This window comes from Exiguobacterium sp. AB2, from assembly GCF_000696055.1.
GTDB classification, from domain to species: domain Bacteria; phylum Bacillota; class Bacilli; order Exiguobacteriales; family Exiguobacteriaceae; genus Exiguobacterium; species Exiguobacterium alkaliphilum.
In genome coordinates this window covers 1-56827 of the sequence record NZ_JNAA01000032.1, presented here as the reverse complement: position 1 = coordinate 56827, position 56827 = coordinate 1, and the positions used below count along the sequence as shown (strand labels likewise).

Here is a 56827-nt window from a genome sequence, read left to right as displayed (position 1 = left end):
TCTATGCAATTTACGTTCCAATATTGAAAGCGCTTTAAACCATCGTTCATCATGTATTTTATTTCATGCCATGCATTTTATTGCAGGTAATTTATTGCATACGGTCAAGCTTATTATACAATGTCCGAATCGAAATGTGTAAACGTCGTGCCGCTTCGGACTTGTTCCCGTCGGCCTCCTCGATTGCCCGCTCAATCAAATCACGCTCATAGCGGGCGACCGATTCTTGGAGTGTCGCCATGTCCGTTTGTTTTGTCACCGTTCGGCGCGGGGCGAGTTGAAGATGATGCGGCGCGATTTCTTGATCGTTATTCGACATGTAGATCATCGCCCGACCGAGCACGTTTTCGAGCTCCCTGACGTTCCCTTTCCAGTACTGGCTTTTTAGCAACTCGATCGCCTCCGCCTCGATTCCGTGCACGCTCCGTCCATATTCTTGATTCAATTTACGGATGATTCGTTCTGCGAGTGGTCGAATCTCCTCCAATCGGTCCCGAAGCGGCGGAATATAGATTGGCATGCGATTGATCCGATAATACAAGTCTTCACGGAACGAGCCGTCGGCCACTTTTTGTTCAAGGTCCGCGTTCGTCGCCGCGATAATTCGGACGTCGACCGGAATCGCATTCGTCCCACCGACACGGACGACTTCATGCTCTTGGAGGACACGGAGCAGTTTGACTTGCACGTCGAGCGGCAACTCCCCGATCTCGTCTAAGAAAAGCGACCCTCCGTCCGCTTCCTCGAAGTATCCGACCTTCCCGCCACGCTTCGCCCCGCTGAACGCCCCGTCCTCATAACCGAATAGCTCACTCTCGAGCAACGTCGGTGAGATGGCGGCACAGTTGACGCGAACGAATTTTTTATACTTTCGCGGTGACTCACCGTGGATGGCATGGGCGAACAGCTCTTTGCCCGTACCGGACTCACCCCGAATCAGCACGGTCACCGGTGTGAGCGCTGCGAGACGGGCCTGTTCGATGACGAAGCGCATCGCATCGCTCGTGGCGATGATGTCTGAAAACTGATACTTCGCTTCCAGGTTTCGAATCCGTGTCTTCGCTTCTTGCAGTTCGTCACGGAGCGCCCGAAGTTGCGAGACGTCTCGGATGACCCCGACAGAACCCCGTAGCTTCCCTTCCACGATAATCGGTTCGGCGTTGACGAGGATGTCACGCCGCGTCGCGCCGATTTGCATCCGAATGTCGCGGACGCCTTTACCGGTCGACAACACTTTTAAATGCACGCTCTCTTGCATCCCGATATCGGCCGTCGCCGGCTTATCGACGACGTCCTCTTTCTTAAATCCTGTAAGACGCGTATAGGACGGGTTGATTAAAATCGTATTGCCGTGATGGTCCGCCACCGAGATCGCTTCGCTCGTGCAATCGATAATCGCCTCGAGCATCTGTTGATTCTGTTGCAACCGCTCGACCACGACGCGGATGAACTCACCCGGTAAGACGACCGCCTCCGTGAAGTGTGCCTTCAATTCATGGAACGTCTCATTTTTCCCCGTCGTCTCGATGACGAAGTCCACTTGTTTTCCCGCACAATCGCGCCAGTCACGTTCGACTCGAATTCCCCGACTTCGTGCAAGCTTCAGCCCCTCGGCCGAGTCGGCCGAATCGACGACCGCGACGATCCGCACGAGCGGCGAATCGAGCAACATCTTCAATACTTCCGTGCCGCCTTTTCCGGCCCCGACAATGAGCAGTCGTTTCTTCATTGAACCATTCCCCCATTTCTCTATCTGCATTCATGCTACTGAAACCCGTCACGTTTCGCAACTGCCGTAAAAAGACCGTGTCGGGCCGCCCCTTTTCTGTTAAAATAATGAGTGGAAAAGGAGGAGATACTATGCGAGTCATCGCGCTTCTAATCCTAATCGTCCCTGGCCTGCTCGGTGTATATGGAATCAAGCTGTTACGTGACAGTTTCTTCTTGAAAACGAGCGCCCCGTTCTCATGGATTGAATCGGTCGCGGCCGCTTCGATGCTACAAGGGACGTTCGGATTGTTGATCGCCATGGGCGGAATCGGGTTCGTCGCAGGCTATATCTTCAACCGTGATAAAAAAACTGGAAAAGTCCCTATAGATTCTTAATCATCCGGACGCACAAAAAAAGGTTCCCTAACTTGACTTCATTTCAAGTGCGGAACCTTTTTATTCATATTGAATTGTGATCACTACGGATGATCTCCTCTCATAACTTACTGCACTTCATGTGACATGATTCACCAATGGTCTTCTTAATGAAGAAGTTTGAAAGAAACTAGTAACTGCCGTCTTGCGTGAACGGAAACGTACCCATTCGAGTTACTAACGGTTTTTCATCGGGTCATGTCCAACCATCCATCGTGAAGTCGAACGCTTGCCATAAACTGTTCAACGGTTGACAACACTCCTTTTGGTCAACTGAACGATTTGTTTTCCCTGAAACGATCCCTAGCTTCGAATCGAATTCAGAACCACCTCGCGAATGAGCGAACGTCGCGACCTCTCGTCGGGACGTATAGGCGATTTGAGATGTCGTTCCCACCTCTGAGCTATTAACGGATAGCGGTCCGAGATGATTTCTTGCTCTAACCTGTTCCGGAACAGATTAGAAAGCGTTCATCTGACGCTCGTCCAAGTAACTTGGTACACCTTTATTATAACAAGCTCGCGCTGAATTGCAAGCGCTTTCGTTCACAAACTAAAAGAAAAGTCAGAGGAACCCCTGACCTTTCATTGTTGCTTCAATGACTGGTACGTCACAAAATAAGAGATGAACTCGGAGTTTTTAGGACTCCGTTCCCGTTCCGGTCGCCCGTTGAACATCTCATGGTCGCGCATCCCGTTCTCCCATGCCGTCTTGATGGCATGACGCATCGCCCGCTCGACGCGTGACGACGTCGTCTCATGCTCTTTGGCCACCATCGGATAAAGTTCCTTCGTGATGAGGCCGAGCAACTCTTGTCGCTCGCGCACGTAGATGACAGCTTGACGAATATATTTGAATCCTTTGATGCGCGGTGAGATCCCGAGCTGTTGCAGTAAGAGTGAAATATCGAGTTCTTCCGGCGACATCGCCTCGAACTCACGATTCGACCCGGCGGCCAATTCTCGAATCTTAGCAATCAATTGCTGAATATTGAACGGTTTGACTAAAAAGTAAGAAGCACCGAGTTGAACGGCTTGTTTTGTCACTTCGTCTTTCCCGAACGCACTGAGCATGATCACCTCAGGCTTTGCGTCGGCCAATTCATCTTGCAGGCGTTCTAATACGCCAATCCCGTCCAAGTGCGGCATGATGATGTCGAGTAGTAACACGTCCGGTTGGTGTGTCTTGACGACGTCTAAGCACGCCTCGCCGTCAAAGGCGGTCCCGACGACCTTCAAATCGGTCTCGGTCTCAAGTTGGCGGGTCAACAAATCGACGATTTCTCGATTGTCGTCCGCGATGCATAATGTAATCAATTAAGACACCCCTTCAATGAACTTCCGTTTTAATTGCAACGACATGTCGAGCAGTTCCTCTACATGTTGTTTCGTCAACTCTGTCATCTGCGGTCCGGCAATCATGCGTCCGAGCTCGTCAATCCGTTGTTTACGGTCGAGTACACTCACGTTCGTTTTCGTCCGTTCGTCCGTCTCCGACTTCGTAATGTAGAGGTGTTGGTCTGCCATGGCAGCGACTTGTGCTAAATGCGTGATGCAGAGCACTTGCGAGCCGACCGAGAGGCGGAAAATCTTCTCCCCCATCGCTTGCGCGACGCGACCCGACACACCTGTATCGACTTCGTCGAAGATGATCGAGGCGACGCCGACCGTCCGAGAGAAAATTGATTTCAGCGCGAGCATGACCCTTGACAGTTCTCCACCAGAAGCGACCTTCGCGAGCGGTTTGAACGGTTCTCCAACGTTTGTCATCATGTAAAACTCGACTTGGTCGAGGCCGTCTTGTCTAAACGCACCTTCTTTGAACCGGACTTCGAATCGGGTCTTCTCCATGTATAACTCTTGCAGTTCGCGATGAATCGCTTGCTCGAGCTCGGTCGCAGCTCGTTTCCGGGCTGCCGACAAGGCAAGCCCGCTCTCACGCACATCGACATCGAGTCGCTCGAGCATTTCGGTCAGTTCTTGCAAATGTTCTTCCCGATTCGTCATCGATTTTAACTCTTCGGCCACTTTTTCTCCGTATGCGATGACTTCATCGATTGTGGCGCCATATTTTCGTTTCAATTGTTGGAACAAGGCGAGCCGCGTCTCAATCTCATCGAGACGGATTGGATCGAACTCGAGCGAGTCAAGCTGGTCCCGAAGTTGGAACTTTGCATCCTCGAGTAAGAAATAAGCGTTTGAGATCGTCTCGGCCATCGGTGAAAGTGACGTCGAGAGCGTCGACGCCTCTTCCATCTCCTGCATCGCGAAGCCGATTTGATCAAGGCCGCGCGACTCATCCGCGACCGCCTCATATGACAACCGAACGTGCTGATGAATCCGTTCGAAGTTGGCGAGCTCGTCCCGCTCTTCCGTGAGCGCCTGTTCTTCCCCGACTTGCAGAGCGGCGGCCTCGATTTCATTCGTCTGGAAGGCGAGCAAATCCATCCGTTGCGCCAGCTCCTGCTCGCTTTGACTGAGCCGTTTCAGTTCGCTCGCGACATCGTTCCAAGCCTTATACGCTTCCCGATACTGTTCGAGCAGCGGCGCGACGTCTCCTTCCGCAAAGCTATCTAAAATGCCGAGATGATACTCAGCGTCCATCAAATGTTGATGTTCATGCTGCCCATGAATGTCGACGAGTTGTCGTCCGAACTCACGAAGCGTCGAGAGTGGCATCATCTTACCGTTGACGCGACAAACACTTTTGCCGCTACTATGTAAATCACGACGCAAGATGACCGTCCCGTCCTCAATCTCAATTCCGTATTGCGATGCCGCCTCGAAAATCGGATGTCCGGCTTCCACGATGAACAACCCTTCGATTTCCGCCTTGTCTTGACCGTATCGGACGAACTCGCTCGAGCCACGCCCCCCAACAAGCAGTCCTATCGCGTCGAGCAAGATTGATTTACCCGCCCCGGTCTCACCGGTAAGGACCGTCATCCCTCGATTGAAGTCGATGTTCAACTCGTCGATGATCGCAAATTGTTTGATCGATAGTTCTGCTAACATACGTCCATTCACCTCATAACATTCCGAGTAGTCGCTCGATGATTTGTTTCGCTTGTCGTTCATCGCGGGCAATCATCAAAATCGTGTCGTCCCCGCAAACCGTCCCAATCAATTCATCCCATGACAAGTGGTCAATCAAAACGCCAATCGCATCTGCGTTTCCCGGTAACACTTTCATGACGACCAAGTTTTGAGCCGAATCGACCGAGACGAAACTGTCCCCGAGGATCCGTTTCATCTTCCCGTACGGATTGAAGCGTTGGTCGGCCGGGAGGCTATATTTATACCGTCCATCGTTGAGCGGCACTTTGACGAGATGGAGCTCTTTGATGTCTCGTGATACCGTTGCCTGCGTCACCGGATAGCCGGCACGGTGTAATTCGTCAACCAGTTCGTCTTGCGTCTCGACTTCACGATTCGTGACGATCTCTCGGATTTTAATCAAGCGCTGTCCTTTGTTCATACTCGCTGACACCTCATTTTTCGTTTCACATACTCATGTTCATTCTAAAGTATTGTCGAAAAAAGGTCTAGCTTTCGGCGAACGATTTCAAACGGCTCGGCACGCATTAGAAAAACCTGCAGACAAGCTGCAGGTTACACGTTTTTCTTCAGTTGTGCGTGCGCGGCGTCGATGACGGCCGGCACGTCAATCGTCGGGTCGATTCCTCCGACATCTGTGAGGCGGGCAAACAATAAAAATTCAATATTGCCGTCCCCCCCGGTGATTGGTGAGTAGTCGAGCCCTTCGACGTGGAATCCTTCCGACGCGAAATATCGGACCATGTCGTCGACGACACGCTCGTGGACAGCGCGGTCGCGGACAATCCCTTTTTTACCGACGTCCGCTTTTCCGGCTTCAAACTGAGGTTTGACGAGCGCCATGACAACACCGTCCGGTTTCAAAATCTGTTTGAGCGGCGGTAACATCAATCGAAGCGAGATGAACGAGACATCGATCGTCGCAAAGTCCGGTGCGTCTTTAAACTGGTCAGCCGTCGCGTGGCGGAAGTTCATCCGTTCCATGACGACGACGCGGTCATCGCTCCGGAGCTTCCACGCCAATTGATTGTACCCGACGTCGACGGCATACATCTGCTGCGCCCCGTTCTGTAGGGCACAGTCGGTAAAGCCGCCCGTCGACGACCCGATATCGAGCCCGATTTTACCAGACACGTCGAGCGGGAAGACGTCGAGCGCTTTCTCGAGCTTCAACCCGCCGCGGCCGACGTATGGGAGAACTTGCCCCTTCACGTCGAGCGGGATGTCATCGAATACTTTATCGCCCGCCTTGTCGAGCCGTTCCGTGCCACTATAGACGAGGCCAGCCATGACGGCTCGCTTCGCCTTCTCGCGCGTCTCCGCTAAACCACGGTCGACGAGCAGTACATCTAATCTTGTTTTCTTTCTCTTTTCCATAGTTCCTCACACATTCTGTCGATTTGTCGCTTGGACGAATTGCTGAACCGATTCAGCGATTTGTGACGGTCTGAGGCCAATCTCTTCAAGAAGTTGATTGACGCCGCCATGCTCGATGTAACGGTCCGGGATGCCAAGCCGTAATACACGCGGGAACTGTCTCGCGTCACTCGCATGCTCAAGCACGCTACTACCAAATCCTCCGGCGAGCGCCGCTTCTTCAAGTGTGACGAGCGGGATGCCTTCCTCGTAAAGTGAGGTGAGCATCACATCATCGAGCGGTTTGATCGTCCGACAGTTGATGACGCGGACGCTGAGCGTGCCAGCGAGCTGCTCACGGACTTCAATGGCGTCTTGCACTTGCGGACCGAACGTCAAGATGGCGACGTCCGTCCCTTCCGCTTCGACTTCCCAGACGTCGAGTGGAATTTCGTTCAGCGCGCCGCTCATCGGCACGCCGATCCCTTCCCCGCGCGGGAAGCGAATCGCGATTGGACCGTCGTCATAACGAAGGGCCGAATAAACAAGTTGTTGCAACTCTTCTTCATCTTTCGCCATCAGGATGCGAATATTCGGCACGTGGCGCATGAACGCGATGTCAAACACGCCTTGATGCGTCTCCCCATCGGCCCCGACAAGTCCTGAACGGTCGATCGTGAAGACGACGTTCAAGTTTTGACGACAGATGTCGTGCACGAGTTGGTCATACGCACGTTGGAAGAACGTCGAATAAATCGAGACGACCGGTTTCAACCCTTGCGTCGCCTGACCACCCGCGAGCGTGACCGCATGCTGTTCGGCGATTCCGACGTCAAACATACGCTCAGGAAACTTCTTCGAGAAGCAATCGAGCTTCGACCCGACACTCATCGCCGGCGTGATTAACGTCACGCGTTCGTCCGTCTCCGCGACTTTCGTCACCGTCTCCGCGACGACTTTCGAATAGCTCGGTCCTTTCACTTTGCCTTTAATCACTTCGCCGGACTCGATTTTATACGGCCCGAGCCCGTGCCACGTACCGACGCCATCAAGCTCTGCCGGACGGTAGCCTTTCCCTTTTTTCGTGATGACGTGGACGATGACAGGACCGTCGATTTTTTTCGCATACTCGAGCGTCTCGAGCAAGTCTTTCAAGTCGTGTCCGTCAGCCGGTCCAAAGTAGGTGAACCCGAGCTCTTCAAAGAACGTCCCTGGAATGAGCGCTGATTTCAGCATATCTTTGACTCGTTCACCACTCCGTTCAAGCGGCCCCCCGACAATCGGGATGTGCTTGATGAGCGACTCGACTTCTTCCCGCGCATGCTTAAGTTTACGCGAAGCGCGCATCCGACCGAGCATGTTATGCATCGCCCCGACGTTCGGGGCAATCGACATCTCGTTGTCGTTCAAGATGACGATCACGTTTTGTTTCTCGGCACCGATGTGGTTGAGCGCCTCAAGCGCCATTCCGCCGGTGAGTGCCCCGTCCCCGATGATGGCGATGGCACGGTCTTCCGATCGCCCCTTCAACTCGTTGGCGATGGCAATCCCCATGGCCGCCGAAAGCGAAGTCGAGCTGTGACCGGTCTCCCAGACGTCATGGTCGCTCTCACAACGTTTCGGGAACCCGCATAAACCGTTGTACTGACGGAGTGTGTCGAACTGTTTCGTCCGTCCCGTCAAGATTTTATGCACGTAGGCTTGGTGACCTACGTCCCATACGAGCTGGTCTTTCGGACTGTCGAATACACGGTGCAGGGCGAGCGTCAATTCGACGACGCCTAAGTTCGGCGCCAAATGCCCTCCCGTTTCTGCCAATTTTTCAATCAAGAACCGTCGAATGTCAGCGCCAAGCGCTTCCATCTCGGGTACCGACATTCGCTTCAGGAATGACGGGTCTTGAATGGATGTCAAGTCCATGATGACCATCCTTTCTCCTATCTTATTACTGATTCGTACCTTACATTTTACAAGAATGTGTCCAAGGATGCCATACATTCACAAAAACAAAGGTGACACGATGTGCAATCGTGTCACCTTTGTCAATGGTTTCGTTTGACGATGAAGTCGAGCATCGCCTGTAAGAGCGGCGCCTTAACCGATAAAGACGTCAGTTCCGCCTCTGCCAACTCGACCTCTCGTGCGAGCGCAAGTTTCGCGCCGTCAAGGCCTAGAAGTTTCGGATACGTCGTCTTATCGTTCTGTTCGTCCGATCCGACTCGCTTCCCGATGACGGCCTCGTCACCTTCGACGTCCAAAATATCGTCTTGGATTTGGAACGCAATTCCGAGGTGTCGACCGAACGCCTTTAACGTTGCGCGATCGGACGGGAGGACGTCGGCTAAAACGGCACCCGCTTCAAGCGCGTAGACGAGAAGCGCACCGGTCTTCCGCTCATGAATCGACTGAAGCGTCTCAAGCGATACGTCGGCTCGTTTTTCTGCGAGCATATCGTCGAGCTGTCCACCGACCATGCCGCGACTCCCGGCAGCCTGACTGAACAAACCGATCAATTCGACCACTTTGTGTGCCTCGAGTTTCGTTTCGGCGAGGATGCGGAACGAATCGGTCAACAAGGCATCACCGGCTAAAATCGCCGTCGCCTCGTCGAATTGACGATGGTTCGTCGGACGTCCGCGGCGGACATCGTCATCGTCCATCGCCGGCAAGTCGTCATGGATGAGCGAGTACGTATGCACCATCTCGAGTGCGGCGGCCACTTCGGCACCGAGCGAGAGCGGACGGTCATACGTCTCTAGGACGGCGTAGACGAGTGCCGGGCGAATTCGTTTCCCGCCCGCCTCGAGCGAGTACATCATCGCATCGTGAAGTCGATCCGGCATCGATTCGCGTTCATTGAATACGTCAAGCGAGCGTTCGACTTCGTGCTTCCACGATTGTAACGTCTTCATGCCGGACCTCCTTTCTCACGGAGCGTCCCGTCAAGTTCGAGAATCTCGTCCATCTTCTTCTCGGCTGCCGCGAGCTTCGCCTGACAGAAGGCGGATAAACGCACACCTTCCTCATAAAGTGTCATCGCTTCTTCCAGCGCGACGTCACCAGCCTCAAGCTTAGCTACAATGTCTTCAAGGCGGGCGAGTGCCGCCTCAAACGTCTGTTCTTCTTGTTTCTTCGCCATCGTGTCTCTCCTTCACTTCCGCGACGGCGTGACCATCTCGAAAGCGGATCGTCACGAGGCCGTCATGTAGTTGTTTGACATCTTTCACGTAAGAACCGTCTTGTTCGACGAGGGTGTAGCCGCGCGCCAACACGGCGAGCGGGCTGACGGATGCGAGCCGCCCCGTTAGACGAGCGAATTGGTCTGTCGGGCGCTCGAGAGGCCGGAGTCGGGCGAGCCGTTCTTCAAACTGGCCGAAACGGTCCTGTTGGGCCCGGAACACGTGTTGCAAGTTGCGGACATCTAAACGTTGGCTCGAATGGACGAGTTGATGCCGGGCCGTCGCCACTTGTTTCAACACGCCTTGCTCGAGCCGAATCTCCGCTTGCGAAAAACGTTCCCGCTTTTGAAGAATCGTATATCGCGGAGACTTCAGCCCATAGCTTTGTTGCATGCGCTCCACGCGTTCACGTAACGATGCCACTTGCGTCGTGACGACACGATGGAGTTGAAGTCCGAGCCGCTCCACATCTTTCCGCTGCGCCTCAATCGTCGCCGTGGCAAGTTCCGCTGCTGCCGTCGGCGTCGCCGCTCGGACGTCCGCTACGAAATCGGCTAGCGTGAAGTCCGTCTCATGACCGACGGCGGAGATGACGGGGATGTCCGATTCAAAGATCGCCTTGACGACCGCGTCTTCATTGAACGCCCATAGCTCTTCAATCGAGCCACCGCCTCGGCCGACGATCAAGACGTCACAGTCGGTCCGCTCATTCATCCAGCGAATCGCGTTCGCTATTTGCGGGGCCGACGTCGCACCTTGGACGGCGACCGGAGCGAACGTGATGGCGACGTGTGGAGCCCGACGTCTGAGCGTCGTGGCGATATCATGAAGCGCGGCGCCTTTTGGCGACGTCACGATCCCGATTCGTTCCGGGAAGGCTGGCAAGGGGCGTTTTCGCTCGTCGTCGAACCAGCCTTTGGCCTCGAGTTCGCGTTTCCTCGCCTCAAAACGTTCGTACAGTTGCCCAACGCCGTCTTGACGCATCAATTCGACGTACAACTGCACATCGCCGGTCGACTCATACATCGTCACACGGGCGACGACGATGACGTTCATCCCGTCCGTCGGGTCGAACGTGAGCGTCTTCGCATCACGTGCGAACATGACGGCTTTCATGCGCGACGATTCGTCCTTTAACGTGAAGTAACAATGACCGGAGGCGTAGCGCTTGAAGTTCGAGATTTCACCGATAACGGCGACTTGTTGCAACACCGGGTCCCCGTCGAGCTGACGTTTCACATAACGGACGACTTCGGAGACGGGAAGCGGATTAGCCACGAGACGCGACCTCGACGGTATTGTGCATGAGCATCGTGATCGTCATCGGGCCGACACCACCAGGAACAGGGGTGATGGCACTTGCGACTTCCTTGACAGGCTCATAGTCGACGTCACCGACGAGACGATTCTCGACACGGTTGACCCCGACATCGATGACGACGGCGCCCGGTTTGACCATGTCTTTCGTGACGAGACCGGCCCGACCGACAGCGACGATGAGAATGTCGGCCTGACGCGTCATCGCTCCGAGGTCTTTCGTCTTAGAATGACAGTATGTCACAGTCGCCGACTCATTCAAGAACAACATCCCGACCGGCTTGCCAACGATTTGACTGCGGCCGACGACGACGACGTGCTTACCGACGAGGTCCGTCTGCATTTTCGCGAGATGAAGAATCCCGTGCGGCGTGCATGGAAGCAACGTCTCGAGCCCGAGCATCATCTTGCCCACGTTTTCCGGATGGAAGCCGTCGACATCTTTTTCAGGCGAGATGCGCATGATGACGCGATTCTCGTCGATATGTTTCGGTAACGGCAACTGGACAAGAATCCCATGCAATTCCGAATCGTCATTCATCGAATCAATCAGTTCAAGCAATTCTCGTTCCGAAATCGATGCATCAAATCGAAGCACTTGTGAATCAATTCCAATCTCTGCTGCCGCCCGCTCTTTCCCGCGTACATAGCTGTGGCTCGCCGGGTCATCCCCGATAAGGACGACCTTCAGCTTCGGCACGATGCCTCGTGCGCGGAGCGCCGAAACGCGCTCTTTCAACGTCTCCCGATACGATGTTGCGATTTGTTTCCCGTCGATCACTACTGCCATCTCTCTCATCCCCCGTTATGTTAGGTTTCTCTGTAGTTGGTGTGGTGTCTTCTCTTTTAATTGATTTACGCTTTGATGATATTGCCGAGTACGCCGTTGACGAGCTTCGCCGCTTCTTCGTCTGCGAACGATTTGGCGAGTTCAACCGCCTCGTTGATCGTGACACTTTCAGGGATCGTCTCGACGTAGAGCAACTCGTACGTCGCCATACGGAGAATCGTCCGCTCGACGTTTCCGAGTCGATCGAGGCGCCAGTTCTTCAAGTTCTCGACGAGCAGGGCGTCAATCTCTTCTTTATGCTCGAGCGTCTCCGTGACGAGTTGCTCATAGAACGGGTCAGACTCTGTCCCGTCGAGCGCGAACTCAATCGCGTCCTCGACCTCAAGATTTGATACTTCGATTTGAAAAAGCGTTTGAATCGCTTTTTCGCGTGCTTCATGACGTTTCATTCAGATACTCTCCTTTTGCTTGCTTTCATTGTGATAGTTTAGCATAAAGCACTCATAAATTCAGTACAAAAAACAAGGAAGCCCGAAATAATGTTCGGGCTTCCTGAAAGTCGTTATTTCGAGAGCGTCATTTCTTTTTCGACAAATTTCGTGTCGAACGAACCGGTTTTGAAACGCTCGTGCGCCATCACTTGCTGGTGGAACGGAATCGTCGTATGGATGCCCGATACCGTGAATTCATCGAGGGCGCGGAGCATTTTCGCAATCGCCTCTTCCCGAGTCGGGGCATGGACGATCAACTTCGCGACCATCGAATCATAGAACGGCGGGATGACGGCACCGGCATAGAGCCCACTGTCGACGCGGACCCCCATGCCGCCTGGGATGATGTATTGATCGATCTTCCCAGCCATCGGCCGGAAGTCCGAGAACGGGTCTTCGGCGTTGATGCGACATTCAATCGAGTGACCGGAAAAAGTGATGTCTTCTTGCGAGATGGCGAGCGGGTGACCGAGCGCGACTTCAAGCTGCGCTTGGACGAGGTCAAACCCGGTGATCATCTCGGTCACCGGATGTTCGACTTGAATCCGGGTGTTCATCTCCATGAAGTAGAATTCGTTCACTTCCGGGACGTAGATGAACTCGATCGTCCCGGCACCTGAATACCGGATTGCCTTCGCCGCTTTGACGGCCGCTTCACCCATCGCCCGTCTTGTCGCTTCGTCGATGGCCGGAGACGGCGCTTCTTCGACGAGTTTTTGCATGCGGCGCTGAATCGTACAATCCCGTTCGCCTAAGTGAATGACATTTCCATATTGATCGGCGAGCACTTGTACTTCGACGTGACGGAACGATTCGATATATTTCTCTAAATAGACGTCGCCGTTCCCGAACGCCTGCTTCGCCTCTTTACGCGTCGCGCTGAGCCCTTTAATCAGTTCCGCTTCATCGAACGCGACACGAATCCCGCGTCCGCCACCACCGGCTGTCGCTTTGATGATGACCGGGTAGCCGATCTCACGGGCGAGCTCGATGGCCTCCCCGTCCGTCACGACGCCGCTCGAACCCGGTACGACCGGGACGCCCGACTCGATCATCGTCCGTTTTGCTTCGTCCTTGATGCCCATCTTTCGAATCGCATAACTGCTCGGACCGACGAACTGAATGCCGCACGCTTCGCTCATCTCGGCGAATTCCGCATTTTCCGCCAAAAAGCCATATCCCGGGTGAATCATCGTCGCATCGACCGCACAAGCGACCGATAAAATGTTCGGGATATTCAAATACGAGTCTTTCGACGGGTTCGGTCCGATGCAATACGCCTCGTCCGCGAGCTTGACATGAAGCGCCTCCCGATCTGCCTCCGAGAAGACGGCGACGGTCGGAATATTCAATTCTTTCGCGGCCCGGATGATTCGGACAGCGATTTCACCACGGTTTGCAATGAGTAGTTTCATAGCGACCTCACTTCACGCTGAAGAGCGCTTGACCGTATTCGACCAAATCACCGTCGGCCACGAGCACTTCGACGATTTCGCCACTGATTTCCGCTTCGACGTCATTAAACAGCTTCATCGCTTCGAGAATACAGACGACTTGACCTGTCTCGACTCGGTCTCCGACGTTCACGAACGCTTCTTTATCCGGTGCCGGGCGTGAATAGAACGTCCCGACCATCGGCGAAGTAATCGTTTTATAGGCTGGCGTGGCAACAGGTGCAGCCACTTCTTCCACGTCGTTCGTTACGACAGGTGCGGCAACCGGCGTGACCGGGACTGCGTGCGCGGCTTGTGGGACGACTTGTGGGACCGCCTCTTTTTTCAATGACAATTTAAAATCAGACGTCTCAAGTTCCATTTCATGGATTGACGTTTGGTCGAGCAATTCCATCAGCTCTTTAATATGATCGATTTGCATGAATATACCCCCCTGTTTATACCTGGTACTAAACTCTACTCTACTATAACTGGTCAGACCAGTGAATGCAACGACAAAAAAGGGCGTCCATTCCGAAGAATGAACACCCTAATCTTTACCCGTTATAACGGCCCGTGAACTCACCAGTCCGTGTATCGACCGTAACTTTTTCACCCGGCTCTATGAAGAGCGGCACTTGGATGATGTGGCCCGTTTCGACCGTCGCGTTTTTCTTGACGTTTGATGCCGTATCCCCTTTGACGCCTGGGTCGGCTTCAACGATTGTTAAGACGACCGTCGTCGGGAGCTCGATACCGAGAATCTCACCGTTGTAGTCCGCGATGCTCACTTCCATGTTTTCAAGCATGTATGGAAGGGCCGCTTTTACTTGTTCGCTCGTCAATTCGAGTTGCTCGTACGATTCGTTGTCCATGAACACGTACGTGTCACCCATCGGATAAAGATACTGCATGCGTTTGCGCTCGATGTGAGCCCGTTCGATACGTTCCCCACCACGGAACGTCGTCTCTTGGATCGCACCTGTGCGCAAGTTACGCATCTTCGTCCGAACGAAGGCAGCGCCTTTACCTGGCTTGACGTGTTGGAATTCGATGACTTGCCAAATTGAACCGTCAGACGTTTTGACCGTGAGACCTGTTTTTAAATCGTTTACTGATACCATGTTGATTTCCTCCTAAATTCAGACGAGGCTTACGCCTCGATCGTGATTAACTCTTTTGGCGATTGCGTGAGACGAACACATCCGTCCTCTGTGATCACGACATCGTCCTCGATACGGCAACCACCGACACCTGCGATGTAAATGCCCGGCTCAATCGTGACGACCATGCCCGGCTCGAGAATCGTCTCCGAGCGGAATGACAGCCCCGGCGCTTCATGCACTTCCATACCGAGTCCATGCCCAGTCGAGTGACCGAAGTACTCCCCGTAACCGGCATCTTTGATGACGTCACGCGTCAAAGCGTCCGCCTCGATTCCTGAGATGCCGGCTTTCGTCCCGGCTACGCCCGCGAGCTGCGCTTTGAGCACCGTGTCGTAAATGTTACGCAGTTCGTCCGAGATATCGCCGACTGCGAGTGTACGGGTGATATCCGAACAGTAGCCTTTGTAATATGCGCCGAAATCAAGCGTGACGAGTTCGCCCGCTTCAATCACTTTGTCACTCGCTACGCCGTGCGGGAGCGCTGAGCGCCATCCTGAGGCGACGATCATATCAAACGATGATGAGTCCGCTCCTTGGCCACGCATGAACATCTCGAGTTCGTTTGCGACTTCTTTCTCGGTCCGACCTGGACGAATGAACGTTTGGATATGTTCGAAAGCCGCATCGGCAATCGCCGCAGCTTCCTTCATTATCTTAAGCTCTGCCTCATCCTTAATCAAGCGTAGCTTTTCCACAATTCCTGACGTCTCGACGAGCTCTGCCGTCACTTCCTTCTCATATGTCCGGTACGATCCGACCGTCATATCGTCTTGCTCGATTCCGAGGCGCTTCACCGACTCATGCGCAGCGATTTCAGCGACCGACTTGACGAGCGACGTTTTGAGTTCGACGATCGAATAGCCTTTCACTTGGCTCGCAGCCTGCTCCGTATAACGGAAATCGGTAATAAAGCTTGCCGATTCCGGTGTGATCAAGACGACACCGCTCGACCCGGTGAAACCAGACAAATAACGGATGTTCTCTCGTTTCGTCACGAGTAGTCCGTCAATCCCGTTAGCGGCGAGTTCACGTTGTAACTTACTGACACGTTCAATCATGGCGATTCCTCCAATGTTCGATTAATGCGTGCAACGCGAGCGTATAACTCGTCAAGCCGAAGCCACTGATGACGCCGAGACAGACGGCGGCAAGCTTCGATTCATGCCGAAACGACTCCCGGGCATGCACGTTCGAGATATGTACCTCGACGACAGGGGCAGAGATGGCCGCGATGGCATCACGAAGCGCGATCGACGTATGCGTGTAGGCACCGGCATTGAAGATGACCCCTTCGTAATCGAACGCCTCGTGCAACGCATCGAGTAACGCGCCTTCATGATTCGATTGGACGAACGTGAGCTCGACGTCATCAGGCGCAACGAGCATCAACTCACTGGCTAACCCCTTCAATGATACGTTTCCGTACACGTCAGGCTCCCGTCTGCCCAGCAGATTCAAATTCGGTCCGTTCAACACAAGAATACGCAATCTATATTCCCCCTTCGTCAAGTCGCTTCTATTGTAACAAATTTAGACACAGTGCGTGAATCGAGTCACCTAAGGTTTCGTTTTTCGAACGAATCACGGTATAATTCAACTATACTACGGCTAGAATCGAGGAAATCGTATGACAACTAAACCATCCATCCCCGTCGGCGGGCAGGCGCTCGTTGAAGGTGTGATGTTTCAAGGACGGAGCGAGAGCGCTTCGGCGATCCGGCGTAAAGACGGGTCAATCGAGACGTTCAGCCAACCTCGCATCCTCGTGCCTTGGGTACAGTCTTTAAAGAAAGCCCCATTTCTGCGCGGCATCGTCGCGTTATACGAGTCGTTGAAGAACGGCTCGGCCCACATGACGTTCGCGAGTGACCGCTACGATGTCGACCCGAGCGAAGATGCAGTCGAGAAACCCGAGAAAAAACAAAACATCTTTATGGTGCTCATGATTGCCATCGTCGGGGTCATCTCCTACGTTTTCGGGAAGCTTATCTTCAACGTCACCCCGGCATTATTGGCCGCCATGTTTCAAAGCGTGCCGGCATTGTCCGGACACGTGATTCAAAACCTCCTCGAAGGGGGAATAAAATTAGTATTACTGCTCAGTTATCTCTACTTGATTTCCTTGACTCCGCTCATCAAGCGCGTGTTTCAGTATCACGGTGCCGAGCATAAAGTCATCAATTGTTACGAGTCCGGTCGACCGATTACGGTCGAGAACGTTCGCGCGAGCTCACGACTGCACTATCGTTGCGGTTCGAGCTTCATCTTGTTCACCGTGTTCGTCGGCATCGGCGTCTATATGATTGTGCCGATTGACCCGCTCTGGGTCCGACTCGTCAGCCGCATCGCACTGTTGCCGGTCGTCATCGGCATCTCATTCGAAGTACTTCAATTCACGAACCGTTTCCGCGATCATCGTTATTTGTCGGTTCTCGGCAAACCCGGCCTCTCACTTCAGTTGTTGACAACACGTGAGCCAAACGATGAACAAATCCAAGTCGCCATCGAGGCGTTCGAGACGTGGGAGCGCGCCGAAACCGTTCAACCGGCCGTTAAAAGAGAGGGTTAAAGAGGAGGAAACGCCATGATCAGACAAAGAATCGGCTCGACCGCAGCGACCATCGTGTTCATCTTAGGCTTCATCGGTGTCGGGCACATGCTCGCGACCGACCCCGGTCGTTTGTTCAGACAGTTGCTTTTCATCGGTATTTTCGGGTTAATCTTTTATGTGATTTACAAAGTGTTCATGGCGCCTAAAATCTCGGCTGAAGACATGCGTTACCGCAAGACGGCCCAAGCCTCGAAAAAGCGGATGCAGCGTCCGAACAGCCCTCAAGTGAAACCTTCGGCGGCCGCGAAGAAAAAAGTGAAGCAAAAGCCTGGATCGAACGTGACGAAACTGTCAAAACGCCCGTCCTTGAACCGAACGGACAGACCGCAACTCACCGTCATCGAAGGCAAAAAGGGCAAGAAGAAGAAAAAAGCGAATATGTAAACAGGAGGCGACACAATCATGTGTCCCTCCTGTTTTTTAGTCCGTCTCCACGAAACCGATGTAAGGCAAGTTGCGATACTGCTCGGCGTAATCAATCCCATAGCCGATGACGAACTCATCCGGAATCTCAAAACCGACATAATCCGCTTCGAGTGTGACGAGACGACGGGCCGGCTTGTCGAGGAGCGTACAGATTTTCAACTCGCCCGGTTGATGCAGCGACATGTGCTGACATAAGAATTTCAGTGTTTGACCCGTGTCGATGATGTCTTCGATGATGACGACGTATTTGCCTTCGACATCCAAGTCGAGATCTTTACGCAACTGGACGTTTCCGCTCGAGACTGACTTTTTGCCGTATGAAGACGCCGCGACCGTATCGAGTTGGACGCTCCCGTTCATCTGTCGCATCAAGTCAGCCGCAAACACCATCGACCCTTTAAGGACGGCAACAAGAACGATCGGCCTCCCCGCCGCATCCCGTTCAATCTGCTCTGCAAGTTCGCGCACACGGTGTTTAATCTGATCCTCATCAAATAATTTTCCTTTAATCTGAATATCCATCATGTCGGCGCATCGCGCGCCGTCACCCCCTCTTCAATCTATCCAGCCACCATTCTATCACAACACTAGTAAAAAACCATATGTTATTCTTAAATTTATTTTTAATGTTCGGTTTTAGAAGGGTATCCATCAAAAAAGGCACCGGTCCGACGACCGACACCTCACTTTCATGATTCATCTTGGGTGCGACGATGTTGCTGGAACTCATGAAACTGCTCCATCAATTCCGGCTTATCCTCGAAAAACTCCACGAATCCCGTCATACAGTCGAGGGTATCCGAACTCAAGTGATGCTCGATTCCCTCAACGTCTTCATAGACGTGCGCTTCGTCTGCTCCAATGAGCCGGAGAAACGATTCCAACATCGTATGGCGCTCGACAAGCCGCTTTCCAATCTTTTGACCTTTATGCGTCAACATGAGGCCGCGATATTTTTCGTAAACCAAATAGTCTTCTCGGTCGAGCTTTTGGACCATCTTCGTGACTGAAGAAGGGTGCACCCCTAAATGTTCCGCGATATCGGATACTCGGGCGTACCCTTTTTCCTCCATCAATAAATAGATTCGTTCTAAATAATCTTCCATACTCGGTGTCGGCATGGGCGTGGCCTCCCCTTCAGTTCCATTCTCCAATCTTTATTTTAGCGTAACGACCCATAAACCGAAAGCGCGACGCGGAAATCCGTGAGTCAATCATTGTCTCATGACCTTATCTTCTTTATAATGAATGGTGGTAACTCAAGTAGAGAAAGGAAGAACAGTAATGGGAATCGAAACAATCCTCGTCATCATCCTATGGGGTGCACTCATCGCATACATCGTATGGCGCTTCATGCCAGCACGTGGTTTGAAAAAGATGAAGCAAGAAGAATTCCGGGCCTCGCTCCGAAAAGGACAATTGATTGATGTCCGCGAACCGAACGAATACAAAGGTGGTCACATCATCGGCGCGCGGAACATCCCCGTCGGTCAGATGAAATTACGCATGAAAGAACTTCGTAAGGACCAACCGATCCTCATGTACTGCCAAGGGAAGTCCCGGACGAACCAGGCGGCCAAGCTGCTATTGAAGAACGGATTCACGGACGTCTATATGCTCGAAGGCGGATTCAAGAACTGGAAAGGCAAAATCAAAAAAGATTAAGCCAAAACGGCCGATTCTCATCGCAGAGGATCGGCCGTTTTTTAGGACGAGGTCCACTCTCATGACGGGAGCGGACCTCGTTTCATTGGTCAATTGATTGATGAAGGCTGTCGGTGCTCATATTTGAGCACTGGCTTCCGGGCAGCGAGCGTCTCGTCGAGTCGCTTGACGACGGTCGTATGCGGCGCCGTCTGGACGATTTCAGGATTCTCTTCTGCTTCCTTCACAATTTGAAGCATCGCGTCACAGAACGCGTCGAGCGTCTCTTTCGACTCGGTCTCCGTCGGCTCGACCATGATGCACTCCTCGACGTTGAGCGGGAAGTAAATCGTCGGCGGGTGATAGCCGAAGTCGAGCAAACGTTTGGCAATATCGAGCGTACGGACGCCGAGCGCTTTTTGACGTTTGCCGGACAAGACGAATTCGTGTTTGCAATACGTATCGTACGGCACGTCGAACGCGCCCTTCAATCGGGCGAACATGTAGTTGGCGTTCAAGACGGCTTCACGCGACACGCGCGTCAATCCTTCCGCGCCCATCGTCTTGATGTAACTATACGCCCGGACGTTGATGCCAAAGTTTCCGTAGAACGGTTTGATTCGCCCAATCGACTGCGGACGGTCATAGTCGAGCGTGTAGCCCGATTCCGCTTTTCGGACGATCGGCGTCGGCAAGTATGGAATCAAGTCCCGCTTGACACCGACCGGACCCGATCCCGGGCCACCACCGCCGTGCGGTCCTGTAAACGTCTTGTGCAAGTTCAAGTGCACGACGTCAAAGCCCATATCCCCAGGACGGGCGATTCCGAGAATCGCATTCGAGTTGGCACCGTCATAATACAGCTTCCCGCCCGCCTCATGGACGACTTTACTGATTTCGAGAATGTCCGCTTCGAACAAGCCGAGTGTGTTCGGGTTCGTCAACATGAGCGCTGCCGTGTCATCCCCGACTTTCGCTTTCAAATCGTCCAAGTCGACGAGACCACGCGCATCCGATTTGACCGTCACCGTCTCGAATCCGGCCACGACAGCGGAAGCGGGGTTCGTACCGTGGGCAGAGTCCGGTACGAGTACTTTCGTCCGCTGCATGTCCCCGTTATGATGATGGAACGCTTTAATGAGCATGAGGCCCGTCCATTCCCCGTGGGCACCTGCGGCCGGTTGGAGCGTCACTTCGTCCATTCCCGTGATTTCAGCGAGCTTGTCTTGAAGATCGACCATCATCTCGAGCGCCCCTTGAACCGATTCGACCGGTTGGAGCGGGTGGATGTGGGCGAAGCCAGGAAGACGTGCCATGTCTTCATTCACTTTCGGGTTGTACTTCATCGTACACGACCCGAGCGGATAGAAACCAGAGTCAACGCCATGGTTCCGCGTCGAGAGCGACGTATAGTGGCGCACGACGTCGAGTTCAGATACTTCCGGTAGCTCAGCCGTTTGTTTTCGAATCATCGATGCCGGTAGTAGCGACTCGAGGTCCACTTCCGGTACTGTCGGTGTCGGCAAGTTATAGCCGGTCCGGCCGGCACGTGACACTTCAAAAATGAGCGTTTGTTCGTGTTGCATCAGTTCATCCCCCCAACCACTTCAACAAATTGATCAATTTCCTCTTTTGTCCGGAGTTCGGTCGCACAAACGAGCATCTGTGTGCGGCGCTCCGCCTCATACGTCCCGAGCGGTAATCCGCCGATGATGCCATGGTCGAGCAAGTGGCGTGACACGTCGTCGGCGTCGACACCGAAATCGACGACGAACTCGTTGAACATCGGACCTTCATCAATCACGGCATAACCGGCTGCCTTCAATGACTCTTTCATGTAGTGCGCCGTCTGCATATTGCGCACCGCCATGTCGCGAATCCCATACTTCCCGAGCGCCGACATCGTGATGGATGCAGCGAGGGCGTTGAGCGCTTGGTTCGAACAGATGTTAGACGTCGCTTTATCGCGGCGGATATGTTGCTCCCGCGCCTGAAGCGTCAACACGAACCCACGTTTGCCGTCCTCATCGACCGTCTGACCGACGAGTCGGCCTGGCAGTTTACGCATGAGTGCCTTTTTGACGGCAAAGTAACCACACGATGGCCCACCGAAACTTTGAGGAATCCCGAACGGTTGCGCGTCACCAACTGTGATGTCCGCCCCGAGCGCACCTGGTGATTCGAGTACGCCCAACGCGAGCGGATTACTCGAGACAACGAAGAGCGCCCCCGCATCGTGTGCCATTTTTGCAAGCGAAGCCAAGTCTTCGACTCGACCGTAGAAGTTCGGATACTGCACGACAAGACACGAGGCGTCTGACAAATCGAGATCGCCCGACGTCAAGCCATCGACTACCGGTGTGATGTCAACATCAAGCCCTGGACCGGCTGCATACGTCCGAATGACATCTTTTGCTTCAGGATGGACTGCTCCCGAGACGACGACACGTTTTTTCTTCGTATGGGCGCTTGCGAGATATGTTGCCTCAGCGAGCGATGTAATCCCATCGTACATCGACGAGTTGGCGACATCCATCCCTGTCAATTCACAAATCATCGTCTGAAACTCAAACATCGCCTGGAGCTCTCCTTGCGAGATTTCAGGTTGATACGGCGTATAGGCCGTGTAAAACTCAGAGCGAAGCAACATATGGTTCATGACGCTCGGTGACAGGTGATCGTACATGCCCGCGCCAAGGAAGCTCGGATGCGATTTCGTATGCATGTTTTTCTCGGCGAGTTTCGTCATATGACGGACGAGATCCACTTCAGGGAGCGGTGCCCCGATCGCTGACAGCGATGCTGACTCTCGTAATGTGGCCGGGATGTCTTCAAGCAAGTTATCAATCGACTCGACGCCGATCGTGTGCAACATGTCACGCTCATCTTGTTCTGTCATCGGCAAATAGCGAAATTCCATTCTGTTCATTCTGAATCCCCCTGTTTATTTACGTTTATAAAACGGTGTCGGTACGCGTTCGGCTTCTATTTTTTTCCCCCGGACGTCGACGATGAAGTGCGTCTCTTCCACGAAGCGGCGATCGATCCGCGCCCAGGCGATTGATTCGTTCACGGTCGGTGGCATCGTACCCGTCGTGACGACGCCAATCGTCTCTCCGTCAAACTCGATTGTCGCGCCTTGCCGGGCGATGCCTCGCCCAAGCAGCTTCAAGCCAATCATCCGGCGCGGGATATCTTCTTTTTGTTTCACGAGTGCGTCTTTCCCGATGAAGTCTGTATCGAGCTTCACGGCAAAGTTCACGTTCGCCTCGAACGGCGTGACCGTCTCGTCGAGTTCATGGCCATATAACGGTAAACATGCCTCAAATCGCAACGTGTCACGCGAACCGAGCCCACACGGTGTCACTTGCTCGTTCTCGAGCGCTGACCAAATCCGACCGATGTGTTCTGCCCGCGCATATAACTCAAAACCATCCTCGCCGGTGTAACCACTTCTAGAGACGATCGTCGACACACCAGCCACGTCTCCTGTGAGGAAACGGAAGAATTTAATCTCTGCGAGCGGTAAATCCGTCAATTTGGATAGGATTTCCTCTGCTTTTGGCCCTTGGACTGCGATTTGACCGTATGCATCCGACTCATCCGTCACAGTGACGTCCCCTTCGACGTAAGCGTTGACGTGCGCGACATCTTTTTCGATATTCGAGGCGTTGACGACGAGCCAGAACGCGTCTTCGTCTAATCGATAGACGAGCAGATCGTCGACGACACCGCCGTCAGGTAAACAAAACAAGTTGTACTGGGCTTGGCCGATTTGAAGTTTTGACACGTCATTCGTCACGAGCCGTTGGACGTTTTGTAACGCGTCAGGCCCTTCGATCCGAATTTCCCCCATGTGCGAGACGTCGAACATCCCGACATTTTCGCGGACGGCCATATGCTCTTCTTTAATCGTTGAAAACATAATCGGCATATCAAACCCCGCAAACTCCACCATTTTCGCCTTCGGTGCGATCAAGTCATACAAAGGCGTACGTTTAAGCGTAACTTTCTCCATATTATCCCCCAATCCCGAACATAAAAATAAAAACAAATGAAATATTTCGTTTCCACTATCACTCTATCAATTTTCACAGCTGCTGCCTAGCCTAAAACGACCAAAAAGAAAGAGGATGGAAAACGAAAACGTTTTCATCCTCATTATTTCATATTTTGCTCTCAGTGGAAACGGGCGAGCTTTCAATTCCTGCGGTCCGTTTGATTTCTTGTGTCAAACCGATCGATGCATCTTTCAGCTCGACCGACTCCGTCTTCACTTTGACCGATAACCGTTTCATTTCGGCGACGGACGCGTTCACCGTGTCGACGTGACGTTTAATCTCATCAATCAACTGTTGAATCACGCCAATCCGAATCTGAAAACGTTCGGTCAGGCGTTTGACGCGCCTGACGTCCCCTGCCATCTTCTTTTTGTATAGAAGAAAGCCATATAAGCCGAGCCCGACGAGCGCGAGCACGACGATGCCCAAGTTAATCCAAATCATTCGTTCTCCTCCTTCAATCGATTTAATTGTCGAACGACGTCTTCTGTACCACGTGAGGCATCGAGGACGATATCCGCCTCACGGTAAAGCGGTAGACGACGGTCATATAAGGCGCGTACGTTCTCTTTGCCGCCTTTGACGAGCGGGCGGCTTGAATGACGAATCCGTTCCCAACACAATTCGAACGGCAAATCTAGCGCAATGACCGTACCGTGCGCCTTCATCCATTCAACGTTCCCCGGACGCTCCACGATGCCCCCGCCGGTCATAATATACTCCGCCTTCGTCGATCGCAAAAGCTCACTCTCGAGTTCACGAAAGGCAACTTCCCCGTGTTGATCAAAGAAGGACGGAATGTCCATACCGGCATGTCGTTCTAGCTGTTCGTCTAAGTCGACGACATGATTTGTTGTTTCAAGATATCGTTTTACGCTTGTTTTACCTGTACCCATAAACCCGATGATATAAAACGGCTTACTCATCGAAATAAATCACCTCTTTATGTCGCTCGCCCGTCACGAGCCGGATTTCGACTTCCGTCGTCCCGCTCCCGAGCGGTCGGCACGAGACTGTCCCGGTCGGTCTCGTTATGACGGCAGCTTTCGCCTTGCAGTTCGCTTTCGCCACGAGCAAGTGCGCTTCGAACCGGATGGCGAGAATATCACGGGACAGCCGTTCCGTACTTCGTTCAATATCAGTATACCAAAACAACGATGCGCCAAGTATCCATGTCACGACAATCAAGGAAGAGAGGAGGAAGAAGCCGCTCTCATGCACATCACGTATTTTTCCCGCTTCCCATGCCGATCGTCGAACCGGATTTGATACCCCTGCCCTACCGATTCGACACGATACTGTTCGATTCCTCTGACGAATAATAGATTCCCTCCCCCGTCCCCGACCATGACCAAGTTTCCGTTAATCTGTTTCAACGTCCACGACCACGTCGTCTCGTCCGGACGCACGTATACACCGATGAGACGGCCGTCCTTGACGGCACAATCCCGACTGTCGATGACTTTACGGACGAACAGCTGAGAAGTCGTCGTCACACTTCCTCTCGGCTGCTCATACAGCGTCTCACCGAGCGAAAGCAGATGGACGAGAAGCCCGACGAACAACGGGACGAGCATGAGTACAAACGTCAGTTCTAACATCGTGTACCCGCGCTCAAAGGGTCGGCAGACATAACTCTTCGACACAGACATGTCCTCGCCCGCTCGGGTTAGCTGCATCGATCAACACCTCCCGTTGCAACGCTTCATACTGCCGGACCGTCGCTTCCAATCGTTCGATTCGTTCATTGCCGTTCACGATAAACGGGACGAGTACTCCGATCCATCCAAGTAGCAATGCCAGGCTCAGACAAATCTCCCATAGCGTGACACCTCGTTCAAAACCCCTCACTTCGAATCACCTCCGGTTCGTACGTCCCCATCCGAAACTTTAGTGTGATCGATTGGGTGCCTGAAGAAAATTTCCATTGCCCGGCATACGAAGCCGCCGTCTTCGAGAACACAATCTCGCTTGACGTCGGCAGACTGAGCACAATCCCATCTGGAACTGGGACCGTCTTAATCGACGTCAATCCGCATGTGATATGATAGCGCCGTTCTTTCACGTACCAGCGCAAGCGCGGCACGCATTTCTCGTCAGCGGCGACATAAGGATACTGGCCCACCTCCGCGATGTCGGACAAGAGCCCTTCAGTGAAGTCGATTAAAGCGAGGCGGTCAATCGAACGTACCGCCGGCATTGCCAGTAGCAGCATCGATGACAAGACGAGCAGCACCGCCGCCATCTCAATGAACGTATAGCCGTCTTGCCTCATTTTTTTGTGAGCGTGCCTGTTGCCGGCGCGTACGTATACGCCGTCGACTGACAACTGTACGTGAGTGGATCCGTCGCGCCGCCGCGTTTGATGACCGCGAGAGTCTCAGGATATGTTTTATGCTCCGCATAATAGAGGTTAATCTCTGACTCGACGATGCGGACACTCCCTTCGCAACTGACGCTGTCAGCTCGGCTCTTCCCGTCCGTCATCGACGGGACGAGCAGTAACAACAAAACAGAAATAATCAACAAGACCGCTGCCATCTCGACAAGTGTGAAACCGCGTTCCGTATCCCGATTGATCATCTTAATTCCTCCTCATAGTTGACCCATAATCAGTTGTACCGGTAAATAAATCGTATAAAACATCATCGTCACCATGACCGTTAACACGCCATATAACGCCGGTTCCGCCTTGGCAATCAGTTCTTTCCAATAACTTTCCATCTCTTCAAAGACGAGTTCCCGATGGACGGCCATCATCGTGCCCAGCTCCCCGCTGACGGAACCGACGCCAAACAGACTCACAACTTCGTGGTCTAAAAACGGTTCGTCCCTCGCGGCCGCCTCAAGCTCATAGCCGGCCGACATCCGGTCATGCATTCGTCTCGCAATCATCGCCACTTCGCCGTCCCCTACAGCCAACCGCTCAACGATGTGGCGCACTGACGCCTCTCCGTCCTGAAGTAGCGAAAGTTCACTGACGAACAAGTACGTGACGTATAGTCGCTGCCCCCGCTCTATGAGCGGAATGCGGATGACCCCGGCTTTCCCAAGACGATAGAGACCGGCCGCCGCAACAAGGAAACAGACGAACAAGCCCGGGAAGAACCACTTCGATAACAAAATCGCGTTCATGCCGCTCAATCGTTCGAGCTCGACCATCGTCAACAGTTTAGGAAAAATATACAGGGCGTAAATCGTGCCTAGACCAAACAACATCGTCATAATGACGAGCGGGTATCGGGCTAGCTGCTTCAACTCCTGTTCAAGGGAAGACCGCATTTCCGACAAGGCGAGCACTTGCTCGAGCCCTTCAATAAAATGGTGTCCGCGTTCCGCCGTCTCGAGCAACTCTCGCATCCGCTCGTTCGAGACGAGTGTCGCAAACACTTCGGCGAGTGACGCCCCTTCTTCGAGCGCGACACGCATGTTCGTCACGCTTTGGCGACGCTTTCCACGTTCATGCATCTCGAGCGTCTCAAACGCCTTTTTCAATCCGACACCTCGTGACTGTAACCTTAAAAATCGACGGATCGTGTTCAGTTCACACATGACTCGGGTAGTGACCATGAACATGTCATCTCCTCTCCTCGGTGAAGCACACACCAGTATCGATTGATTTCCATGTCGCCCGCTAACTCTCGGAGACGGCGTTCCCCGTCTTCAATCGTTGATGTGTGAAACGTCGCAATCGTCAGATGTCCGCTAAGCGCTGCATCATGCGCGACTTTTAATTCTTCGCTCGTCCGAATCTCACCGATGACGATGACATCAGGGTCGGCCCGCAACGTCTCTTTCAGAAGACTGCGATGATCAAGGCCTGCCTTCGCGTTCACCTCTAATTGGATAACACCGGTAATCGGTTGTTCCGGCGGGTTCTCAATCGTGACAATCCGTCGGTGATTCATTCGCTCGAGCAAGGCGTATAACACCGTCGTCTTCCCCGCCCCGGTCGCTCCGCCAATTAAAAAGAGTCCGTGTCGCATCATCGCGAATCGTTCAAACAGCATTTGATCTTCCGTTCTCACTAGTTCATGTAAATCGAACGACACGTTCGGCATACGCCATGACATTAACGTTTGCTCGAACGACGGCAAGAACGTGACTCGAATCATCGCCGTCTCCGCATTGTACATTCCAGATTGCGGGACCCGTTGATCGGTTTCCGTCAATGAACACCAGTATTTCATATGTAGCGTCAATCGTTCATACTCCGTCCTGCCTAACGTCTCGACCACGTCCAACCGCGTCCCAGACCGAAAGTGGACCGCCACATCACGCTCATTCGGCATGAAATGCACATCACTTGCCCGATGCTCCCGCGCCAATTCAATCAATCGCCTCGTAACTGTACGCATTGTCCCCACCTCACGATAAGCATAAAAAAAAGCCCACCTGTAGGAAAGTGGACTTGTGTTATGAAACGTTAGCTGAAGTTAAATCATGGCGACGTGCGTACGTCTCGATTGACACTTTGTCATATCCGACAATGACTTCTTTACCGTCCGTCAAAATCGGACGTTTCAGCAACTTTGGATTTTCACTCATCAAGTGAAGCAACTCGCTCAATTTTAAATCATCGACGTCAACGTTCAATTGCTTGAACGCCTGGCTTCTTGTCGCTAGCAGTGATTCGACGCCGTTGTCACACAATGTGAGCAACGTCTTCAATTCATCTACCGAAGGAGCGTCACGGAAAATATGACGTTCACTCACGTTGAGTTGCTGTTCTTGCAAAAACGCCTTCGTTTTTCGACATGACGTACAACTTGGATACGTATAAAACATCAATTCATTTGCCATTATAATTGCCTCCTTATAAGTTCGGTTTCCGCTCGTACATGTTGTGTGTAAGATGATTATACAATGGTTAGACAATAATGTACAGTGTTTGTACAACTTTTTTTATTTTTTTGTTACAAGATTGTTCAACGATAAGATTTCACATATTTTTCACGATTATTTTGCTCAATTCACACGTTTCCGTAGCATTTTTTTTAATGTGTTGGTAAAATAGTGAATGAGAATGGAATAATGTACGTATGGGGGGATTAACATGGCGAGAATGTACCGTGTCCTTGGATTTTGGACTGGGTTGATCGCAGCGCTTGCGTTCGTGGGCGCGCTCGGTGGAGATCAAAGCGACAGTCATTACACGAATGATTTTATCGTTATGGGTCTTGTCTTTTTGGCTCAAACTATTTTCTTCGTCGCACTCGGCTATTTGAAACTGACTGAAAAAACGTATGTCTACGTGTTTGGCGCTTATTTGACGGTCTTCTTCATCGTCTTCACGTATTGGAGTAACTTCCAAATGTAAAAAAAGATTGTCTCATGACGAGACAATCTTTTTTCGTTCATCGGCTAAAGAAAGGATTGGACGTGATTTCGGCCCCGAGTGTCGTTTTCGGGCCGTGACCTGAATAGAGCACCGTCTCTTTTGGTAACAGTTGGCGAAGCCGGTCAATCGATCCGAGCAACGTGGCCTGGTCGCCGCCATACAAATCGGTGCGCCCGACCGATTGCTTAAAGATCAAGTCGCCGCAAAACGCGATTTTGTCACTTGGAAGATAGAGTGTCACACTCCCAGGTGAATGTCCCGGCGTGTGATGCAGCTCAAACGCGAGCGCCCCAATCTCAAGTGTTTTTCCTTGATACGTTCGTTCCGCAGGTCGCATCGAAGCGGATGGCAAATGAAATTTGGCCGCCCCGTTCTTTTCGTCATCGGTTAACCACGTCCGCTCTGCTTCGTGGACGTACACGGGCACGTTAAAGCGATCGCGTAACGCATCAATGCCGCCGATATGGTCGAAATGGGCGTGGGTCAACAAGATGGCGTGTAATCCGCCGAACCGTTCGACCGCCTCAAAGAACCGGCTATCATCCGTACCCGGGTCGATGATGACGACCGTTCCGTCCTGTTCGACGACATAACCGTTCTCTTGTGCCAAGCCGGATGTGATTTTTACAACGTTCATTATGAACACCTCCGTATCCATTCTAATCGATATTGTGGCAAAATTGTAGCAGCGCCTTTCTTTGCTCGACAGCGTCACATATTTCGGATAAAATAATAGTGATATTTCAGTGAAATTTTTATGAATTTCATGACGTATAATAAAGGGGGAACTCGTCATGCATTTGTATGAGCCATTTGGATGGATCTCACTCATCGTGGCACTCGTTGCGATTTGGGGAATGGCCCGTTCATTCAAGAAGCGTCAATTCTTTCCACTCGCCTTTGCAGCCGTCACCGTGCTCGTCTTCGGATTTTTCGGTATCGCGACATTGATTTACGGTGGAATTCCAAGCTAATGAAGTACTAAAAAACGACTTCGGTCGTTTTTTTGTACAGTAAAAGCGTCGTCCGTTCGGACGACGCTTTCCTCAATCAGTTATTCGACTGTTCTTTGAAACGCAACAAATCGGAGTAAATCAAATCATCGTTCATCTGTAGAATCGACTCTGCCTCTTCGTTGACTGGTCCACAGAGCGAAGCGTCCTCGACGACTTCGCCTGTCTGCGCATCATAACATGTCGATTGCGTCCAAACGTACTCATCGGTCAACACGGTGCCGTCCCGGAAGATGGCGCGACTGTTCCGTTCTTTCGAGAACAGGTCATTTCCGAATCCGATCAAGTCGGACGTATCCATCCCTAACAAGTGGAGAATTGTCGGTTTCATATCGACATGACTGCCGATCGTTTCATGCACTTCACCTTTTGTTTGGTCAGGTAGGTGGACGACGAACGGTACTTGTTGAAGTTTCGCCACGTCATACGGCGTCAATTCTTCTTTCCCGAGCAAGTCAGCCATCGCGGCGTTGTGGTTCGTCGAAATGCCATAATGGTCCCCGTAGACGATGAAGATCGTGTCGTCCCACATGCCGTTCGCCTTCAACTCGTCGATGAACAGCCCGAGCGCATAGTCCTGATAGGCGAGCGCCTGCGGGAAGTTGTTGAGCGTCGTCGAGTTCGTCTCGAATTTCGGCACGAGCTCATAGTCTTCGCTCGGCATCGTGTAAGGGAAATGGTTCGTGAGCGTGATGAACTTTGCATAGAACGGTTGCGGAAGCTCTTCAAGGATCGGAATCGACTGTTCGAAGAAACTATCATCGAGCAGTCCCCACTCGGTCATGTCTTCTGGGTTCCCAAGGTCATAGCTCTTCTCGTCAAAGAATTCGTCGACCCCGACGTTCTTATACATTTGGTCGCGGTTCCAGAACGATTTGTTGTTCGCATGGAACACGGCCGAATAATAATTATCTTCTTTGATCACTTCAGGAAGGGCCTGATATTCGTTATCGGCGTTCGTGAAGTAGACGGCTCCGCGCGGAAGTCCGTAGAGCGAATTGTCGAGGGCGAACTCGGCATCGGACGTCTTGCCTTGTCCGACCGTGTGATAATAGTTCGGCCAGAAGTGTGACTCTTCAATCAGTTTGTTCAAGTTCGGCGTGATGTACTCGCCGTTTGAAGCCTTCATGTTGTGAGTGAAGTTTTGAGCCGACTCGAATGAGACGACGATGACGTTCTTGCCCTTATACTTCCCGAACAGCTCCGGGTCCGGCGCCGCATAGTTTTGACGGGTGAACTGTTCGATTTCAGCAAGCTCCGACCCATCTGCCATCGCTTTTTGCGCCGACGTCTTCGTCTGGAGCATCGCGTCGTACACGTGGAAGTTGAACGTCCCGATGTTTTTGACGAGCAGTTCGCGGTCGAACGAGCGTGTCAAGAGCTCTGGGCGTTCCGTCTCCGCGAGCGACAAGTTGAAGAGGAACACCGCGACGGCCGCCACGAATGTGACGAGCGCACGTCGATGAGATGCCGCGTTCTGACGCGTGTTCACTTTCCAAAGGATGAACGGCAATACGAGCACATCGCCAAGGATGATCAAGTCCTTCCATTCAAGCAATGACGTGAACGATGTCGACAACGTCTCCATGTTCGACGGTTGCAAGATGACCGGCATCGTCAAGTAGTCTGTGAACTCCCGATAATAGACAGCATCCGCAAACAAGATGAACGAGGCGAACGCATAGAGCGTGAAAATCACCCATTTTTGTTTGCTGCCTTTGAAGAAGAAGCTGAACGCGAACAGGAACAGCGTCGAACTAATCGGGCTGATTAGTAAAATGAAGGCTTGCGCCGTGTTTTCAATCGGAATGTTGAAGAAAAATTGGTATACGATGTACGTCTTCGTCCAAAGCAATAAAGTAAAAATCCAGAATAAACGATATTCTTGAAACGAAGCGCGGACCGTTTCATTCAGTCGCATAGTTAGCTTCGAGAAGCGTTGAGATGACTTCATCTGACGGTCTCCTCCTATTTTCAGTTTTTAACGACCGCAGTCGTATGAGGTTCGTGTATAGTTTGTTCTCTTTTTCACGAACGGTATCAGTCCAGTATCAAGTTCAAATCTTACCCCTTTTTTAACAAAAAATCAACTCCACGATTACAAAATTTACATTACTTAATACCCGTTCCACGTAAAAAACACGCCTATGCGAGTCGCATAGGCGTGACAGTTTGACATCGAGTTAGACGCGTGTCGGCAAGAAGTGTTTCCGGGCGAGCCAGGCGCAACCGATGACACCGGCATCGTTTTCGAGTTCCGCGATTTTGAACGTCGTCGACTCATATACGCGTTCGAGCGCGAATCGTTTGAACTGGGCATCGAGCGGTTCAAGGAGTGCCTCACGCGCTTTCGAGACGCCGCCACCGATGACGATGATTTTCGGGTTGAGCGTGTTGGCGATATTTGAAATCGTCAGACCGAGGTATTCCGTCATCTCTTCGACGACTTCGGTTGCCACTTCATCGTTCGCTTTGTACGCTTCGAACACATCGCGAGCGGTCACTTCTTTCAATTCATTCAACGACGTTGTCCGATTTTTTCGTTTTTGTAGCGCCAAACGCGAGACCCCCGTCGCCGAGGCGATCGTCTCGATGCATCCGGTGCGGCCACATCCACACTTGACCGCTTTCGCCGCATCACGCTCAACGGTGATATGTCCAATTTCTCCGGCCATTCCCGCTGCCCCGTGGACGATGTTACCATTCGTGATGACACCGCCTCCGACGCCTGTACCGAGCGTGACGGCGAGGAGCTCCGACGCCCCTTCTCCGGCACCTTTCCACATCTCGCCGAGCGCGGCCGCGTTCGCATCGTTCTCAAGAACAGCCGGCAATCCGACCGCTTTCTCGAACTCGCTGACGAGCGCAAAGTTTTTCCATCCGATGTTCGGAGAATACTCGACAATCCCCTCCGAGAAGTTGATGAAGCCCGGTGCCCCGATGCCGGCCCCGGCAAAGTCCTCTTTAGACTTTCCTGATTCTACAAGATAAGCATTGAAAGAAGTCGCGATATCTTTCGGAATATGTACCCCGTTCTCACGAATGTCTGTCGTAATCTCCCACTTGTCCGAAATGATGCCATTCATATCAAGGACGGCCATTTTCACCGTCGTACCACCGATGTCGATTCCTAATAACCATTTCATATCCATCACTCCTCATGTCAAATAAATCGCTTTCATTCAATAGTTTACACTATCGAACCCCTTGTGCAAACATTTGCACAAGGGGTTTTTCTGTCAATCTATCGAATTTTTTAATTCATGTGTCAAAATGATCTTTGCCGTGTCATAATCGCGCTGCTCGATGATGCCACCCGCATGAAGTTCATCTAGTTCCATCATCATCAAGCTGATTTCAGCATCCCGCTCGCCAATGTAAATGATGGTCCCAAATCCTTTCAAAAACTGTTGCACGTCATAGAAGTTTTTCATACATGCCCCTCCATTCGCGAGAGTACGTATCGATGCAACAGTTTACGTGTCGCCTCGAGCGAAGAAACGTGTGTCCGTTCGTAACTATGGCTCGACTCGATTCCCGGGCCGACGAGGGCGTGCCGAACGTCATGGCCGGCACTGACTGCCGCTGACGCATCCGAACCATAAAAAGGATAGACGTCGATTTTGAATGCGATGCCTTCGTCTCTGCAAATCGAAGTGAATTGGCGACGTAACTTTAAATCGTACGGACCAGACGAGTCTTTGGCACAAATCGAGACCGTATACTCGTCCGAGTGTTGACCGTCTCCAAGCGCCCCCATATCGACGGCGATATATTCGATGACATCGTCCGGAATCCCGGCGTTGCCGCCGAACCCGACTTCCTCATAGTTCGAGATCAAGTAGTGGACCGGATGCGGCAACTCGGCGGCAACGAGGTCACGGGCTAAATCGAGCAAAATCGCCACCGATGCCTTATCGTCGAGATGACGTGACTTGATGTATCCTGTGTCCGTTTGCTTGAAACGGGGATCGAACGAGACGAAATCTCCGACTTCAATGCCGAGCGCTCGCACATCTTCCTCAGAATGAACGTCAGCATCGAGCCGGACCTCGATGTTCGAGGCAGAGCGTTCGGCGCTATTCGTATCTCGATAGACGTGGACACTCGATTGATGGACCAAAATCGTCCCTTCGACCGCTTCATTCGACTCGCGGTGCACGAGACAGTTCTCCCCTTCAATCGCCGTCCACGCATAACCGCCGACTTGCGTGAGGCGGAGGCGGCCGCTCGGTAAAATCTCTTTCACCATCGCCCCGAGTGTGTCGACGTGTGCCGTCAGCAAGCGGGCCGGGCCCACCTTTCCGTCGAACGTGGCAAGGAGCGCCCCTTTATTCAGACGTTTCGTCTTTACGTCGAGCTTCGCGAGCTGTTGCTCGACAAACTCAATCGCTTCATCGGTCATCCCCGACGGACTCGGTATTTCTACAAGTTGTTTCAACGTATCAATCATTTGATTACCCCTTTGTCATCGATAATAGCCATACAGGAAACAGGCGACAGTAAGCGCGACTGCGCTAACGAGGAACACGACGCGTCGCATGTATCGCGTCTCGTCCGGGAGACCGACGACACCCGCCATCAAGAAGCCGCCGACGAGACCGCCGGCGTGGGCGGAATGGTCGAGGCTTGCCCCGAGTACGAACGCAAGTCCTACGTTCAATCCTAACATAATGAATAACGGCGGACCGAGTGTCTTCATAAAAAGTGAGCGATCCCGAATCCCAAAGTAGAGCAAGGCGCCGACGAGTCCAAAAAGCGCACCCGACGCACCTGCCGAGATGGCATCACTGAACGCATACGACGCCGTCGACGCGATGATGCCCGCCAACAGATAAATGATGACGAAGCGCGGCGACCCGTACATCCGTTCCACGAGCGGCCCGAGCGACCAGAGCGCGAACATGTTGATGCCGAAATGGAACCAACCGATGTGGAGGAACATTGGCGTCAGAAGACGCCACCACTCCCCTTCGTCAATCAACGGATTCACTTTCGCCCCGAATCGAATGAGCGTGTTCGGGTCGAGCGTCGACCCGAACGACTCGGCAAGCCACATGATGAAAAACGTCACAAACATAAATACATACACCGCCTGGGGCTTCCCAAACGCAAACCGTCGTTTCAATTCCGCTTTGCGCTCCTGATCAAGCGCGAGCGCGAGCGGACGATAGTCGGCCTCCCCGATGTCTTCTGACGTGATATGCCGCTCAATCGTCACTTTCGCCGGAATCTTGAACGTGAGCGACGCGACTCGCTCTTCGTCGACGAGCGGCTCCCCATACAGATGGATGCGTAACTTACTCTTCCCTAGACGGGCAAGGCGGAACGAATTCATAATCGCCTCGATGTCCATCCCGACGTGATTAGCCCACGCCTTATCGGTCCTTATGTACAGGTGATAGACGTCTCCCGCTTTCGTGTCAAACAAGAGTAGCGCCCGAGACGGCTCGAGGATCCCTTCGACGCGCCCCCCCGCCAACACGTTCTTATAGATGTCTTCCCAAAATGAGCTCGTCATCTGAAATCCCCTCCCTTCCCTATAATTGTAATCCAATTCTGAAGCGGCGACAAAAAGGAGACCTCCCTTATATGCCCGTCAAAAAAACAGCCGGCACGAAGCCGGCTGCACTCTCTCGTTCACTTATAGCACGGGCTGCATCGTCTTCATCAAGACGTCTGCTGAATGGTGCATCTTTTGTTTCTCTTCTTCAGACAATTCGATTTCGACGACTTGGCGCACCCCTTGGCGATTGATGATGGCCGGGACGCCGATATGAATGTCATGTAGCCCGTACTCACCGTCCAAGTAGGCCCCGACCGTGAGAAGCGTGTTCTCGTTCCGGAGCACCGCTTTGACGAGGCGAAGCAGTCCGAGACCAATCGCATAATACGTCGCGCCTTTACGCTCGATGATATGATAAGCCGCATCACGGACGTTGACATAAATATCTTCAAGGTCTTCCCACGTGTATTCGTCGTTCTCTTCAAGCAACTGCTCGACCGACTTGCCGTAGATTCGGGCGTTACTCCATGCCGCGAACTCCGTGTCCCCGTGCTCCCCCATGATGTACGCGTGACAGTTGCGCGGGTCGACGTTGAAGTAATCGCCGAGCATGTAACGGAGACGTGACGTGTCGAGCACCGTGCCTGATCCGAAAACGCGATGTTTCGGAAGTCCAGAATATTTCCATGCCAAGTGAGTCATGATGTCGACCGGGTTCGATGCGATGATGATCATCCCGTCAAATCCTGATGCCATGATTTCCCCAATCATCGACTTCATGATTTTCGCGTTCTTCTCGACGAGGTCAAGACGCGTTTCACCCGGCTTTTGCGGTGCCCCTGCCGTGATCACGACGATATCTGCCTCCCCACAGTCCGCATAATCCCCGGCCCATACACGCATCGGTGAAGAAGCGAACGAGACGCCGTGATTCAAATCCATGGCTTCCCCTTCTGCTTTGGCTTTGTTAATATCGATGATTACGAGTTCTTCACAAAGGCTCGCTGTCGTCAATTGGTATGCGAAGCTCGCACCGACTGCACCGGCACCGACGAGCGCGACGCGTGTTACTTTTGCATGATTTAATGTTTCCATGTTGATTCTCCACCCTTCGAACAATCTGTTTCATGTTTTAGTAATATCTGTTACATAAAGATTGTAACATCATTCACAAATACTCACTACAATAGAAACCGTTTTCACTTTGGCGATATTGTGACGAAATTCACATTCGTTTGAAACATCTTCATTCACTGTACTACCCTTATCCGAAGACGAAAAAACAAATCAAGGCGGCGGCCGTAATCGAAGCGAAGTTGACCGCATCGTTTCCGAGCCAATGCCAACCTTTGACGTATTCGGTCGCTTCTCCGTGGTGCATCTGCTTCTCGGTCTGCTTTCCACATACCCGGCATCGGTACTTCCGTTGGACGGTCGCGCCGAGCAACGTATCCACGACGCTACCAATCAACCCGAGTGCGATTAACGCGAGCGTCACTTCGAAATCGAGCGTCATAAACGGATAGGTCGCCAACACGATTGTGGCGGCTCCAACAATCGACATGACCGTCCCATATAGTGACACACCGCCGCTCGTCCCCGGTTCGACCGGTCGAAACGTGAGGATGGAGCGCGGCTTTCGCTTTGCGAGCACACCGAACTCAGAGCCCCACGTGTCACTCGTCGCTGCGGCAATCGAAACAATGTAGGCATAGAGCCATGCCTCATTCGACGTGTATGCCATCGCGAGCGCGGTTAACATGCCAATTCCGCCGTTTGCGAGCACTTGGACGTAGTCACGGGGACCGGATTTTTCAACGATTTCATCGACCGGCGCCTTGTCGACGGCACGATACTTCGAGGCGAGCGAAGATGTCGAGAAGAACACGCCTAGTAAATAGAGACCGAACCAGCCGAAACCATAGCCAATCACCGTCCCCGTTACGACTGTCAATACGGCACCGGATAACGTGAGCGACTTCAGCCGGTATCCGGCATAGGCGACCAAGCAGGTTACGAGAAATATGGCTAACATCGAATCAATTCCCTTTCCGACACGATCACTCCGACCGGAATGTCATGCGCTTCAATTGGTATGTCGTCTAACACTTGGACGCTGTAGGCAAGGGATAGTGTTTGGCCGGCATACGACGCCAGAAAGCGGTCGTAATATCCCCCGCCCCATCCGATTCGGTAGCCAGAGCGGTTGAACACACGCCCCGGGACGACGCATAAGTCGACGTCACCGTCGACTTGTTGGGTCGTCGGCTCTAATATCCCCATGACCCCAGGTTCGAGGTCATCATAAGACTCGATTCGATGGAACGTGAGCCCCTCTGTCGTTACTTTCGGCACGAGTACCGTTTTTCCTGCCTGCCAAGCTGCTTCAATCAATGGCCGTGTGTCGACCTCAAGTCCGAACGAGAGGGTCAGGGCAACCGCCTTCGCCTCGATCCACTCCGGTAGTCTCATCACGTTATGTACGATGGCGGCATCGGCCTCATCGCGATTAGCTAATTCAGCAATCCGAGCATGTACCGCTCGTCTGAGTGCTTGTTTCGCATCCATATCACTCGCTCCTTTCGAAAAAAAAGGCCGCCACATGAGTGACGGCCAGTCTCATTATTTCACTTCGCGATAAAGCGTGTGACGGCGGAGACGTGGGTTGTATTTGCGCAATTCGAGGCGCTCAGGGTTGTTACGTTTGTTTTTCTTCGTGATGTACGTGCGATCGCCTGTTTCTGTGCAAGCTAGTGTGATTTTAACGCGCATTTCGTTCACTCCCATCTTACTGATGTTGTATCAAGTGCTTTTGCTTTACAGTCTAAGCATACTCAATTATCCTACCAATTTTTTATTGAAAAAGCAAGGTGTTTTCACGTACTTTTTCAAACGTTCTGCTTGTACGGCGAGGCATCGAGCGACAAGCAGTTTGTGACGTTATCTTTGACCGCATAGCGCGAAGCGAGCTCATCGATTGAGACGTCGGCACCGACATAGACGGTGTCCGCCTCGGCAAGGACACTGTTCTCAATTCGATGAATCGCATCGAACAAGCCACCATGACCATGGGGATTGCGCGTCGTTTCAAATGACAACATAGTTGAGTATAACGGAACAGCCAGCGATTTCGCAAGTGAACGTGCCGCCGGAATCGTCATCCAATCAAAATGATGAACGGCTTTGAAACGGACCGCGTTAACGAGTTCATGGACGAGCTTCACGTAACCGACGTTTTGTGCGGCGACTTGATTCATCACATGCTCTAAAAACGGGCTCGTCAAGCGGACGCGATAGACGTGGACGTTGTCATGACGTTCGTACTCGAGCAACCCTTCTTTATAAGGGGTAAGGACATACATCGTTTCACCTTGTTTCGCTCGCGCCTCCACTTCTTCGACGACGCGTTGTCCGAGGCCACCGACGACGTTGCCCGTATATTCTGGAGTCAAGACGAGAATCGCGTCAGCTTCCGCCTCACGTTCTTTCGTCACATAGTAGTCGTGTGGCGAGAGGAACGTGTCGACTTCAAGGTCTTCGTCCTGCAAGAACGGATAAGCACGGAAGTGTGCGTCGAGCACCTCGTCTGTCAGCTTATTCTCATAGAGGGCAGTCTCAAGTTCAGCGAAGAGGCGGGTATGTTCACGGAAACGCTCCGCTGCATACTGTGCCGTCGTCTGTCCGTCCAAGATGAACGCCCAGTCGCTCGAGACGGCAAGCACGTAATGCCGAATCAATTGTTTCAGTGCGCGGTCGGCGAGCGGTGACGTGCCTCGATAATCAGCCACGTCTTTGACGAGTTGCGTTTCCATCATGTGAAGGTGCCGTAACATCCATTCGTTGCGCTCGTTGATCCAGACGTCCCCATAGCCTTTACGTCCCCACGTGTTCATCGATACGTGGACCGTCTCAAGGTCTTGGAAATGACGTTCGAGGAACAACGCCGGCGTGATCGTCTCAATCCCGAACTGTTCAAGCCGCTCTGCGACTTGCCCTAAAAACTCAGGTCCTTCGAACCACCAGTGCCCGAACAGCTCCGCGTCAAATGGTGCCGTGACGAGAAACGGTGGGAACGTTTGAGCACCGTGCGCCTCGAGATGCGCTTCGAGCGTCTCGGCGAAGTCGGTCGCATGGTTTGCGATTTGATGTTCCGCCCAATCACGGACGTAATAATCCTTCTCGTCTGTATCGCCGGTGATGCGATGCATCTTCAAGCCGGTATCGAACCGGATCCCTTCCGGATGCATGAACGACTGGATGTAATCCCAATCGCGGTCATAGGCGAGGTCGCGATAAAATTCACGATAGTCCGGGTGACCCGGGTATCCGATCATCGAACTCCAAATTTTACCGGAGATGATTTGGTCGCGTGGGAAGAGCGCCACCCCATGCGGTGAATAGACCGGTGCCCCGATGCCTTTGCTCGGTGTCGGGTCGGCATCAAGGAGGGCGTGTTCATCGACGAACGTATAGCGTACCCCTTCCTCGTACAAGATGCGATCGACTCCAGGCGTGTAGGCACATTCTGGCAACCAAATGCCGGTCGGACGGAATCCGTAATGACGCTCGAAGCAGTTCAGACCACTGCGAATCTCGGTTCGGGCGGCTTGGTCGGTGAACAGATGCGGGTTGAAACCATGTGTCGCCGTACACGTCACCATGTCGATGTATCCGTGCTCACGATATGTACGGAACGCCTGGTTCAAGTTTTTATCCCAATGCAGGAACGTGTTCTTCAAATCTTGGTAGCGACGCTCGTAGAAATGGAGCGTGCCGACTTCCGCCTCGCTTCGTTCCCCGGACAGTTCAAGCGCAATCAGTTCGAGCATCTCATCTAAATGGGCGACGTATCGGTCTTGGACGAGCGGGTCGGCGAGCATCTCCACGACTGGCGGTGAGATACTGACCGTCCAATTGAGCGGCCGCTTTAAGCGATCGACTTGCCATAAAATCGGGATATATGTCTCGGAGATGGCTTCGTACACCCATCTCTCTTCTAAACGATGTTCTTCTTCATGCCGGACGTACGGAAGGTGGGCATGAAGGACGAGTGAAAAATAACCTGGTTTCATCTAAAAAGTCCTCCTTAGCGCACGAATCGGTATGCAGCGTATTTAGGTAACGTGTCGAGTAGTTCCGGTGATTCGACTTCACCGTATTGCCAACGACGGACCGGTTCGGCGAATCGCCCGACTCCAGCCGGTTCTGCCCGAGGTGTGTCGAGCGGAGTCGTGGCCACGAGCGGTAAGAATTCGCCTTCCATCGTCCGGATACCAAACTCGAACACGTATGTCGTGTTCGGGTCGAGCGGACGCACGAACCAGCTATTCGTCATTTCCGGCAACTCGAACGTGTATGAACGGTTCGCGTGCCCGCTCGTATAGTCGAGGAGCGTGACGTCTAAGATTCGGAACGCTTTCGGCAAGTCCTCCCACGGGCGCATGAACTGCATCGCCAGCGTCTCTTTCACGGCGTCCGATACTTCCCAAAAGACGTACACCGAATTTGGTGATTGGACCACAGCATGCATCAAATCGGCATCATAACGGTCAGGAAGCTTCCAATACCCTTCTGGTGCCTGTTCAAGGAGCGGTGAGTGATGTGATGCATTGGACTGAAGCGATGACGCGACTTGCTTCGTTGATTTTGATTTAGTTGCCTTCTTGCTAGATTTCATCTGTTTCTTCCCTTCGGCCTTTCGTGTCGGTGCGGCCGTAGCTGCCGTGACGTCCCCATGTTGGGCGCGCCATTTTCGCCAAGCGTATTGGACTTTTCCGATTGGCATGTCTAATTGTTCTGCAATCTGTTTTAACGTAAGCCCTTTTTCCTTCAAGGACACGATTTTCTCTTCCATCTATATGTGGCTCCCTTCCTAAAAAAATGCATGTAGTTTACTATTCGTCTTTGTTCCGTGATTTCCTGCACAAAAAAAGTAAAGAACAACATGTCTGTTGTCCTTTACCACTTTTGTCACTGATTTAAATCATAATGTTTCCCTTTTTCAAGGAATATCAAATGTTCTCCGAAATTGGTGACGTGGTCACCCATCCGTTCAAGGTAGCGAGCAATGTTCGAAAACTCATAAACATCGTTCGTGCCGACCGTCATGTTCGGAAGATTACCGATGTATTGCTTGATGACCTGCAAATTCAAGTCATCAATCACCTTATCCATCTCGTTCAATTCACGGACCCGGCTCACTTCCCCTTTGCGATAGGCGCGTGTCGCGAGTTCAAGCATATCGATCAATTGTTCGGCCATCTGTTTGAGCGGCTTGATGTCTAACACGTATGGCACGTGCTCGATGCGCGCGACGGCTTTGGCGATATTCGTCGCATAATCTGCGATCCGCTCAAGGTCGGTCGCCGATTTCATCGTCACGATTAAGCGGCGCAAGTCGGTCGCGACCGGTTGTTGTTTCGCTATCAATAGGATCGCCTCGTCATTGATTTCAAGCTCGAGATCATCGAGTTCGTTGTCGTTGTCGATGACCGTCTGGGCGAGCGTGAGGTCGCGTTTCTCAAGTACTTCGATGGCCGTGGCCGTCTGACGCATCGTCAAATTCGCCAAGCGAACGACCTTGTCTTCTAATTCGTTTAACTTCGTATCAAAAAATGTGCGATTTTGTGCCATGATTGTCTCCCCTTCTTAACCGAACCGGCCAGAAATATAGTCTTCAGTCCGTTTGTCCGTTGGATTCGAGAAGATTTTGTCAGTCGCATCGAATTCGACGACTTCTCCGTTCAAGAAGAACGCTGTCTTATCCGAGACACGGGCCGCTTGCTGCATGTTGTGTGTAACGATGATAATCGAATACTGCTCTTTCAACTCTTGAACGAGTTCTTCGACTTTAAGCGTCGAAATCGGGTCAAGTGCTGATGTCGGCTCATCCATGAGGATGACGTCCGGTTCGATGGCAAGTGTCCGGGCGATACAGAGACGTTGCTGCTGTCCACCCGAGAGGCCATACGCGTTCTCGTTCAAGCGATCTTTCACTTCATCCCAGATTGCAGCGCCGCGAAGCGAGCGTTCGACAATCTCATCAAGCACTTTTTTGTTTTTAATGCCGTGCGTCCGCGGTCCGTACGCCACGTTGTCATATACCGATTTCGGGAACGGGTTCGGTTGTTGGAACACCATGCCGACCGATGTCCGAAGATCTTCGACTTTATAATCGCGGTCGAAGATGTTGCGGCCATGATACAAGATTTCACCATTCGTACGGACAGACGGCACGAGCTCGACCATCCGGTTCAACGTCTTGATGAACGTCGACTTCCCACAACCCGACGGACCGATGATGGCCGTCACTTCGTTCTTCTTGATATCGAGGTTGACGTCGATCAACGCCTGATTGTCGCCATACCATAAGTTCAAGTTGTTCACGACATAGGCACTGTCTTTTTGCATCACCGTTTCGTTCGGTTGAGTTGTCGTTGTATTCACTTCATGATCTCCTTTGAGTTCTTTTTGTTTCATCATCTCGAGAGTCCTCCTCGTTACCTGCTACGACTTAATGTCGATTCGTGTACTTGTTACGGATATAGATGGCAGCCGAGTTCATGATGATCAACATCGTCATCAAGACAATGATTCCGGCAGCTGCTAGGTTTTGGAATTCAGCTTGCGGACGGCTCGTCCAGTTAAAGATTTGAATCGGGAGCGCCGTGAAGTCTGAGAAGACACTGCTCGGCGTCGTCGAAATGAACGTCGCCGCTCCGACCATAATCAATGGGGCCGTCTCCCCGATGGCACGTGATACGGCCAAGATGATTCCGGTGATAATCCCTGGAATCGCCGACGGCAAGACGACGTTGAACGTCGTCTGCCACTTCGAGGCTCCGAGTGCGAGCGACGCGTGGCGCAATTCCATCTTGACGGAACGAAGCGCTTCTTGCGACGCGACGATGACGATAGGAAGACTCATCAATCCAAGTGTCAACGCACCCGCCATAATCGAGCTCCCGAGTTCCATGACGCGAACGAAAATTGTCAACCCGAGCAATCCGAAGACGATTGACGGGACGCCGGCCAAGTTCGAGATATTCACCTCGATAAATGACGTGACTCGGTTTTTTGGTGCGTACTCTTCTAAATAGATGGCGGCACCGACACCGACGATGAACACCATCGGGACGATGAGTAACATCAACCATAACGTCCCGATCAAGGCCGGGTACAATCCGGCCTGTTCCGGGCGACGGGATGGGAAGTTACGGAGGAAATCCAAGTTCACCCAGCCACCACCTTTCGAGACGACGTCATAAATCAATGTCGATAGGACAAGCAGGGCAAAAACGAGTCCTGCCAAAAAGACGTACTTAAAAATTTCATTTAATTGGAGACGGCGCTTGATCCGTTGTGAAACGGAGTCACGGTCCATCAAGTTCTTCGTATTCTTGAACTCACTGTTCGGCAATGCCATATTAGTACTCCTCTCTGAAGCGGCGCGTCACCCAGTTCGCGAACAAGTTCATCACTAGGGTGAAGACGAACAATAGCGCACCGACCGCATAGATACTGTAGTATTCGATTGTCCCGTAGCCTGCGTCACCTTTGGCGATTTGGACGATATACGCTGTCATCGTTTGAATCGCATTCAGTGGATTAAACTCGAAGTTCGGTTGTGATCCACCGGCAATCGTCACGATCATCGTTTCCCCAATCGCACGACTCGTCGCAAGGACAATCGAGGCGATGATGCCTGAGAGTGCGGCTGGCATGACGACTTTGATTGCCACTTCTAACCGTGTCGCACCCAGACCGAGCGCCCCGTCACGAATTTTTTTCGGAACGGCGCTCATCGCGTCTTCCGAAATCGAGGCAATCATCGGAATAATCATAATCCCGACGACAATCCCTGGGCTAAGGGCGTTATAAATCTTTAAGCCCGGGATGAGCGCTTGCAAAATCGGCGTGACAAATGACAAGGCGAAAAATCCAAAGACGATGGTCGGAACCCCTGCGAGTACTTCAAGGATTGGCTTTAAAATCGTACGGGCTCGCTCGGAAGCATATTCGCTTAAATAAATGGCCGATGCAAGACCGAGCGGAACGGCAACGATCATCGCAATGACCGCAATCTTTAGCGTACCTGCAACGAGCGCCCAGACGCCGAACCGTTGATCGGCATTAAGCGGATACCATTCGGTCGAGCCTAAAAATTCGGCGACCGGTACGCGCTCGAAAAACTTGAACAGTTCAAACCCGAGTGTGAACGCGATGCCGACCGTCGTGACGACCGAAACGAATGCGCTCAAGAATAATAAGAACGGCATGATTTTATCAAACACGTTCGTCGTGCTATATTTCTTTTTCTTATTGGTTTCAATCATCTCTCGAATTGAAAACCCTTTGTTTGGTTGATTCATCTCGTGTATCGCTCCCTACCTCTTCATACTAGAAAGCACGGCGAGAAGGCGAGATCGACTCTCGCCTTCCACCGATTGCCTATTTATTCTCCGGCGAGCTCGTCGATGATACCGGCGTTCTCGTCGTAACGTGCCTGTTCCATTCCGACGTAGCCAACTTCTTCCGACAACTCGGCCGCGTTCTCGTTCAAGAATCGTGCGAACGCTGCAACTTGTGGTTTTTCGTTCAATGACGCGTTGTTAACGTACGTGTAAATCTCACGTGAGAGCGGGTAAGACAAGTCGTTGATTGTCTCTTGGTTCGGCTCTACCCCTTCGACCGCCATCGCGCGAAGCGTGCCTTCGTTCTCGATGTAGTACGCGTAACCGAAGAACCCGATTGCACCTTTCGTTCCAGCTATCCCAGTGACGAGGACGTTATCATCTTCTGACAATTGCGCGTCTTGACGGATGTCTGTGTCGTCAAGCACCGCTTCGTTAAAGAAGTCGAACGTTCCAGAATCTTTACCTGGTGCGAAGAATGTGATTTCTTCATCCGGCCAGTCCGAACGAACGTCTTGCCACGTCTTCACATTCGTGTCTGTCCACATTTTGTTTAACTCATCGATTGTGATGTCTTGTGCCCAGTCGTTCTCAGGGTTGACGACGATTGAAAGTCCATCAAGTGCGACCGATAGTTGTGTAAACTCCACGCCGTTCGCTTCCGCTTCCGCCGCTTCTTCTTCTTTGATTTCACGTGATGCGTTCGAGAAGTCTGTCTCGCCTGTTACGAAGCGTTTGAATCCGCCACCCGTCCCAGACACACCGACCGTCACTTCAACGTCTGGTTGCTCTGCCGAGAATTCTTCAGCGACAGCTTCCATGATCGGGAATACGGTTGACGATCCGTCCATGACGACTTTTCCTGAAAGTGCGTCACCTTCGGCTGCGCCATTTCCTTCTTCATTGTTCCCACATGCTGCACCTACAAGTGCCACCGAAGTGATTGAAGCGAGTAGTGCAGATTTTTTCATCCAAGACATTTCTGACGTCCTCCTTGAGTTTCCTTTGAATTTGGTTGTAGCTCTGTTGTTCTGTCCTACAATTAACATCCTAATAAACTACTATTAACGAGAAATGAACGGAACGTAAAAGAATTGTAAAGACAAAAAAAGAAGCCACCGAAGTGGCTCCTTTACTGGAGTTGCGCTTGTACATCTTCAAGATTGAAATAGGCCTTCATGATATCGTGGGCGACGCGCGTGTTGACGCCTTCCCCTTCAAGACCTGGCATGATGATGGCCCAAGCGATTTCAGGATTATCGTACGGGGCCCACCCGACATGGTTCGAGTTGAACGTCTTAATCGGTTCTCCGTTCGCATTCCGTTTCGCCTGTCCATCCGGTCCTTCGGCGATGGCTTGCGCCGTCCCGGTCTTTCCGGCCGCCGTCATCCCCGTCTGCTGCAGGATACGCGACGTACCGCTCTCGACACCTTGGCGATACCCTTGACGTACACGTTCGATATATTCGTCTCGAACGTTGACTTTGTTGAGCGCGTTCGGTTGGAACGTGCTGACGACTTGCTTGTTCGACTCGTCGAGCGATCCCGGCTCGATAATTTCTTTCAACAAGTGCGGTTGAACCCGATAGCCGCCATTTGCAAGCGCTGACGTGTACTGGGCCAACTGAATCGGTGTGTACGAGATGTACTGCCCGATCGACATATCCATCAGGAGCGTGACACGGTCCGGGACGCTCCGGAATCCGATTGATTCGTACGGGAGATCAATCCCTGTCTCGATGCCGAGTCCGAACTGTTTATAGTAATGTTCCATCGTATTGAACGCCTCGGTCACGTTCTCCCCGACGATTTGACCGGTCGAATAGTAATCGGCGAGCCGTAGGGCGATTTGGAACATATAAATGTTTGACGACAAGGCAAGGGCATCCAGGTCGTTGATGTTCCCCATATTCCGGTACGACGACTTGAGCGACGAACCGATGCGAATCGGCGTGTCATAAATATATTCACCCGGTTGGATGACTTCTTCTTCAAGTCCGAACGCGACCGTCGCACCCTTGATCGTCGAGCCGATTTGACTCGCCCGCAGGACCGTCCCGGTCGAGACGTCTTTGAATTCGTTCGTTTCATAGTCGAGCTCTTGTCCCGAGAGGGCAAGCAATTCACCCGTTTGTGGGTTCATGACGACGGCGAAGGCACGGTCAAAGTGCGGGCTGCCCGAACGGCCGGCTCGAATCGCTTTCTTCAAAATCTCATCGATTTCTTTTTGGAATTCGATGTCCGTCGACAAGATGATATCTTTCCCTGGGTTTCCGCTGACGCGGGTCGGTTCTCCGACCGGCTCCCCTTTATACGTCGTGAAGACGTCATAGGCTGGTGTCCCGCGCAGCACGTCCTCATACTGTTGCTCGAGAAAAGACGTTCCGACCCGATCGTTCAAGCCATACCCTCTCGCTTGATACGAGGCCCGCTGCTCAGCAGGGATTTGACGATAACTCCCAAGGAAACTTTGGAACGTCTGTCCGAACGGATATTCCCGCTCGTAATACGGTTCGACGCTGACACCAGGCAACAGTTCCAAGTTCTCTTCAATCAAGGCCATCTCTTTCGGTGAGGCCCCGACTTTAATCAGCTGCGGGTCGAGAGCGTAGCCCGACTCCATGTTATGTTTGATGGCGATAATCTCTTCTGTCGCATCATCAAACGCAATCTCTTCATCCGTGATTGAATCGAGCAATAATTGGTCGACGTCCTGATTCGATAACGCCGCCCGCTCTTCCTCGGACAAGTCGGCGAGTAGCGTTTGGACTCGTTCCTGGGACCGCTCTGGATCGATGGCGATCCAATAATCCTTGCGGTCACGCTCTGTCACTTTGCGATCTTTTTCGGGTACGTCCAAAATCTCTGCAAGTTTGAGGGCGACATCGAGCCGTTCATCCGCTTTCGTCACTTGCGAGCGACGATACATGACGGAGTAGTTCGAAATCGTATCCGCGAGCACTTGGCCGTTTCGATCATAAATCTTTCCGCGCGGCACCTCATATTTGATTTTACTCGATTCCGTCTTCTGGACTTCACGGGCAATCAATTCCCCGTTGACGATTTGGACGACGCCTAATCGGAAGATGAGTGTCGCGAACAAGATGAATACGATAAAGAATAGTAAATTCAAGCGTAACGGAAGGTGGTTGCGCCGTTTTTTCGGTACGTTCACGCGGTTTCTGGCCAATTCCGTTGTCTCCTTCCTCAATCAATTTCTTCTATAAGTATAGGTGCTGTGTTAACTTCTATTTTCGACTCGTTTTTCACTATATCATAATTTGTTTACAAAATAATTAAATGTATAAAAAATCCCGAGATTCGACAGAATCTCGGGAAATCTGGTTATTTCGCGTCTGCGTAGAGCTTCGCCACATAATCCCAGTCGATGACGTGGAAGAATGCTTGGATGTAATCTGGACGACGGTTTTGGTAGTTTAAGTAGTACGCGTGCTCCCAAACGTCGAGTCCAAGAATCGGCTGAACGCCTTCCATGATCGGTGAATCTTGGTTCGGTGTCGATGTGACTTCGAGCTTGCCGTTTTTTCACGACGAGCCAAGCCCAGCCTGAGCCGAAGCGACCAGCTGCCGCTTTCGCGAACTCATCTTTAAACGCGTCGAAGCTGCCGAACGCTTCGTCGATTGCTGACGCGAGTTCGCCAGATGGCGCCCCGTTCTCATTTTTCTTGAGCAATTTCCAGAAGAACGAGTGGTTCCAATGTCCGCCACCGTTGTTGCGGACGGCCGTTTGAATGTCAGCAGGAAGTGAATCGAGGTTTTGAAGCAATTCTTCGAGTGAAGAATACTCCACGTCTTTTCCTTCGAGTGCATTGTTTACGTTCGTGACATACGTGTTGTGGTGCTTCGAGTGGTGGATTTCCATCGTGCGTGCGTCAATGTGTGGTTCGAGTGCATCGTATGCGTAATCAAGTTGTGGTAATTCAAATTTAGCCATAACTAAAATCCCCCTTAAATTTGGTGTGAACAACGTTCGTTCTAAATGTAACAGATTTGTGACGGCATTCTCAATTGTAATGCTTTACTCGACGTCCGCTTCCGGCAACGCCCATACCGAGATTGACCCTGCCGCAACTTTAAATACCCCATTTCCGTCTTCATCAATCTCGACAACCGTGTCGACCGTATTCGTCAAGTCGACCCATTTCTCTCCGGCGCGATGTTCCCCGACGAACATCTGCTTCTCAGCCTCTTCCGAGTTCGAGATAATGACGGCGCAGCCGGAGCGTTCGATCGCTTCGACACCGTGTCGGACCCAGCCGATGACATGCTCGTTATCGAAATAGTCGTCTTGTTGACCATACGCCTTCTCGCGGCGGGCGTAAAGGAGCGGGTCGATCGCTTCTTTCTTCCCATCGGACGGGTGTGGTCCATTGATGCCGTAGTAATCGCCATAAAACACGCACGGATAACCGTCTTGACGAAGCAAGATTAGACCGTATGCGATTTGTTTGAACCAATCCTCGACCCATGATTCGAGCGCTTCGGCCGGCTGGGAATCGTGGTTATCAACAAACGTGACCGAGTGAAGCGGGTGTGACTGGACGAGCGTGTCGTCAAAAATTGTCCGCATATCGAACGATTCCCCTTCGACGGACGCGCGTTGCAAGTTGTAATGAAGCGGCACATCGAACAAGTCGACGTGATAATCGATGTTGTCGAGGAAAGCACGGCAATCTTCGAGCTCGGACTTCCAGAACTCACCGACGAGGTAGAAATTTTCCCCTTTCTCATCTTTCATCGTCTGGCTGAACTCTTTGACGAAATCATAGTTGATATGTTTGATCGCATCGAGCCGGAAGCCGTCACATTTCGTCTCTTCGATGAACCATTTGCCCCAATGGAGCACTTCTTCTCGCACTTCCGGATGGTGATAGTCGATATTGGCAAACATCAAGTAATCGTATACCCCGAACTCGTCATCGACGTTATCGTTCCACTTCTTGTTTTCCCCGAGAATGAAGAAGATGCCACTATGTTCCGTCGCCGCGTCGTAGTCCGTCCCGTTGAAATGATGGAAGTTCCACTTGAATGAAGAGTATTTGTTGTTGCGTGCCTCGTAGTCGAATTTCGTCCACCCTTCGATCTCGAACGGCTCTTCAGACAAGACTTTCGTCCGGTCTTCCGGGTCGACTTCGAGCACCTCAAACTTCTCTGTCGCATCCGCCCCAGCCTTATGGTTCAAGACGACATCCATATACACTTGCATCCCGAGCGACTGGACGTGTTCCGTCGCTTCGAGCAGCTCTTGTTTTGTTCCATATTTCGTGGCGACCGTTCCTTTTTGATCAAACTCGCCCAAATCATACAAATCATAAATGCCATACCCTGTGTCCTCATTGCTCTGACCTTTCGTGACCGGGGGCAACCAGAACGCTGTAATGCCAGCTTCTTTCAATTCCTCGGCCCGTTCTTTCAACCGTTTCCAATGCTTCTGGTCAGCCGGGACATGCCACTCAAAGAATTGCATCATCGTATGATTTCGTTCCATCTCATTCGCCTCATTTCATATTTTTCAAAAAACAAAATGCTAACGGATATTTACCCACGTCTTCGACTTTGAAAACAAAAAAAACAGCTTTCATATAAGAAAGCTGTCAACAATGGACCCTGTAGGACTTGAACCTACGACCGGACGGTTATGAGCCGTCTGCTCTAACCAGCTGAGCTAAGGGTCCTTATGAATAGCGGCGGAGGGAGTCGAACCCACGACCTCACGGGTATGAACCGTACGCTCTAGCCAGCTGAGCTACACCGCCATGTTATTATACAGTAATAATATACTGAATGATAGACCCACTGTCAATCAAATTAAGAGAACTCGAAAAAAAACCTTCGTCCACGAGTGCGTGGACGAAGGTTAGGCGTTAGACAGTCATTTCGTTGTTGGCATCTTCAAGCGTGATTTCTGTGATGTTCATCGCATGATCACCGATGCGCTCCAAGTTCGAGAGCATATCGACGAAGAACATGCCGTCTTGGCCGTCACATTCACCCGTATTGAGACGGACGACGTGATTTTTACGGAACTGACGCTCGAGCATATCGAGTTTCGCTTCCATCTCGATTACTTGACGGGCTTCGTTCATGTCCCCGCTAGCGAGTGTTTGAAGCGACTTTTCAAGGGTTGCGCGCGTCAAGTCGTACATTTCCGTCAACTCTTTTTGCGCGTCTTCCGAGAGTGTCACGCGAGTCGCCGTCTTGTAGTCAATCAATTCGATGATGTTTTCGACATGGTCACCGATTCGCTCGATGTCATTGATCGCGTGCATCAACGTTTTGTGTTCTTTCGATTCTTGCTCTGTCAAATCGACCGCAGCGAGTTTGACGAGATAATCTGTGATTTTCGCGTTGAGCGAGTTGAGCGCTTCTTCAATGTGCGCTGACTTTTCAGAGTGTTTCTTATCGCCAGTCGCCATGTAGTTGCGTGCCTCATCCAAGCCAAGCTTCGCGAAGTCACCCATGCGAATCACTTCGTATTTCGCTTGTTCGACAGCGATAGAAGGTGATTGTTGGATGAAGATTGGGTCTAAATGCTGTGCCTTCGTATCGACGATTGAATCTTCACCCGGTACGAGTTTCGTCACCATCCAAGCAATCGCTCCGATGAACCAGAACTGGATGAACGTGTTCGCTACGTTGAACGTACCGTGAGCGAATGCGATTTGCATTTTCGACTCGATGGCGAGAAGGTCTGTGATCCAGAAAATATATTGTGTGAAGAGTGGCAAGATGACCAAGAAGATCACCGTACCAATCAAGTTAAAGATAACGTGTGCCGCTGCTGTACGGCGTGCCGCCACTGAAGCACCGATTGAGGCAAGGATAGCCGTAATCGTCGTTCCGATGTTGTCACCGAACAATACCGGGAGGGCTGCATCGAGTTCGATTGATCCACCCGCGTAAAGCTCTTGCAAAATCGCGATTGTCGCAGAAGACGACTGAACGAGAACCGTGAATACCGTACCGACGATGACGCCGAGGAACGGGTTTTCACTCATCGATTGTGTCAAATCGATGAAGTATTCGCTTGAACGGAGTGGACGCATCCCGTCACCCATGAGTTCAAGACCGTAGAAAAGTGCACCGAGTCCGAACACGACTTGTCCAAGATGTTGGAACTTTTCTTTCTTAAAGAAGAATAAGAAGACGGCACCGACTGCAATCATCGGTAGTGCGTATGCACCGACATCGAAACCGATGATGAACGCCGTGACGGTCGTCCCGATGTTCGCCCCCATGATGACCCCGATCGCTTGACGGAGCGTCATGAAGCCGGCGCTAACGAGTCCGACCGTGATGACGGTCGTACCTGACGACGATTGAATCAAGACGGTTACGATAATCCCGGCGAGTACCCCGAGAAATGGATTCGTTGTATACTTATCAAGGATGTCGCGCAGACGATTTCCTGCTGACTTTTGGAGGCCGTCTCCCATCGATTTGATTCCGAAGAGGAAAATCCCTAAACCTCCAAAAAACATGAATAACATTTCTTGCAAATTGTATTCCACGATTTATGTACTCCTTTTGATTGTGAATTGGTTGTTTTTGCTTGGTTGTTAATGCCCTACTCATTATGCCTTCTTCACCCGCCGAATGTAAACACGTTTAATGTTAAGGTTTTATTAAACCACTGTACTCATTTTTATCTATTTTTTTAAAATTGTATTATAACAGATAGGAGTTTCAACTTATGCTTACTTCGACTGCCGCTTTTTTACGCCATAGTCTCATCCCGACGAAACGAGCGCTCAGACTACGTCTCGCCCCGCTCCACGCTTACATGCTCGCGAGTATCGGCTTCACCGTTCTCGTCACGCTCGTCGATTACATGATATTACAGCCCGATTTCTTCGCACCGATGTGGTTGTTCTTACACGGCTTCGCCATCTTTTTCTTCTATATGATGACGGTCGCGTTCGTCTCGCTTTACGTCCAGTTCGTCACGAGAGTGCGCCAACAGAAGGCTTGGCCGTATCGACAAGCTTGGCCGTATACAGTCGCTATGACGATCGTCCCGATGTTTATCGTGATTCTGCTCTATCATGTCGTGCCTGATTGGTTCACAGGCGGACTGCTCATTCTCGTCGTCTATGTCACATGGCCGCTACTTCGTGCACCTGTCCCAAACAAAAGACAACCGAGATCCCGTTAACGGTCTCGGTTGTCTTTTTGTATCGGTTGCAGCGTATGGAGGACGTCATGGACGTGTTGACTCTGCGCACGAAGTTCTACACCTGCGACGTGTAGCGTCGTCTGTGCGTCGGAAAACACGTCGACTCCGTTATAAAAACTTTGTAATTTCTCTTCAAGTGCCTGCCCGACTTCTTCGAGCGGCTCAACCGCCCGCGCCATCTGTGACAGCTCTTCTCCCGTCGCTCTCGTCATCTCGCCAATCGCTTGATACGATTCGACCTGACGCCGGACACTAGCGTCAATCATCTCAATCCCTGACTCCAGTCGTGTCAATTGATCCCCTAAATCCCCGATGTCTGCATTGAATCGCTCTAAGTCTTCTAGTGTCTCATCTCGCTCGAATCGCATTGCTTCGATTGCCGAAACCGCTGAAATCGAGGCATCGTTCGTCACTTTCGCCAGTTGCCCCACTTCGCTCGCGACGACAGCGAACCCTTTCCCGTGCTCGCCCGCGCGAGCCGCTTCAATCGATGCATTGAGCGCCAACATTTTCGTCGCCGCCGCCATCGATACAATCGTTCGCAACGCGTGTTCGGCCTGTTTTGACACGATTTCGCTTTCGAGCAACCGCTTTTGAATTGCATCCGCCTTCTGTTTGAACTGCTGACTCTCACCGTGCAAGGAATGGAAGGACGAACGTTCGTTCATCAACAACTTCACCAGTACCTCCGCTTGTTCGTCAACGTGTTGAATGTCTTGATTTAACTCGTCAATCTGACGTGTGACGTCGGTAAAACGATGCGTCGTCTCGTTCGTGTAAAACTGATAGGACGCACTCGTCTCTTCTAATGAAGTGGCCACTTCTCGAAACCCGATTAACTGTTCGGCGTTTCGTTCAAGCTGTTTCGTGAACGTAGGTAAACTCGACTCAAGTGCCATCGATGTCTTCGTCAAAATGTGAATCGAAGTGTTCCATAACTCAATCAACGTATTGTATTCTCGCTCGAGGTGCAACATTTCAGATGACTTAGCATACAAGTTTACAGGGTCGAACGTTCTCGTATTCACCGCATCGCGTAGTCGTTCAGAAAAAAGGGTGACCGGCCGTAATTCGCGACGAATCAGGTGGCTGAACAACAACATGATGACGATGACAGATCCACCAATCATTACGATGATCTGTTTTCGGAGCGCCCACATCGCACCGAGCACGGATTCTTTCGAAACAACGAGGAGATAATCCGCTCGTAGTTCTGGGATGGCAATGACCGAAATAAATGTGTCCGCGCTCTCGATGAAGCGAGGGTTCGTGTCACCGTCTGGCACCGTTTCAGTGTCAAGCGTTCGAAGTGGCTTTCCTGTCAATAGAGCCAGGTCTCCTTCCCGAACGAGGTATTGACTCGCCTCGAGTCCGTCCGCGGATAAGAGAGAGGCTTGTTGCATATAGGTCGATTTTAGCGAACGCTCAAGCGCTTGCTTATTCGCCACATAGGCTCCATACGTCACTTTCACGGATTCCCGGACGACCGTCGCCTCTCGGTTCAACCGTTTCTCGATCTCTAGCGAGAGCTGTTTCTCTGCCTCGAACGCAAACCATGCGAACGTTATAAGAAATAATAGGATGACGCTCGGCATGAGCATCCACTGCAACTTGCGCTCGATTTTCCATATCGGCTTTCTCCAACTTCTTATCCACTGCAATCCGATTCACACCTTTCCATCTTGCTGGTTCGGTTACTATATCGGTCTTAAGACGGTGGAAAATTATGAAGCATCTGTTAAGATAACGTTAGCTTTTGTAAAGAGCACATCTCATGAACGCTTGCTGGGTGCTTTTTCATAAACATTTCGTTATGATAAATAGGAAACCTATCATCTTATATCGATTGGAACCTTTCCAAAAGAAGGAGATCATGTATATGTCAGAAATACTACACCGTTCACTAACTCGTCCGATTCGTGTCGGCAACCTCATCATCGGGGGATCAGATGAAGTCATCATTCAATCGATGACGACAACGAAAACACATGACGTCGAGGCGACCGTAGCCGAGATTTTACGTCTCGAAGAGGCCGGATGCCAAGTCGTCCGCGTCGCATGTCCGGATGAACGGGCCGCAGATGCGTTGGCCGAAATCAAGAGCCGCATCAACATCCCGCTCGTCGTCGATATCCACTTCGACTACAAGTTGGCACTGAAAGCGATTGAAAGTGGTGTCGACAAGATCCGCATCAACCCGGGTAACATCGGGCGCCGTGAAAAAGTCGAGGCCGTCGTCAACGCGGCGAAAGCGAAAGGCATCCCGATTCGAATCGGTGTCAACGCCGGCTCGCTCGAGAAGCAGTTCCTCGAGAAATATGGTTATCCGACGGCCCAAGGGATGGTCGAGAGTGCGATGCACCACGTGAAGATCCTCGAAGACCTCGGTTTCTATAACACGATTATCTCGCTCAAAGCGTCAGACGTGAACCTCGCGCTCGAGGCGTACACGCTCGCGGCGAAGACGTTTGACTATCCGCTCCACGTCGGGATTACCGAGTCGGGCCCGCTCTTCTCCGGCTCACTCAAGTCAGCCGCCGGTTTAGGTGCGATTCTCTCACTCGGAATCGGTTCGACGGTGCGCGTCTCACTTTCAGACGACCCGGTCGAAGAAGTGAAAGTCGCGAAAGAAGTGCTCAAGTCGTTCGGACTTGCTGCGAACGCCGCGACACTCATCTCGTGCCCGACGTGCGGCCGGATTGAAATCGACTTGATTTCAATCGCCAAAGAGGTCGAAGAATACATTCAAAACATTAACGTCAACATCAAAGTCGCCGTACTCGGTTGCGCGGTCAACGGCCCAGGGGAAGCTCGTGAAGCCGATATCGGTATCGCCGGTGCCCGCAACGAAGGACTCCTCTTCCGTCACGGGAAGATCATCCGGAAAGTGCCGGAAGCGACCATGGTCGAAGAGTTGAAAAAAGAAATCGATGCCATCGTCGCCGAAAAACTCGCCGCACGTGAACTCGAAGAACAAGAACTCGCCAATCAATCGAAATAACCTGTCTCCCGCTCGGTTGCAACCGAGCGGGTTTTTGTTAAAATAGACTCTGTGAACAAGGAGGGATCAACATGCATATCGGAATCGACCTCGACGGGACCGTCACGGACCCGCAAAGTTGTTTTCACTACATGAACGACGCGCTCGGTTACACGATTGATTATCAACGCGCGACCGAATATGAGTTGCACACGTATACGACGATGACGCAACATGATTTTTGGAAGTTCATGATTGAACACGGGCACGAAGAAGAAATTTATCGCCGCTCGCTGCCGCATACGGAAGTGAGTGACGTTTTATGGCATATGCGAAAGACGCATCGCCTTCACTACGTGACGGCGCGAAGCGAGGCCGTCCGCTCTGTGACCGAGGACTGGATTAAACAGCAGGCGCTGCCGCTCGATTCACTAATCATGACAGGAAGTCACGACAAGGTCGGGGTCGTCCAAGATCTGTCGCTCGACCTCTTCATGGAAGACCGGTACGAGAACGCCATCTCGATTCATGAGCAGACCGAGATTCCGGTGCTGTTGTTCGATGCGCCGTATAATCGAAAACCGTTGCCGCATGGCGTGAAACGGATTGCCTCTTGGAAAGAAGCGCTCCACTATGTGAACCGTTTCGAGGCGAACCGTTCCATCTCCACCCGCTAAAAAAGAGGAATCTCAGGATTCCTC

Annotated in this window: 62 protein-coding genes, 2 tRNA genes and 1 pseudogene (1 of these 65 cut by a window edge); 9 read left to right on the top strand and 56 right to left on the bottom strand. The window is 51.9% G+C overall.

The window, feature by feature from the left end; all coding sequences use genetic code 11:
- A protein-coding gene (gene yqiS / locus DI14_RS04900; RefSeq protein WP_255344261.1) for a phosphate butyryltransferase crosses the window boundary here: on the bottom strand, window positions 1-50 show its 5' end (the start). Its footprint begins 928 nt before the window's first position; 50 of the gene's 978 nt are visible here — the first part of the coding sequence; it begins with the start codon at window positions 48-50; its stop codon lies beyond the left edge, outside the window.
- A 41-nt stretch (window positions 51-91) separates the two neighbouring features.
- A complete protein-coding gene (locus DI14_RS04895) occupies window positions 92-1729 on the bottom strand; it encodes a sigma-54-dependent Fis family transcriptional regulator (protein ID WP_034805953.1) in 1638 nt (545 codons plus the stop codon).
- 131 nt (window positions 1730-1860) lie between these two features.
- Between DI14_RS04895 and DI14_RS04890 the strand changes: the two genes are divergently transcribed.
- Window positions 1861-2106, top strand: a complete 246-nt coding sequence (locus DI14_RS04890) for a DUF2627 family protein (protein ID WP_034805950.1) — start codon at window positions 1861-1863, stop codon at window positions 2104-2106.
- A 624-nt stretch (window positions 2107-2730) separates the two neighbouring features.
- Here the strand turns inward: DI14_RS04890 and spo0A are convergent.
- From spo0A to aroQ, 15 genes are all read right to left on the bottom strand, one after another.
- Window positions 2731-3462, bottom strand: coding sequence for a sporulation transcription factor Spo0A (spo0A, locus tag DI14_RS04885; RefSeq protein WP_081825817.1), 732 nt, complete (start codon window positions 3460-3462; stop codon window positions 2731-2733).
- Window positions 3463-5160, bottom strand: coding sequence for a DNA repair protein RecN (gene recN, locus DI14_RS04880; RefSeq protein WP_034805947.1), 1698 nt, complete (start codon window positions 5158-5160; stop codon window positions 3463-3465).
- Window positions 5161-5173: 13 nt separating this feature from the next.
- Window positions 5174-5623, bottom strand: a complete 450-nt coding sequence (gene ahrC, locus DI14_RS04875; RefSeq protein ID WP_024371524.1) for a transcriptional regulator AhrC/ArgR — start codon at window positions 5621-5623, stop codon at window positions 5174-5176.
- 134 nt (window positions 5624-5757) lie between these two features.
- Window positions 5758-6579, bottom strand: coding sequence for a TlyA family RNA methyltransferase (locus DI14_RS04870; protein WP_034805945.1), 822 nt, complete (start codon window positions 6577-6579; stop codon window positions 5758-5760).
- Between the two features lie 6 nt (window positions 6580-6585).
- Window positions 6586-8478, bottom strand: a complete 1893-nt coding sequence (gene dxs, locus DI14_RS04865) for a 1-deoxy-D-xylulose-5-phosphate synthase (RefSeq protein ID WP_034806043.1) — start codon at window positions 8476-8478, stop codon at window positions 6586-6588.
- Between the two features lie 122 nt (window positions 8479-8600).
- Window positions 8601-9470: a polyprenyl synthetase family protein gene (locus tag DI14_RS04860; RefSeq protein WP_034805944.1), complete on the bottom strand. Its 870-nt coding sequence runs from the start codon at window positions 9468-9470 to the stop codon at window positions 8601-8603.
- Complete coding sequence (xseB, locus tag DI14_RS04855; RefSeq protein ID WP_034805943.1) at window positions 9467-9697, bottom strand: exodeoxyribonuclease VII small subunit; 231 nt, start codon at window positions 9695-9697, stop codon at window positions 9467-9469. Before xseB ends, DI14_RS04860 begins: the two co-directional genes overlap by 4 nt.
- Complete coding sequence (xseA, locus tag DI14_RS04850) at window positions 9666-11015, bottom strand: exodeoxyribonuclease VII large subunit (protein ID WP_034805942.1); 1350 nt, start codon at window positions 11013-11015, stop codon at window positions 9666-9668. The genes xseB and xseA overlap by 32 nt, the downstream gene beginning before the upstream one ends.
- Window positions 11008-11844, bottom strand: a complete 837-nt coding sequence (gene folD / locus DI14_RS04845; protein WP_034805941.1) for a bifunctional methylenetetrahydrofolate dehydrogenase/methenyltetrahydrofolate cyclohydrolase FolD — start codon at window positions 11842-11844, stop codon at window positions 11008-11010. Before folD ends, xseA begins: the two co-directional genes overlap by 8 nt.
- A 65-nt stretch (window positions 11845-11909) precedes the next feature.
- Window positions 11910-12293 carry a transcription antitermination factor NusB gene (nusB, locus tag DI14_RS04840; protein ID WP_024371517.1) on the bottom strand — a complete coding sequence of 128 codons (384 nt, stop codon included), beginning with the start codon at window positions 12291-12293 and terminating at the stop codon, window positions 11910-11912.
- Window positions 12294-12406: 113 nt separating this feature from the next.
- Window positions 12407-13750: an acetyl-CoA carboxylase biotin carboxylase subunit gene (gene accC / locus DI14_RS04835; RefSeq protein WP_034805940.1), complete on the bottom strand. Its 1344-nt coding sequence runs from the start codon at window positions 13748-13750 to the stop codon at window positions 12407-12409.
- A 7-nt stretch (window positions 13751-13757) separates the two neighbouring features.
- Window positions 13758-14210 carry an acetyl-CoA carboxylase biotin carboxyl carrier protein gene (gene accB / locus DI14_RS04830; protein WP_034805939.1) on the bottom strand — a complete coding sequence of 151 codons (453 nt, stop codon included), beginning with the start codon at window positions 14208-14210 and terminating at the stop codon, window positions 13758-13760.
- Between the two features lie 115 nt (window positions 14211-14325).
- A complete protein-coding gene (gene efp, locus DI14_RS04825) occupies window positions 14326-14892 on the bottom strand; it encodes an elongation factor P (RefSeq protein WP_024371514.1) in 567 nt (188 codons plus the stop codon).
- A 29-nt stretch (window positions 14893-14921) separates the two neighbouring features.
- Window positions 14922-15989 (bottom strand): Xaa-Pro peptidase family protein, encoded by a 1068-nt coding sequence (locus DI14_RS04820; RefSeq protein ID WP_034806041.1) that lies wholly within the window; start codon window positions 15987-15989, stop codon window positions 14922-14924.
- Window positions 15985-16422: a type II 3-dehydroquinate dehydratase gene (gene aroQ, locus DI14_RS04815; protein WP_034805937.1), complete on the bottom strand. Its 438-nt coding sequence runs from the start codon at window positions 16420-16422 to the stop codon at window positions 15985-15987. The genes DI14_RS04820 and aroQ overlap by 5 nt, the downstream gene beginning before the upstream one ends.
- A gap of 139 nt (window positions 16423-16561) precedes the next feature.
- Here aroQ and DI14_RS04810 point away from each other — a divergent pair, with 139 nt between their 5' ends.
- Together DI14_RS04810 and DI14_RS04805 are read left to right on the top strand one after the other, a co-directional pair.
- Window positions 16562-17503: a DUF1385 domain-containing protein gene (locus DI14_RS04810; protein ID WP_034805935.1), complete on the top strand. Its 942-nt coding sequence runs from the start codon at window positions 16562-16564 to the stop codon at window positions 17501-17503.
- Between the two features lie 15 nt (window positions 17504-17518).
- The gene (locus tag DI14_RS04805) at window positions 17519-17929 is read left to right on the top strand and encodes an SA1362 family protein (RefSeq protein WP_034805933.1); all 411 of its coding nucleotides are present in this window, start codon (window positions 17519-17521) and stop codon (window positions 17927-17929) included.
- Window positions 17930-17965: 36 nt separating this feature from the next.
- Here the strand turns inward: DI14_RS04805 and hpt are convergent, their stop codons facing one another.
- The gene (gene hpt / locus DI14_RS04800) at window positions 17966-18493 is read right to left on the bottom strand and encodes a hypoxanthine phosphoribosyltransferase (protein WP_034805930.1); all 528 of its coding nucleotides are present in this window, start codon (window positions 18491-18493) and stop codon (window positions 17966-17968) included.
- Window positions 18494-18660: 167 nt separating this feature from the next.
- Window positions 18661-19092 carry a transcriptional regulator MntR gene (gene mntR, locus DI14_RS04795; protein WP_034805927.1) on the bottom strand — a complete coding sequence of 144 codons (432 nt, stop codon included), beginning with the start codon at window positions 19090-19092 and terminating at the stop codon, window positions 18661-18663.
- 163 nt (window positions 19093-19255) lie between these two features.
- On the opposite strand from mntR, the gene DI14_RS04790 reads away from it, so the two are divergent.
- Window positions 19256-19636: a rhodanese-like domain-containing protein gene (locus DI14_RS04790; protein WP_081825815.1), complete on the top strand. Its 381-nt coding sequence runs from the start codon at window positions 19256-19258 to the stop codon at window positions 19634-19636.
- A gap of 89 nt (window positions 19637-19725) precedes the next feature.
- Here the strand turns inward: DI14_RS04790 and gcvPB are convergent, their stop codons facing one another.
- The 13 genes from gcvPB to DI14_RS04725 all read right to left on the bottom strand — a co-directional run bounded on the left by gcvPB (window position 19726) and on the right by DI14_RS04725 (window position 28479).
- Complete coding sequence (gene gcvPB, locus DI14_RS04785; protein ID WP_034805924.1) at window positions 19726-21201, bottom strand: aminomethyl-transferring glycine dehydrogenase subunit GcvPB; 1476 nt, start codon at window positions 21199-21201, stop codon at window positions 19726-19728.
- Complete coding sequence (gene gcvPA / locus DI14_RS04780) at window positions 21201-22535, bottom strand: aminomethyl-transferring glycine dehydrogenase subunit GcvPA (protein ID WP_034806036.1); 1335 nt, start codon at window positions 22533-22535, stop codon at window positions 21201-21203. Before gcvPA ends, gcvPB begins: the two co-directional genes overlap by 1 nt.
- A 24-nt stretch (window positions 22536-22559) precedes the next feature.
- Window positions 22560-23633, bottom strand: coding sequence for a glycine cleavage system aminomethyltransferase GcvT (gcvT, locus tag DI14_RS04775; RefSeq protein ID WP_034805922.1), 1074 nt, complete (start codon window positions 23631-23633; stop codon window positions 22560-22562).
- Between the two features lie 148 nt (window positions 23634-23781).
- Window positions 23782-24120: a hypothetical protein gene (locus DI14_RS04770; RefSeq protein WP_034805919.1), complete on the bottom strand. Its 339-nt coding sequence runs from the start codon at window positions 24118-24120 to the stop codon at window positions 23782-23784.
- Window positions 24117-24602 (bottom strand): shikimate kinase, encoded by a 486-nt coding sequence (locus DI14_RS04765; RefSeq protein WP_034805916.1) that lies wholly within the window; start codon window positions 24600-24602, stop codon window positions 24117-24119. The genes DI14_RS04770 and DI14_RS04765 overlap by 4 nt, the downstream gene beginning before the upstream one ends.
- Window positions 24595-24831: a hypothetical protein gene (locus DI14_RS04760; RefSeq protein WP_152545865.1), complete on the bottom strand. Its 237-nt coding sequence runs from the start codon at window positions 24829-24831 to the stop codon at window positions 24595-24597. The genes DI14_RS04765 and DI14_RS04760 overlap by 8 nt, the downstream gene beginning before the upstream one ends.
- A 29-nt stretch (window positions 24832-24860) precedes the next feature.
- Window positions 24861-25355 (bottom strand): hypothetical protein, encoded by a 495-nt coding sequence (locus DI14_RS04755; protein WP_152545864.1) that lies wholly within the window; start codon window positions 25353-25355, stop codon window positions 24861-24863.
- Complete coding sequence (locus DI14_RS04750; RefSeq protein WP_034805908.1) at window positions 25291-25527, bottom strand: hypothetical protein; 237 nt, start codon at window positions 25525-25527, stop codon at window positions 25291-25293. Before DI14_RS04750 ends, DI14_RS04755 begins: the two co-directional genes overlap by 65 nt.
- A complete protein-coding gene (locus DI14_RS04745; protein ID WP_034805905.1) occupies window positions 25514-25951 on the bottom strand; it encodes a prepilin-type N-terminal cleavage/methylation domain-containing protein in 438 nt (145 codons plus the stop codon). The genes DI14_RS04750 and DI14_RS04745 overlap by 14 nt, the downstream gene beginning before the upstream one ends.
- Window positions 25948-26259, bottom strand: a complete 312-nt coding sequence (locus tag DI14_RS04740) for a prepilin-type N-terminal cleavage/methylation domain-containing protein (RefSeq protein ID WP_034805903.1) — start codon at window positions 26257-26259, stop codon at window positions 25948-25950. The genes DI14_RS04745 and DI14_RS04740 overlap by 4 nt, the downstream gene beginning before the upstream one ends.
- Window positions 26260-26271: 12 nt before the next feature.
- Entirely contained in the window at window positions 26272-27246 is a 975-nt protein-coding gene (locus DI14_RS04735) for a type II secretion system F family protein (protein ID WP_034806033.1), read from the bottom strand.
- Window positions 27216-28034 carry an ATPase, T2SS/T4P/T4SS family gene (locus tag DI14_RS04730; protein WP_034805901.1) on the bottom strand — a complete coding sequence of 273 codons (819 nt, stop codon included), beginning with the start codon at window positions 28032-28034 and terminating at the stop codon, window positions 27216-27218. The genes DI14_RS04735 and DI14_RS04730 overlap by 31 nt, the downstream gene beginning before the upstream one ends.
- A 58-nt stretch (window positions 28035-28092) precedes the next feature.
- On the bottom strand, window positions 28093-28479 hold the full coding sequence (locus DI14_RS04725; RefSeq protein WP_034805899.1) for a Spx/MgsR family RNA polymerase-binding regulatory protein: 387 nt from the start codon (window positions 28477-28479) through the stop codon (window positions 28093-28095).
- A 253-nt stretch (window positions 28480-28732) separates the two neighbouring features.
- Here DI14_RS04725 and DI14_RS04720 point away from each other — a divergent pair, with 253 nt between their 5' ends.
- On the top strand, window positions 28733-28996 hold the full coding sequence (locus tag DI14_RS04720; RefSeq protein ID WP_034805897.1) for a DUF2626 domain-containing protein: 264 nt from the start codon (window positions 28733-28735) through the stop codon (window positions 28994-28996).
- Window positions 28997-29033: 37 nt separating this feature from the next.
- On the opposite strand, the gene DI14_RS04715 is transcribed toward DI14_RS04720, so the two are convergent.
- Entirely contained in the window at window positions 29034-29654 is a 621-nt protein-coding gene (locus DI14_RS04715; RefSeq protein ID WP_034805894.1) for an MBL fold metallo-hydrolase, read from the bottom strand.
- A 157-nt stretch (window positions 29655-29811) separates the two neighbouring features.
- Here DI14_RS04715 and DI14_RS04710 point away from each other — a divergent pair, with 157 nt between their 5' ends.
- The gene (locus tag DI14_RS04710) at window positions 29812-29991 is read left to right on the top strand and encodes a DUF2759 domain-containing protein (RefSeq protein ID WP_034805892.1); all 180 of its coding nucleotides are present in this window, start codon (window positions 29812-29814) and stop codon (window positions 29989-29991) included.
- A gap of 76 nt (window positions 29992-30067) precedes the next feature.
- Here the strand turns inward: DI14_RS04710 and DI14_RS04705 are convergent, their stop codons facing one another.
- The 22 genes and pseudogenes from DI14_RS04705 to DI14_RS04600 form a co-directional block, all read right to left on the bottom strand.
- The gene (locus tag DI14_RS04705; RefSeq protein ID WP_034805889.1) at window positions 30068-31984 is read right to left on the bottom strand and encodes an LTA synthase family protein; all 1917 of its coding nucleotides are present in this window, start codon (window positions 31982-31984) and stop codon (window positions 30068-30070) included.
- Window positions 31985-32213: 229 nt separating this feature from the next.
- On the bottom strand, window positions 32214-33182 hold the full coding sequence (locus DI14_RS04700) for an ROK family glucokinase (protein ID WP_034805887.1): 969 nt from the start codon (window positions 33180-33182) through the stop codon (window positions 32214-32216).
- A gap of 87 nt (window positions 33183-33269) precedes the next feature.
- Complete coding sequence (locus tag DI14_RS04695; protein ID WP_034805884.1) at window positions 33270-33464, bottom strand: YqgQ family protein; 195 nt, start codon at window positions 33462-33464, stop codon at window positions 33270-33272.
- The gene (locus DI14_RS04690) at window positions 33461-34483 is read right to left on the bottom strand and encodes a M42 family metallopeptidase (RefSeq protein ID WP_034805881.1); all 1023 of its coding nucleotides are present in this window, start codon (window positions 34481-34483) and stop codon (window positions 33461-33463) included. Before DI14_RS04690 ends, DI14_RS04695 begins: the two co-directional genes overlap by 4 nt.
- A 15-nt stretch (window positions 34484-34498) precedes the next feature.
- A complete protein-coding gene (locus DI14_RS04685) occupies window positions 34499-35551 on the bottom strand; it encodes a rhomboid family intramembrane serine protease (protein WP_034805878.1) in 1053 nt (350 codons plus the stop codon).
- Between the two features lie 123 nt (window positions 35552-35674).
- Window positions 35675-36631 carry an L-lactate dehydrogenase gene (locus tag DI14_RS04680; RefSeq protein ID WP_034805876.1) on the bottom strand — a complete coding sequence of 319 codons (957 nt, stop codon included), beginning with the start codon at window positions 36629-36631 and terminating at the stop codon, window positions 35675-35677.
- A gap of 169 nt (window positions 36632-36800) precedes the next feature.
- Complete coding sequence (locus DI14_RS04675) at window positions 36801-37571, bottom strand: DUF92 domain-containing protein (protein ID WP_034805873.1); 771 nt, start codon at window positions 37569-37571, stop codon at window positions 36801-36803.
- The gene (locus DI14_RS04670; RefSeq protein WP_034805870.1) at window positions 37565-38104 is read right to left on the bottom strand and encodes a 5-formyltetrahydrofolate cyclo-ligase; all 540 of its coding nucleotides are present in this window, start codon (window positions 38102-38104) and stop codon (window positions 37565-37567) included. Before DI14_RS04670 ends, DI14_RS04675 begins: the two co-directional genes overlap by 7 nt.
- Window positions 38105-38158: 54 nt before the next feature.
- Entirely contained in the window at window positions 38159-38323 is a 165-nt protein-coding gene (gene rpmG, locus DI14_RS04665; protein WP_255344260.1) for a 50S ribosomal protein L33, read from the bottom strand.
- A 101-nt stretch (window positions 38324-38424) separates the two neighbouring features.
- Window positions 38425-40608, bottom strand: coding sequence for a 1,4-alpha-glucan branching protein domain-containing protein (locus tag DI14_RS04660; RefSeq protein WP_034805868.1), 2184 nt, complete (start codon window positions 40606-40608; stop codon window positions 38425-38427).
- 14 nt (window positions 40609-40622) lie between these two features.
- Window positions 40623-41390: a DUF4912 domain-containing protein gene (locus tag DI14_RS04655; protein ID WP_034805866.1), complete on the bottom strand. Its 768-nt coding sequence runs from the start codon at window positions 41388-41390 to the stop codon at window positions 40623-40625.
- 116 nt (window positions 41391-41506) lie between these two features.
- Window positions 41507-42169, bottom strand: coding sequence for a phosphate signaling complex protein PhoU (phoU, locus tag DI14_RS04650; RefSeq protein ID WP_034805863.1), 663 nt, complete (start codon window positions 42167-42169; stop codon window positions 41507-41509).
- 15 nt (window positions 42170-42184) lie between these two features.
- Complete coding sequence (pstB, locus tag DI14_RS04645; RefSeq protein ID WP_051622572.1) at window positions 42185-42946, bottom strand: phosphate ABC transporter ATP-binding protein PstB; 762 nt, start codon at window positions 42944-42946, stop codon at window positions 42185-42187.
- A 103-nt stretch (window positions 42947-43049) separates the two neighbouring features.
- Window positions 43050-43961 (bottom strand): phosphate ABC transporter permease PstA, encoded by a 912-nt coding sequence (gene pstA, locus DI14_RS04640; protein ID WP_034805860.1) that lies wholly within the window; start codon window positions 43959-43961, stop codon window positions 43050-43052.
- Between the two features lies 1 nt (window position 43962).
- The gene (gene pstC / locus DI14_RS04635; RefSeq protein WP_034805857.1) at window positions 43963-44907 is read right to left on the bottom strand and encodes a phosphate ABC transporter permease subunit PstC; all 945 of its coding nucleotides are present in this window, start codon (window positions 44905-44907) and stop codon (window positions 43963-43965) included.
- A gap of 83 nt (window positions 44908-44990) precedes the next feature.
- The gene (locus tag DI14_RS04630; RefSeq protein WP_034805853.1) at window positions 44991-45929 is read right to left on the bottom strand and encodes a PstS family phosphate ABC transporter substrate-binding protein; all 939 of its coding nucleotides are present in this window, start codon (window positions 45927-45929) and stop codon (window positions 44991-44993) included.
- 152 nt (window positions 45930-46081) lie between these two features.
- Window positions 46082-48139 carry a penicillin-binding protein 2 gene (locus DI14_RS04625; RefSeq protein ID WP_034805850.1) on the bottom strand — a complete coding sequence of 686 codons (2058 nt, stop codon included), beginning with the start codon at window positions 48137-48139 and terminating at the stop codon, window positions 46082-46084.
- Window positions 48140-48294: 155 nt separating this feature from the next.
- A pseudogene (locus DI14_RS04620) lies at window positions 48295-48904 on the bottom strand (superoxide dismutase).
- A gap of 84 nt (window positions 48905-48988) precedes the next feature.
- Complete coding sequence (locus DI14_RS04615) at window positions 48989-50458, bottom strand: alpha-amylase (RefSeq protein ID WP_034805847.1); 1470 nt, start codon at window positions 50456-50458, stop codon at window positions 48989-48991.
- A gap of 113 nt (window positions 50459-50571) precedes the next feature.
- Window positions 50572-50645 (bottom strand) — tRNA-Ile (locus DI14_RS04610).
- A gap of 7 nt (window positions 50646-50652) precedes the next feature.
- Window positions 50653-50726: transfer RNA gene (locus DI14_RS04605), tRNA-Met, on the bottom strand.
- 108 nt (window positions 50727-50834) lie between these two features.
- A complete protein-coding gene (locus tag DI14_RS04600) occupies window positions 50835-52481 on the bottom strand; it encodes a Na/Pi cotransporter family protein (RefSeq protein WP_034805844.1) in 1647 nt (548 codons plus the stop codon).
- A gap of 182 nt (window positions 52482-52663) precedes the next feature.
- Here DI14_RS04600 and DI14_RS04595 point away from each other — a divergent pair, with 182 nt between their 5' ends.
- Window positions 52664-53125, top strand: a complete 462-nt coding sequence (locus tag DI14_RS04595; protein ID WP_235193395.1) for a hypothetical protein — start codon at window positions 52664-52666, stop codon at window positions 53123-53125.
- On the opposite strand, the gene DI14_RS04590 is transcribed toward DI14_RS04595, so the two are convergent.
- Window positions 53122-54807, bottom strand: coding sequence for a methyl-accepting chemotaxis protein (locus tag DI14_RS04590; RefSeq protein WP_235193394.1), 1686 nt, complete (start codon window positions 54805-54807; stop codon window positions 53122-53124). The two genes, DI14_RS04595 and DI14_RS04590, sit on opposite strands and share 4 nt — an antisense overlap.
- 218 nt (window positions 54808-55025) lie before the next feature.
- Between DI14_RS04590 and ispG the strand changes: the two genes are divergently transcribed.
- Together ispG and DI14_RS04580 are read left to right on the top strand one after the other, a co-directional pair.
- The gene (gene ispG / locus DI14_RS04585; protein WP_034805838.1) at window positions 55026-56147 is read left to right on the top strand and encodes a flavodoxin-dependent (E)-4-hydroxy-3-methylbut-2-enyl-diphosphate synthase; all 1122 of its coding nucleotides are present in this window, start codon (window positions 55026-55028) and stop codon (window positions 56145-56147) included.
- A 71-nt stretch (window positions 56148-56218) separates the two neighbouring features.
- Entirely contained in the window at window positions 56219-56803 is a 585-nt protein-coding gene (locus tag DI14_RS04580) for a hypothetical protein (RefSeq protein WP_235193393.1), read from the top strand.
- Window positions 56804-56827 lie beyond the last annotated feature (24 nt).

Excerpts from the sequence above, each read along its gene's own strand:
- DI14_RS04725 (WP_034805899.1), bottom strand. The coding sequence starts at position 28,479 with ATGGCAAATGAATTGATGTTTTATACGTATCCAAGTTGTACGTCATGT.
- DI14_RS04690 (WP_034805881.1), bottom strand. The coding sequence starts at position 34,483 with ATGATTGATACGTTGAAACAACTTGTAGAAATACCGAGTCCGTCGGGG.
- DI14_RS04685 (WP_034805878.1), bottom strand. The coding sequence starts at position 35,551 with ATGACGAGCTCATTTTGGGAAGACATCTATAAGAACGTGTTGGCGGGG.
- DI14_RS04890 (WP_034805950.1), top strand. The coding sequence starts at position 1,861 with ATGCGAGTCATCGCGCTTCTAATCCTAATCGTCCCTGGCCTGCTCGGT.
- pstC (WP_034805857.1), bottom strand. The coding sequence starts at position 44,907 with ATGAATCAACCAAACAAAGGGTTTTCAATTCGAGAGATGATTGAAACC.
- DI14_RS04580 (WP_235193393.1), top strand. The coding sequence starts at position 56,219 with ATGCATATCGGAATCGACCTCGACGGGACCGTCACGGACCCGCAAAGT.
- gcvPB (WP_034805924.1), bottom strand. The coding sequence starts at position 21,201 with ATGCAACACGAACAAACGCTCATTTTTGAAGTGTCACGTGCCGGCCGG.
- DI14_RS04670 (WP_034805870.1), bottom strand. The coding sequence starts at position 38,104 with ATGGATGCGAAACAAGCACTCAGACGAGCGGTACATGCTCGGATTGCT.
- ahrC (WP_024371524.1), bottom strand. The coding sequence starts at position 5,623 with ATGAACAAAGGACAGCGCTTGATTAAAATCCGAGAGATCGTCACGAAT.
- DI14_RS04630 (WP_034805853.1), bottom strand. The coding sequence starts at position 45,929 with ATGTCTTGGATGAAAAAATCTGCACTACTCGCTTCAATCACTTCGGTG.
- folD (WP_034805941.1), bottom strand. The coding sequence starts at position 11,844 with ATGGCAGTAGTGATCGACGGGAAACAAATCGCAACATCGTATCGGGAG.
- pstB (WP_051622572.1), bottom strand. The coding sequence starts at position 42,946 with ATGCAAAAAGACAGTGCCTATGTCGTGAACAACTTGAACTTATGGTAT.
- recN (WP_034805947.1), bottom strand. The coding sequence starts at position 5,160 with ATGTTAGCAGAACTATCGATCAAACAATTTGCGATCATCGACGAGTTG.
- DI14_RS04660 (WP_034805868.1), bottom strand. The coding sequence starts at position 40,608 with ATGAAACCAGGTTATTTTTCACTCGTCCTTCATGCCCACCTTCCGTAC.
- xseB (WP_034805943.1), bottom strand. The coding sequence starts at position 9,697 with ATGGCGAAGAAACAAGAAGAACAGACGTTTGAGGCGGCACTCGCCCGC.
- DI14_RS04720 (WP_034805897.1), top strand. The coding sequence starts at position 28,733 with ATGGCGAGAATGTACCGTGTCCTTGGATTTTGGACTGGGTTGATCGCA.
- efp (WP_024371514.1), bottom strand. The coding sequence starts at position 14,892 with ATGGTATCAGTAAACGATTTAAAAACAGGTCTCACGGTCAAAACGTCT.
- DI14_RS04715 (WP_034805894.1), bottom strand. The coding sequence starts at position 29,654 with ATGAACGTTGTAAAAATCACATCCGGCTTGGCACAAGAGAACGGTTAT.
- DI14_RS04810 (WP_034805935.1), top strand. The coding sequence starts at position 16,562 with ATGACAACTAAACCATCCATCCCCGTCGGCGGGCAGGCGCTCGTTGAA.
- DI14_RS04710 (WP_034805892.1), top strand. The coding sequence starts at position 29,812 with ATGCATTTGTATGAGCCATTTGGATGGATCTCACTCATCGTGGCACTC.
- accB (WP_034805939.1), bottom strand. The coding sequence starts at position 14,210 with ATGCAAATCGATCATATTAAAGAGCTGATGGAATTGCTCGACCAAACG.
- DI14_RS04870 (WP_034805945.1), bottom strand. The coding sequence starts at position 6,579 with ATGGAAAAGAGAAAGAAAACAAGATTAGATGTACTGCTCGTCGACCGT.
- DI14_RS04805 (WP_034805933.1), top strand. The coding sequence starts at position 17,519 with ATGATCAGACAAAGAATCGGCTCGACCGCAGCGACCATCGTGTTCATC.
- DI14_RS04860 (WP_034805944.1), bottom strand. The coding sequence starts at position 9,470 with ATGAAGACGTTACAATCGTGGAAGCACGAAGTCGAACGCTCGCTTGAC.
- DI14_RS04895 (WP_034805953.1), bottom strand. The coding sequence starts at position 1,729 with ATGAAGAAACGACTGCTCATTGTCGGGGCCGGAAAAGGCGGCACGGAA.
- DI14_RS04595 (WP_235193395.1), top strand. The coding sequence starts at position 52,664 with ATGCTTACTTCGACTGCCGCTTTTTTACGCCATAGTCTCATCCCGACG.
- DI14_RS04745 (WP_034805905.1), bottom strand. The coding sequence starts at position 25,951 with ATGAGGCAAGACGGCTATACGTTCATTGAGATGGCGGCGGTGCTGCTC.
- DI14_RS04730 (WP_034805901.1), bottom strand. The coding sequence starts at position 28,034 with ATGCGTACAGTTACGAGGCGATTGATTGAATTGGCGCGGGAGCATCGG.
- DI14_RS04695 (WP_034805884.1), bottom strand. The coding sequence starts at position 33,464 with ATGAAAAACTTCTATGACGTGCAACAGTTTTTGAAAGGATTTGGGACC.
- DI14_RS04770 (WP_034805919.1), bottom strand. The coding sequence starts at position 24,120 with ATGATTTGGATTAACTTGGGCATCGTCGTGCTCGCGCTCGTCGGGCTC.
- phoU (WP_034805863.1), bottom strand. The coding sequence starts at position 42,169 with ATGGCACAAAATCGCACATTTTTTGATACGAAGTTAAACGAATTAGAA.
- DI14_RS04675 (WP_034805873.1), bottom strand. The coding sequence starts at position 37,571 with ATGTTAGCCATATTTCTCGTAACCTGCTTGGTCGCCTATGCCGGATAC.
- nusB (WP_024371517.1), bottom strand. The coding sequence starts at position 12,293 with ATGAAACGTCATGAAGCACGCGAAAAAGCGATTCAAACGCTTTTTCAA.
- ispG (WP_034805838.1), top strand. The coding sequence starts at position 55,026 with ATGTCAGAAATACTACACCGTTCACTAACTCGTCCGATTCGTGTCGGC.
- hpt (WP_034805930.1), bottom strand. The coding sequence starts at position 18,493 with ATGGATATTCAGATTAAAGGAAAATTATTTGATGAGGATCAGATTAAA.
- accC (WP_034805940.1), bottom strand. The coding sequence starts at position 13,750 with ATGAAACTACTCATTGCAAACCGTGGTGAAATCGCTGTCCGAATCATC.
- DI14_RS04655 (WP_034805866.1), bottom strand. The coding sequence starts at position 41,390 with ATGGAAGAGAAAATCGTGTCCTTGAAGGAAAAAGGGCTTACGTTAAAA.
- DI14_RS04735 (WP_034806033.1), bottom strand. The coding sequence starts at position 27,246 with ATGGTCACTACCCGAGTCATGTGTGAACTGAACACGATCCGTCGATTT.
- DI14_RS04790 (WP_081825815.1), top strand. The coding sequence starts at position 19,256 with ATGGGAATCGAAACAATCCTCGTCATCATCCTATGGGGTGCACTCATC.
- DI14_RS04765 (WP_034805916.1), bottom strand. The coding sequence starts at position 24,602 with ATGAGTAAGCCGTTTTATATCATCGGGTTTATGGGTACAGGTAAAACA.
- DI14_RS04700 (WP_034805887.1), bottom strand. The coding sequence starts at position 33,182 with ATGGATATGAAATGGTTATTAGGAATCGACATCGGTGGTACGACGGTG.
- pstA (WP_034805860.1), bottom strand. The coding sequence starts at position 43,961 with ATGGCATTGCCGAACAGTGAGTTCAAGAATACGAAGAACTTGATGGAC.
- DI14_RS04680 (WP_034805876.1), bottom strand. The coding sequence starts at position 36,631 with ATGGAAACATTAAATCATGCAAAAGTAACACGCGTCGCGCTCGTCGGT.
- rpmG (WP_255344260.1), bottom strand. The coding sequence starts at position 38,323 with ATGGGAGTGAACGAAATGCGCGTTAAAATCACACTAGCTTGCACAGAA.
- mntR (WP_034805927.1), bottom strand. The coding sequence starts at position 19,092 with ATGCCGACACCGAGTATGGAAGATTATTTAGAACGAATCTATTTATTG.
- gcvPA (WP_034806036.1), bottom strand. The coding sequence starts at position 22,535 with ATGGAATTTCGCTATTTGCCGATGACAGAACAAGATGAGCGTGACATG.
- DI14_RS04755 (WP_152545864.1), bottom strand. The coding sequence starts at position 25,355 with ATGCAGCTAACCCGAGCGGGCGAGGACATGTCTGTGTCGAAGAGTTAT.
- dxs (WP_034806043.1), bottom strand. The coding sequence starts at position 8,478 with ATGGACTTGACATCCATTCAAGACCCGTCATTCCTGAAGCGAATGTCG.
- gcvT (WP_034805922.1), bottom strand. The coding sequence starts at position 23,633 with ATGGAGAAAGTTACGCTTAAACGTACGCCTTTGTATGACTTGATCGCA.
- DI14_RS04705 (WP_034805889.1), bottom strand. The coding sequence starts at position 31,984 with ATGAAGTCATCTCAACGCTTCTCGAAGCTAACTATGCGACTGAATGAA.
- DI14_RS04740 (WP_034805903.1), bottom strand. The coding sequence starts at position 26,259 with ATGATCAATCGGGATACGGAACGCGGTTTCACACTTGTCGAGATGGCA.
- DI14_RS04615 (WP_034805847.1), bottom strand. The coding sequence starts at position 50,458 with ATGGAACGAAATCATACGATGATGCAATTCTTTGAGTGGCATGTCCCG.